This window comes from Nocardioides sp. S5, assembly GCF_017310035.1.
Lineage (GTDB): Bacteria > Actinomycetota > Actinomycetes > Propionibacteriales > Nocardioidaceae > Nocardioides.
This window is the reverse complement of record NZ_CP022296.1, coordinates 1,415,306-1,471,389: the sequence shown is the minus strand read 5'-3', so window position 1 is coordinate 1,471,389 and position 56,084 is coordinate 1,415,306. Positions and strand designations below refer to the sequence as shown.

Below are 56,084 nucleotides of genomic sequence, written 5' to 3'. Positions count from 1 at the left end.
TCATCGAGGGACTCGCCCTGGAGGCGCTCGGCCTCGGTCGGGTAGTCCTCGTAGCCCTTCGGGGCCCGGTCCGGCGGCGAGTAGCCGCGGTCGAGCACGTCCTCCACGTCGGTGTCGTCCAGCGTGTCACCGGACTGCAGCTGGTCCTCGTCGTCGACGGACATGTCGAGGTAGGTCTCGCGGTCTTCGCTCATGCCTCCTGCCTACCGGCCGAGGACCGGCGGGACAAGGGCCGAGGGTCCCCAGCAGGTCCGCAGGGGTGGGACTCAGCCGAGCTCGCGCTCCAGCGCGTCGGTGAGCAGCGCGACCAGGGCCTCGGTCTGGATGTTGGCCGAGGACGAGACCTCCTCGTCGGAGCCGTCGAGCGCCCGCGCCGCGAGCCCGGCCTTGGAGTCGATGAGCTCCGCGATCCGGGTGTCGATGGTCTGCGCGGCGATGATCCGCCACGCAGTGACCGGGTCGCTCTGGCCGATGCGGTGCACGCGGTCGATGGCCTGGGTCTGCTCGGCGTCGGTCCACGACAGCTCGGCGAGCACGACGTTGGAGGCGACCTGGAGGTTCACGCCGACGCCGGCCGCGGCGAGCGAGCAGACGACGACCGCGACCTCGGGGTCGTTGACGAAGGACGTGATCGCCTTCTCGCGCGCCTTCGGCGTCTGGTCGCCGCGGATCGACACGTGCTTGAGGCCGCGGCGGGTGAAGGTCTCCTCGGCGATGTCCATCACGTCGACGTGACGGGCGAAGAAGACGACCTTGCCGACGTTGCGCGCCAGCTGGGCGGCGTAGTCGGCGGACAGGCCGGCCTTGGCGCGGCCGATGCGGCGGAACATCGAGAAGACGTTCTCCCCGCCGGTGCCGGAGTCCATCTCCTCGCGCTCCCACGTCGCGACGCGGCGTACGAGCTCGTGGTCGATGCCGTCGACGACGGATCCCGTACGCCGGGTCTCGAGCGCCGCCTTGTAGCGCTGGACGAGCCTGCGGGCGAGCTCCTGCTCCGCGCCGCGGATCGAGCGGGTGTCCTCGTCGTCGAGCTCGACGGGGATGTCGGCGATCCGGCGGGCCGGGATGTCCGAGGCGACGTCGACCTTGCGACGGCGCACGATGCCCTGGTCGATGACGGCCTTGCGCGCCGCGGGGTAGAACGGCGGGTCGGCCGGCGTCAGGTCGGTCTCCTCGAGCGCCTCCATCAGCCGGGCCATCGGCATCGTGTCGTCGATCCAGCCCAGGAACTGCCAGATCGCGCGGAAGTCCTCGATGTCGTTGATCAGCGGCGTGCCGGTGAGCGCCATCAGCAGCGGGCGCGCGGTGCGGGTGCGCAGCCGCTCGGACAGCTCGAGCACGTGGCGCGAGCGCTGCGAGGTCTTGTTCTTGATGAAGTGGGCCTCGTCGACGACCATCCCGCGGAAGCCGAAGTCGCCGAGCCAGCCGACGTGGCGGTCGAGGATCTCGTAGTTGACGATGATGACGTCGGCGAAGGCGTCGACCTGGTCGCCGTCGCCGTGGATCACGGTGGCACGACGGCGCGGGGTCCAGCGCTCGGTCTCGCGCGCCCAGTTGGTCTTCACCACGTTGGGGCACACCACGAGCAGCGGGAAGGCGTCGGCGGCCTGCGCGGCGAGGAGCGCCTGCGCGGTCTTGCCGAGGCCGGGCTCGTCGGCGAGCAGGAACGTGCGGTGGCCCTCGGCGGCCGAGGCGATGAGCCGCGCCTGGTGGGGCATCAGCTCGAGCTTGCCGGGGGCGTTGAGGGAGGTGGCTTCGGGCAGGTCCATGCACGAGGAGGCGCCACCGAGCTCGAAGGAGCGGAACAGCGGGCCGAGCAGCTCCCAGGTCGCCAGCCGGCCGTGCACGCGGCGGCGCTCACGGCCGATGCCGAAGTCGGGCACCAGGAACGGGTTGGCCAGCTGGTGCTGCACGACCGACTGCGGGACCACCCGGCGCTCGCCGAGGCCCGGACCGGCCTCGTCGTCGGGCTTCGGCTCCTCGACGACGACCTCGACGCCGGCCTTGCGCAGCATCTCCAGCCGCAGGTCCCGGGCGCTGTCGGTGACGACCGCGTCCTCCGAGAGCAGGGCGAAGAGCGAGGGGTCGCGGGTGGCGGTCTTGGCCAGGATCGTCGCGATGCCGTCGAGGCGCTTGAGCTCGTCGGCCTTCTGGGCGTCGGTCAGCTCCGACGAGGCGCGTACGTCGCCGCGGTGCTCGCGCACCAGCAGCGCCACCACCTGGAACCGCACCCGCTGCCCCGGGGCGAGCGGGCCGCGCTGGACGGCGGACTCGAGCTCGCGCACGGCGCGGGCCAGCACGGGCACGATGCCCTCGTTGTCCTTGTGGCGGGCATGCGCAGGGGTGCGACGACCGCCGCGTGAGCGCTGGCGCTGGGCCAAGGGGTCCTCCCGGACTTGGGTACGCGTCGCAGCAAGGGCGAGCCCGGGTGCGGCTCTGCCCGCACGCCACGGCGTGGAGGTGTGGAGCGGGCGTCAGGTGCGCGGTGGCCGGCGGATCTGGGGTGATCACAGCGGCACGGCGTCTGGAACGCTGCGACCACTGTAGCCCCCGCTCGGTGGTTGTCGGTAAATGTCCTGGGGATCAGCGCGCCGGGCGGTGGTCGACGATGCGCCGCATCTTCCCCACCGAGCGCTCGATCGAGGCCACGTCTACGACGTCCACGGCCACGCTGACGCCGATCGACGCCTTGATCCTGCGGGCGAGCTCGGCCTCGGCCGCGGCCACCTCGTCCGGCGTGGTGTGCTCGCGGCGCTCGACCCGGACGGTGAGGGTGTCGAGGTTGCCGCTGCGGTCGAGGTGGCACTGGAAGTGCGGCGACAGCGCCGGCAGCCCGAGGACGATCTCCTCGATCTGCGTCGGGAAGAGGTTCACCCCGCGCAGGATGATCATGTCGTCGGTGCGACCGGTGATCTTCTCCATCCGTCGCATGGTGCGGGCGGTGCCCGGCAGCAGCCGGGTGAGGTCGCGGGTGCGGTAGCGGATGACGGGCAGCGCCTGCTTGGTGAGGGTGGTGAAGACCAGCTCACCCTCCTCCCCGTCGGGCAGCACCTCGCCCGTCACCGGGTCGATGATCTCGGGGTAGAAGTGGTCCTCCCACACGTGCAGGCCGTCCTTGGTCTCCACGCACTCGCTCGCCACGCCGGGACCGATCACTTCGGACAGGCCGTAGATGTCGACGGCGTGCATGTCGGTGCGCTCCTCCATCTCGCGACGCATGTCGTTGGTCCACGGCTCGGCACCGAAGATCCCGACCTTGAGCGAGGTCGAGCGCGGGTCGACACCCTGCGCCTCCATCTCGTCGATGATCGAGAGCATGTAGGACGGCGTCACCATGATCACGTCGGGCTCGAAGTCGAGGATCAGCTGCACCTGGCGCTGCGTCATCCCGCCGGAGACCGGGACGACCGTGCAGCCGAGGCGCTCGGCCCCGCCGTGGGCACCGAGGCCGCCGGTGAAGAGCCCGTAGCCGTACGCGTTGTGCAGCACCATCCCGCGCCGCCCGCCCGCCGCGCGGATCGACCGGGCGACGACGTCGGCCCACATGTCGAGGTCGTCGCGGGTGTAGCCGACCACCGTGGGCTTGCCGGTCGTGCCGCTGGAGGCGTGGAGGCGTACGACGTCCTCGCGCGGCACCGCGAACATGCCGAACGGATAGTTGTCGCGCAGCGTCGCCTTGGTCGTGAACGGCAGCCGGGCCAGGTCGGCCAGCGACCCGATGTCGTCCGGGCCCACCCCTGCCTCGTCGAAGGCCCGGCGGTAGTGCGCGACGTGGTCGTAGGCGTGGCGCACCGACCACTGCAACCGCTCGAGCTGCAGGGCGCGCAGGTCCTCCAGGGGAGCGGTCTCGATCGGGTCGAGGTCGCCGGGCCGGGGTGTCAGGTCGAGCACGGTGAGGTCCTCCGGGTCGCGGGCGTGTCGGGGCTGTCGGTCGTGGGAAGGTGTCCGGCATGGCACAGAGGTCGGAGGGCGCGTCGCGCCGGGGACGCCCCGGGCACGACCAGCAGGCGGTGGTCCGGGTGGCCGTCGACCTCTTCAACCGGCAGGGCTACGACGCCACGAGCGTCGGCGACGTGGCCAGGGAGCTGGGGCTGACGAAGTCGGCGATCTACCACCACGTCCCGAGCAAGGAGCACCTGCTCCAGAGCGCCGTCGACGAGGCGCTCGACGCGCTGACCGCGGCGCTCGACGCGGTCTCGGCCACCGACGGCCTCGACGCCGAGCAGCGCCTGCGCGCCGCCGTACGCAGCAGCGTGACCGTGCTGGTCGACCACCTGCCCGCGGTGACCCTGTTGCTGCGCGTGCACGGCAACACCCCGGTCGAGAAGGCGGCGCTCGCGCGGCGGCGCGGCATCGACGAGCGGCTGGCCGACATGGTCCGCGCCGCGGTCGACGAGGGCGTGCTCCGCGACGACCTCGACCCGCTCGTGATCAGCCGGCTGCTCTTCGGGATGGTGAACTCGCTGGTCGAGTGGGTGCGACCGGGGGTGGAGGCGGCACCCCTCACCGACGCGGTCGTGGCCCTGGCCTTCGACGGGCTCACCCACGGCCCGCGCTCCCCCGCTCGGGGAGGGTCCGGCTCCGCCCACGGAACTCCGCGATGACCTCACCGGTCTCCGGGTCGTCGGCACGCACCGTGACGTCGTAGATCCCCGACCGGCCGCGCCGCGAGACCTCGCGCGCGTCGGCGTGGAGGACCTGGCCGAGCCGGCCCGGCTGGAGGAAGTCGATCGAGAACCCCGCCGCCACCGTCACCGGCCCGTGGGAGTTGCAGGCCAGCGCGAAGGCGGAGTCGGCCAGGCTGGCGATCACCCCGCCGTGGCACAGGTCGTGGCCGTTGACCATGTCGGGACGCACGAGCATCGACACGCGCGCGCGACCGGGTGCGACCTCGACCGCCTGCATGCCGAGCATCGCGCTCGCCGCGTCGTCGGCCCACATCCCCATCGCCGCGTCGTGCACGTCGGCCTAGGCGTCGAAGTCGACGGTGACGGCGTCGCCGAGCGGGAAGCTCTGGCAGGTCAGGACGAACCCGGCCTCCACCTCAGCGGGCTCGAGGGCGTAGTTGCGGCGCATGTCGACCTCGCCCTCGACCACCTTCGCCCGGCAGGTGCCGCACACGCCGCCCTTGCAGGCGAAGGGCAGGTCCGAGCGCGTGGCCTGGGCGCTGTCGAGGATGCTCTGGTCCTGCGGCAGCGCCGCGGTGGCCGAGAGGCCGTCGAGCACCACCGTCACGTCGGTGGTCGCGCCCTCGCGCACTGCGACGGGTCGGTGCAGCTCGGGCGGCGGCGCGTCGACGTAGAACAGCTCGGCGTGCACGCGTTCGTCGGCGACGCCGAGCTCGCGCAGCACCTCGCGCGCCTGCTCGACCATGGCGTACGGCCCGCACAGCCACACGTGGTCGAACCGGTCGACCGGCAGCAGCGAGGTCAGGATGCGCCGGATCCGGTCGGCGTCGAGCCGGCCGGAGAAGAGCTCGACGTCGCGCGGCTCCCGCGACAGCACGTGCACAAGCTGGAGGCGCGCGCCGTGGGCGTTCTTGAGGTCGCCGAGCTCCTCGGAGAACATCACCGAGGAGCTCTTGCGGTTGCCGTAGACCAGCGCCACCTCGGCGTCCCCGCCCGCGAGCAGGGACCCCGCGATCGACAGCATCGGGGTGATCCCGGAGCCCGCGGCGAGGCACAGGTGCCGCCCGCCGGTGGCGGGATCGACGGTGAAGCTGCCGCTGGGGACCTGCACGTCGACCTCGTCCCCCGGGCGGACCTCACGGACCAGCCAGCGGGAGAACAGACCGTCCGGGATCTCGCGCACGCCGATGCGCGGCGCCGCGCCCGCGGGGGCGCAGATCGAGTAGGTGCGGCGCTCCTCGCGCCCCTCGATCGTGCGGCGCAGGGTCAGCGACTGCCCGGGCGCGAAGTCGTACTCCCCTGCCAGGTCAGCAGGGACGTCGAAGGTGATCGCGGCAGAGTCGTCGGTCAGCGGCTCCACGCGCGCGACGGTGAGCGTGTGGAAGGCGGCCGAGCGCGTGCGCCGTGGGGCGTCGACGACGGTCATCAGATCTCCTTGACGTGCTCGAAGGGCTCCGCGCACGCGGTGCAGCGGTAGAGGGCCTTGCAGGCGGTGGCGCCGAACTCCGAGGTCAGCTCCACCTCGGTCGAGGAGCAGCCCGGGCAGGTGAGGTCGCGGCGCACGGGCAGGAGCGTCAGCGGGACCGGTCCCGCGCGGTGCGGTGCGGGTCCGGGAACGGAGAGGCCGTGGTCGCGCAGCGCCCGTCGGCCGCGCTCGGTGATCCAGTCGCTGGACCACGCCGGGGACAGTGCGACCTCCACCGTGGCGGAGTAGCCGGCGTCGGCGAGGCGGTGGACCAGGTCGTCGCGCATCGTGGCCATCGCCGGGCAGCCGGAGTAGGTGGGCGTGATCGTGACGACGACACCGTCCGCCTCCTCGCGCACCCCGCGCAGGACACCGAGGTCCTCGAGCGTCAGCATCGGCATCTCGGGATCGGTGACCGACGCGGCGACCTCACGCGCGCGCACCCTCACCACCGGCCCGTGGGGTGGGCGCGGGCCACGACCTGCATCTCGGCGAGCATCCGCGACAGCGCCTCGGAGTGCAGGCCGTCGCGCCCGGTGCGACCGCGTACGCCGGCCAGCGGCTGGCCCCGGGGGCGGTCGACCTCGCTCACGGCGAGCACCTGCTCGAGGACCACCTCGACCGCGCTCGCCACGGAGTCCGGAGCGACGCCGACGCCGGCCTCGGACACGGCCTGCTCGACGGCGTGGGTGGTGAGGAGCTCGGGGTAGAGCGGCCACAGCTCGCGCAGTGCCGCCTCGAGGCGGCGGCGCGACTCCTCCGTGCCCTGGGCGAGGGTGAGGAACCAGCGACCGGCGTAGTCGCGGTGGTAGGCCAGCTCCTTGACGCCCTTGACCGCGATGGCGGACAGGACCGGGTCACGGCTGGAGGCGAGCTGTTCGAGGAGCGCGAGCCGCACGCTCGAGAAGAGCAGCAGCCGCACGACGGTGTGCGCGAAGTCGCCGTTGGGGACCTCCGCGAGCCGGACGTTGCGGAAGTCGCCGACGTCGCGGAAGAACGCCAGCGCGTCCTCGGCCGGGACCGGGGAGCCTTCCGGCAGCGCCGGCACGACGGCGGGGTCGGCGGCCGCGGCCCGCGCCAGCAGGAGCCGGGCCTGGCCCAGGAGGTCGAGCGCGGTGTTGGCCAGCGCGATGTCCTCCTCGAGGTCGGGGGCGCAGCTGCACCACTCCGAGAGCCGGTGCGACATCACGAGCGCGTCGTCGCCGAGCATGAGGCAGTACGCGGCGAGGGCCGCGGGGTCGACGTCGGTGGGGACCGTGGTGTCGACCCCGGCCAGCGGGTCCTCGAAGTCCGTGCCGAAGGCCCACTGGGAGGAGTCTCCGGCGACCTCGTGGTGCTCGATCAGGCCGTCGTAGGCGCTGCCGGCGGACTCGTTGGGGTCGGGGGTGAGGTGCGACATCGGGTTCCTCACATGTGGGGGACGTCGTCGGGGATGGAGTAGAAGGTGGGATGGCGGTAGACCTTGTCGCCACTCGGGGCGAACATCGCGTCCTTCTCGTCCGGGCTGGACGCGGCGACGTGGCGCGCCTGCACGACCCAGACGCTGACGCCCTCGTTGCGGCGGGTATAGACGTCGCGGGCGTGGCGCAGCGCCATCTCGTCGTCGGCGGCGTGCAGCGAGCCGACGTGGACGTGGTTGAGCCCGCGCTTGCCGCGCACGAAGACCTCGTAGAGGGGCCACTCGCGCTCCGAGCCGTGCCCCGGCTTCGCCGCGGGGACGCCCTCGAGCGGGACCGCGCCGTGGCCGCCCTCGGCGGTGAAGTCCTGCCCGCTCATGCGCGCGCCGCCTCTCGCTGCCGGTCGGCGAAGGCCAGGGCCGCCTCCCGGACCCAGGCGCCGTCCTCGTGGGCTGCGCGGCGATGGGCGATGCGCTGGGCGTTGCAGGGACCGTTGCCCTTCACGACCTGCATGAACTCGTCCCAGTCGGGCTCGCCGAAGTCGTGGTGCCCGCGCTCGGCGTTCCACGTCAGGTCGGGGTCGGGGAAGGTGACGCCGAGGGCCTCGGCCTGCGGCACGGACATGTCGACGAAGCGCTGGCGGAGGTCGTCGTTGGTGTTGCGCTTGATCCCCCACGCCATCGACTGCGCAGTGTTGGGCGAGTCCTCGTCGGGCGGGCCGAACATCATCAGCGCGGGCCACCAGAACCGGTCGACCGACTCCTGCACCATCGCGCGCTGCTCGTCGGTGCCCTGCATCATCGTCATCAGCAGCTCGTAGCCCTGGCGCTGGTGGAAGGACTCCTCCTTGCACACCCGGATCATGGCGCGGCCGTAGGGGCCGTACGACGTGCGGCACAGCGGCACCTGGTTGCAGATCGCCGCACCGTCGACCAGCCAGCCGATCGTGCCGACGTCGGCATAGGACAGCGTCGGGTAGTTGAAGATCGAGGAGTACTTCTGGCGGCCCTCGATGAGCATCTCGGTGAGCTCGCCGCGCGAGACACCGAGGGTCTCCGCGGCGGAGTAGAGGTAGAGCCCGTGGCCGGCCTCGTCCTGCACCTTGGCCAGCAGGATCGCCTTGCGGCGCAGGCTCGGGGCGCGGGTGATCCAGTTGCCCTCCGGCTGCATGCCGATGATCTCGCTGTGCGCGTGCTGGGCGATCTGGCGCACGAGGGTCTTGCGATAGCCCTCCGGCATCCAGTCGCGGGGCTCGATGCGCTCGCTGCGCGCGATCGTGTCCTCGAAGCGCGTCTCCAGCGCGGACAGCTGGGCGTCGGTCGCCGTGTCGCTCGTGGTCACCGCTCCTCCTCCGGATGGGCTTTACTGACCGAACGGTCTGTATTACTTTTGCACGACGCGCCCCGTGCGTGCAAGCACCCGGGGAGCGCCCGCGTGCCCCGCCCCTCCCCCGGACCCGATGGAGTCGTCGTGACCCGTTTGCTCGAGAGCTACGCCGCAGGACGCTGGTTCACCTCCACCGCTGAGGGCGACCCACTGCTGGACGCCTCCACGGGCGAGGAGGTCGCGCGCATCTCCAGCGCCGGCCTCGACCTCGGCGCGATGGCCCACCACGCCCGCACCGTGGGCGGCCCAGCCATCCGCGCGCTGACCTTCCACGAGCGCGCCCTGCTCCTGAAGGAGCTCGCCACCCACCTGACCGGGCTCAAGGACGAGCTCTACGAGCTGTCGTTGCGCACCGGCGCGACGCGGCGCGACTCGATGATCGACATCGACGGCGGTTTCGGCACGGTCTTCAGCTACTCCTCCAAGAGCCGCCGCGAGCTGCCCAACGACGTCGTCGTGTGCGACGGCGACCTCGAGCAGCTCGGCCGCACCGGCATCTTCATGGGCCAGCACGTCTACACCTCGCGCCCGGGCGTGGCGGTGCAGATCAATGCCTTCAACTTCCCCGTGTGGGGCATGCTCGAGAAGCTCGCCCCGGCCTTCGTCGCCGGGCTCCCCTCGCTCGTCAAGCCGGCCAGCCAGACGGCGTACCTCACCGAGCTGGTCGTGCGCCGGATCATCGAGTCGGGCATCCTGCCCGAGGGGTCGCTCCAGCTTTTGTCGGGCTCGGCCGGCGACCTCCTCGACCACCTCGGCGTGCAGGACTCGGTGGCCTTCACCGGCTCGGCGCACACCGCCGGCATCCTGCGCCAGCACCCGTCCGTGCTGCACGGGGGCGTGCAGCTCCAGGTCGAGGCCGACTCGCTCAACTGCTCCGTGCTCGGCCCCGACGTCGCCCCCGGGGACCCCGAGTGGGACCTGTTCGTCAAGAGTGTCGTCACCGAGATGACCGCCAAGGCTGGGCAGAAGTGCACGGCCATCCGACGTGTCATCGTGCCGGCCGCGGTCGCCGACGACGTGACCGAGGCGATCCGGTCGAGGCTAACCTCCACCACGGTCGGGCACCCCGACGACGAGTCCGTCCGGATGGGCCCGCTGGCCTCGCTCGGTCAGCGCCAGGAGGTCCGCAAGGCCGTCGAGGCGCTGCGCTCGTCGTGCGACGTGGTGCTCGACGAGGGCGAGGTCGCCGGCGACGCCGAACGCGGCGCCTTCATGTCGCCGGTGCTGCTGCGGGCCCGCGCCGGCGCCGTCGAGCCGCACGACGTGGAGCCCTTCGGCCCCGTGTCGACCGTGATGACGTACGACTCGCTCGACGAGGCGATCACCCTGGCCGCGCGCGGCAAGGGCTCGCTCGTCGGCTCGGTCGTGACCCACGACCCGGCCGTCGCCCGCTCCCTCGTCCTCGGCCTGGCCCCGTGGCACGGCCGCATCCTGGTCCTCGACCGTGACGACGCGGCCGAGTCGACCGGCCACGGCTCGCCCCTGCCGATGCTGGTGCACGGCGGCCCCGGCCGCGCCGGCGGCGGCGAGGAGCTGGGCGGCGTACGCGGCGTGCTGCACCACATGCAGCGCTCGGCCATCCAGGCATCCCCCGACATGCTCACGGCGATCACCGGGCGCTGGACGCGGGGCTCGCAGCGCAATGTCACTCCCGAGCACCCCTTCCGCCACTCGCTGGCCACGCTCGCGATCGGCGACACGATCGTGTCCGAGCCGCGGGTGATCTCGCTCGAGGACATCGACCACTTCTCCGACTTCACCGGCGACACGTTCTACGCCCACACCGACCCCGAGGCCGCGGCGCAGAACCCGCTCTTCGGCGGGATCGTCGCGCACGGCTACCTCATCGTGTCGATGGCGGCCGGCCTGTTCGTCGACCCGGCGCCCGGTCCGGTGCTGGCCAACTTCGGCGTGGACAACCTGCGGTTCCTCACCCCGGTCAAGGCCGGCGACGCGATCCGGGTCACGCTGACGGTCAAGCAGATCACCCCGCGCTCCTCGGCCGACTACGGCGAGGTCCGCTGGGACGCGCTCGTGGTCAACGGCGACGACGAGCCGGTCGCGACGTACGACGTGCTGACGCTGGTCGCCAAGGAGGCCTGAGCTCCGATCCCTGCGAGGAGCGGTGCGACGCAGGTCCTGCGGGCTCGAAAGGTGTCTCACGCACCGCCCCACCCCCGCCGGCGTGCCGCGTGAGCCGAGCGGCCCCGAGTACGGTTCGGTCATGGCACAGAAGAAGTCCTGGGGCGACATGACGCCCGCGCAGAGGAAGCTCGTCGTCGTGGCGGGGGTCGTCGAGGTCGCCGTCACCGCCTGGTGCGCGAGGGACCTCAAGCAGCGCCCCGCCGCGCTCGTGCGCGGCCCCAAGCTGCTGTGGGCGCCGGCCCTGTCGGTGCAGCCCGTCGGCCCGATCGCCTACCTGCTCTGGGGTCGCAAGCGCTGACGCCCGCCAGCCGGCTCAGCTGGCGAGGTCGGTGTAGCCCCCGCCGTTGACGACGTCGGTGAAGCCGAGGTCGCGCATCTGCTCGACCGCGCCGGTCGCGCGTCGCCCCGACGCGCAGTAGACGACGTACGACGCCTTGCGCGACAGCTCCTCGACCCGGTCGGCGAAGTCATCGGCCTGGTAGTCGATGTTGACCGCGCCGTCGATGTGCCCGGCGTCGAACTCCTCGGGGGTGCGTACGTCGATCACCTCGGCCCCGTCGGCCACGAGGGCGAGCGCGTCCGCAGCCGGGATCGGTGCCGCGCTCTCGGCCGCCGACGTCGAGGCCGAGTCGGCAGGCTGCGCGGGGTCGTCCGCGCCGCACGCCGCAGCGCCGACGAGCAGGACCGCCACCGACGCGAGCGCGGCGAGACGACTGGTGGGACGACGGGTCGGGTGGCTGGACTGCACGTCATCGAGACTAGCCACCGTAGGGAACCTCGCTGGTCCACCCGTCCTCGTCGCGCGCGACGGCCGACCAGATCGCGTCGGCGACACGGTCGGGGGTGAAGGCGCCCTCGCGGGACAGGGCGCCGCGCACGGTCACCGAGACGGCACGGATCCCGTCCGGCGCCAGCGCCTGGTCGAGGCTGTGCACGAGGTTGCGCACGCCAGCCTTCTGCACACCCAGCGACGCCGCCCCCGACCAGGGCTCGTCGGCCGCCATGCTCCCGGTGACGCTGATGCGAGCGCCCGCCGACAGGTACGGCCGCGCCGCCTGCACGACGGTGAGCAGCGCCCCGACACCGAGCGCCACGTCCTCCAGCAGCTCGGCGACCGTGAGCGCCAGCGGGTCCGCCTCGCGCCAGGCGCTGGGGTTGAAGTGCAGCACGTCGATGCGACCCGTGTGCTCACCGAAGCGGCGTACGGCGTCGCGTGCGGCCTGCTCGTCGGTGACGTCGGCGACCGCGTGGCCCACCGTCGCGCCGCGGGCCTCGAGATCGGGCACGAGCGCGTCGATGACCTCCTGGTCCTGGCCGAGGAGAGCGACGTCGTAGCCCTCCTCGGCGAAGCGTCGAGCCACCGACCCGCTCACGCCGGGACCGGCTCCGACCACCACGACCACGGGTCTGCTCATGGCACGTTCCTACCGCATGCTCACGGCTTGTGCGGGTGCTCCCCCGTCGGGTCGTCCGGGATCGCGTTCGGTCCCTGCGCACCCTCGTCGACCTCGCCGGACTCCTGCCCCGGCTGGCCGGCCACGGAGTCGCCGGAGCTGATCGGCTCCCCGAACTCGGAGGCCGTCTCCGAGACCTGGCCCTCGTTGCCGTCCTGGTCGGTCTTCGGGTCCTGTCCGTCGGTGTTGTCCATGGCTACAGACAAGCACCGCCCACCTGACGCGGGCTCACCTGAGCGGGTGGTGGGCGGTCGCGGCGAGGTGGCTAACGTCGACACATGACGCGTTTCGGGTACACGTTGATGACCGAGCAGAGCGGTCCGCGCGAGCTGGTGTCGTACGCCGTCGCCGCCGAGCGGGTCGGCTTCGACTTCGAGGTGATGAGCGACCACTACTCCCCGTGGCTCACCGAGCAGGGGCACGCGCCGTACGCCTGGACGGTCCTCGGCGCGGTGGCGCAGGCGACCAGCGACGTCGGCCTGATGACGTACGTGACGTGCCCGACCCTGCGCTACCACCCCGCCGTCGTGGCGCAGAAGGCCGCGACCCTGCAGCTCCTGGCCGAGGGGCGCTTCACCCTCGGCCTGGGCAGCGGCGAGAACCTCAACGAGCACGTCGTCGGCGAGGGATGGCCCGCGATCGCCGAGCGTCAGGACATGCTCGCCGAGGCGATCGAGGTGATCCGCGCGCTGCACACCGGCGAGCTCACCGACCACCGGGGCGACTTCTTCCAGGTCGACTCCGCGCGCATCTGGGACGTGCCCGAGCACGGCGTCGCCATCGGTGTCGCCGTCGCCGGGGACCGCGCCATCGCGCGATTCGCCCCGCTGGCCGACCACCTCGTCGCGGTGGAGCCGAAGGCCGAGATCGTCGAGTCGTGGAACGACGCCGAGGGCGCCCCGCGCATCGGCACCGACGCCCGCGCGATCGGACAGATCCCGATCTGCTGGGACCCCGACCGGGACGCGGCGATCGCCCGGGCGCACGAGCAGTTCCGCTGGTTCGCCGGCGGCTGGTCGGTCAACGCCGACCTCCCGACACCGGCCGGGTTCTCCGCCGCGACCACCTTCGTGCGGCCCGAGGACGTGGCCGACTCGATCCCCTGCGGGCCCGACCTCGACGCGATCGTCGAGGCCGTGTCGGCCTACTGGGGAGCGGGCTTCACCGACGTCGCCCTCGTGCAGGTGGGTGACGAGGGGCAGGACCGCTTCCTCGACGAGGCGGCCGGCCCGCTGCTGGAGAAGCTGCGGGCGGCCGCCCCGTCCTGAGTCAGCTCAGCGCCAGCCGAGGTCCGGGGCGACCTGGGTCAGCACGGTCTCGAGCACGTGGGCGTTGTAGTCGACGCCGAGCTGGTTGGGCACCGTCAGCAGCAGGGTGTCGGCCGCGGCGATCGCCTCGTCGTCGGCGAGCTCCTTGACCAGGATCTCCGGCTCGGCGGCGTACGTCTTGCCGAAGACCGCGCGGAGGTTGGCCTCGATCTGGCCGAACTGGTCGGTGCTGGCGCCCTCGCGGCCGAAGTACATCCGGTCGAGGTCGGTGGTGATCGGCATGACGGAGCGGCTCACCGACACGCGCGGCTCGCCCTCGTGGCCGGCCGCCTTCCACGCCTCGCGGTAGACCTCGATCTGCTTGCGCTGCTGCACGTGGAAGGGCTCGCCGGTCTCGTCCGCCTTGAGCGTCGAGCTCATCAGGTGCATGCCCTTCTCCGCCGCCCAGCGCGCGGTGGCGTCGGAGGCAGCACCCCACCAGATGCGCTCCCGCAGGCCCGGCGAGTGCGGCTCGATGCGCAGCAGCCCGGGCGGGTTGGGGAACATCGGGCGCGGGTTGGGCTGGGCGAACCCCTCCCCCTCCAGCACCTGGAGCAGCACCTCGGTGTGGCGGCGCGCCATGTCGGCCTGGTCCTCGCCCTCGGCGGGGGCGTAGCCGAAGTAGCGCCACCCCTCGATGACCTGCTCCGGTGATCCGCGGCTGATGCCGAGCTGGAGGCGGCCACCGGAGATGAGGTCGGCGGAGCCGGCGTCCTCGGCCATGTAGAGCGGGTTCTCGTAGCGCATGTCGATCACGCCCGTGCCGATCTCGATGCGGCTGGTGCGCGCGCCGACCGCGGCGAGCAGGGGGAACGGCGAGGCGAGCTGCCGCGCGAAGTGGTGCACGCGGAAGTAGGCGCCGTCCGCACCCAGCTCCTCGGCCGCCACCGCGAGGTCGATCGACTGCAGCAGCGTGTCGGAGGCCGAGCGCACGGCCGACTGCGGCGAGTCGGTCCAGTGGCCGAAGTTCAGGAACCCGATCTTCTTCATGACTGGTTCAACGCTCAACTTCCGCAGTTGTTCCTGACGTCGACCTCGGCCGGGGTAGTTCACCGGGAAGTGGTCGTCCCGCCCCGGTAGTCCACCGCCAAACGGTCGCCCAGGACCCCTCGAGTTCAAGGGGCTAACGCAACACCTCTCATGAGGAGGTTGTGATGGCTTACTTGATGGCGGCACGTCGAGGGTTGTGGGAGTGCATCGCGGCGGGCTGCTCGGTGGAGAGGCTGCCTCACGTGTCGGTGTGCCGGTCACGACGGCACGCCGGTGGTTTCGTGAGGCTGGCGGTGTGAAGCAGTTACCCAGCCGCAGGCCGGCCACGTACCGACGCTTGTCGATGCTCGAGCGTGAGTGGATCCATGCCGCGATGGAGCGTGAGGAGTCGATCCGCGAGATCGCGCGATCCTTGAGCCGGTCGCCCTCGACGATCAGCCGCGAGATCGCGAAGAACCTGTGCAACCAAAACTACGGCCGCCCGGCCCGCGATGGCAGACGACGCTCCACGCCGTGGAACTACTCCCCGCACCTGGCACAGGTCGGTGCGGAGCGTCGGGCTCGCGGCAAGGGCCGCCCGGCGAAGCTGACGCTCAACGAGCGACTGCGTCGGGAGGTGCAGTCCAGACTGGCCCGCAAGCACAGTCCCGAGCAGATCGCCCGGCGGCTGCGTAAGAAGTTCCCCGACCAGCCGGAGATGTGGGTGTCACACGAGACGATCTACCAGTCGATCTACGTCCAGGGCCGCGGCGCTCTCAAGCGTGAGTTGGCGGTGTGTCTACGCACCGGGCGCGCCATCCGCAGACCCCGCCGCAGTGGCGAGGCACGCCGCGGCCGGATCAAGGACATGGTCAACATCAGCGAGCGTCCCGCCGAGGTCGAGGACCGGGCCGTGCCCGGACACTGGGAGGGCGACCTGATCACCGGCAAGGAGAACAAGTCCGCGATCGGCACCCTGGTCGAGCGGACCACGGGCTTCCTGATGCTGTTGCACCTGCCCGAACGCCACGGTGCAATCGAGGTCCAAGAAGCGATGATCCAGACCCTCGCCCAGCTCCCCGATCGGCTTCGGGGCAGCGTCACCTGGGACCAGGGCATCGAGATGGCCAACCACGCCCAGATCACCTTGGCCACCGACGTGAAGATCTACTTCTGCGACCCCGCTTCACCCTGGCAGCGCGGCCTGAACGAGAACACCAACGGGCTCCTGCGCCAGTACTTCCCCAAGGGCACCGATCTGTCCGGATACCACCCCGACTACTTGGCCTACGTCGCGAACGAGCTCAACGACCGACCACGCAAACGTCTGGACTGGGACACCCCCACCGAAGCCCTCACCGCCCTACTGTCGAAACCAACAGATCCAGACGGTGTTGCGCTAGCAGGTTGATTTCGCCCCCCGCTGCACAACTACTTCCCGGTGGACTACCGCTTGACCCGCGGACTCGCCGCGCGCCACACCGCGGAGCCGATCGAGCTCGGTCGCCACCTGCGCCGAGTCCTGCGACATCCCGGCCGACTCGCACGTGCTCCACGCCCACCTCGGCGGGCAGCCCGCGATCAACGCCTACCACTCCCTCTGGCCGACGCAGGGCTGAGACGCTCGATAACGTCGGGCCATGCCGGAGCGACCCGTCGACCTCACCGCCGCCCTGGACTGGGCCTCGTCCGAGGTCGGGTCTCCGGTCGTCTCGTCCGAGCCCCTCGAGGGCGGGCTGACCTCGACGATGCTCGCCTTGCGCCACGCCGACGACAGCGAGTCCGTGCTGCGACTGATGACCAACGAGCCCTGGCGGACGCACGGCGCGGACCTCACCGCGCGCGAGCGGGACGCCCAGCTGGTGCTCGCCGACACGGACGTGCCCGCCCCGGTCACGCTCGGCCTCGACACCGTCGGCGCGGCCGCCGGCGTGGCCACACACGTGATGTCACGGCTCCGCGGAGCGCGCCCGACCGCCGTCGACGACGGCACCCTCGAGGCGATGGCGGACGTGCTCACGACGATCCACGCCGTGCGGCCACCCCAGCCCTTCCGCGCCTTCCAGTCCTGGGCATGGCAGGCGAAGTGGGTGGTGCCGGAGTGGTCGCGCCACCCCGAGTCGTGGCGGCGCGCCTTCGACGTGCTGGACGGTCCGGCGCCGTCGTACGAGCCGACGTTCCTCCACCGGGACTTCGGTCACCACAACCTGCTGTGGTCGGACGGCGCGATCAGCGGGGTGGTCGACTGGGTCGAGACCTCGACCGGTCCCGCCTGGCTGGACGCGGCGCACGCCGCCTCGAACCTCGCCGTGGCGTACGACGTCGAGCGGGCGCTCGCCTTCCTCGAGGCGTACGCCGACGCGGCGGGAGCGCGCGGCGACGCCTACTGGCTCGTGATGGACGTCGTCGGCTTCCTGCCGCCTCCCGGGAGGCCGCCGATGTTCGGGAGACCCGAGCAGCTCGAGCGCCTCGACGACTGGCTGCACGAGGTCGTCGCGCAGGCCGGCTGAGCGGGCCTCAGCCGAGCGCGAGGTCGACCGCGGCGAGCGCGTGCAGCCGGGTGGTGGCGAAGACCGGTACGTCGACGTCGTCCGCGCCGATGAGCAGCTCGCACCGGCACCCCTGAACACGCCGAGCCGCCGGCTCGCTTCACACCTCCGCCGTTGCTACCTTTGTCCAGTAAGTCACTGTATTAATTCCACTGGAGGTCGGGATGGGGACGAACGAGGGCCACCGTCGGGTCGTGGTGGTCGGCGCAGGGGCCGGAGGCACGCTCGTCGCGACGCACCTCGTGACCGCCCTGTCGTCGCGCTTCAGCGTGGAGCTGGTCGACCCGGCGCCGACGACGGGGCGCGGACAGGCCTACTCCACCACCGACGAGCGCCACCTCCTCAACGTGCCCGCCTCGGGGATGAGCGCCTTCCCGCGTGACCCCGAGCACTTCCTGCGCTGGCTGCGCACCCACCACGACCCGGGCTTCCAGCCCCACGACTTCGCCCCCCGCGCCGTCTTCGGCCGCTACGTCGAGGGACTGCTCGCCACGGCGTCGGAGTTCCCCGGCAACGCCCGGCTCCTACGCCGTCACGCCGACGTCGTCGACGTCGCCGGCTCCGGGACCGGCTTCGTCGTCGAGCTGTCCGACGGCGAGCGCCTCGAGGCCCGGGCCGTCGTGCTCGCCACGGGCAGCCGGCCCGGCACGGGATGGGCACCCGCGGAGCTCGCAGCCGACCCCCGACTCGTCGCCGACCCGTGGACACAGGGGATCCCCGAGGTCGGCGACGTGCTCCTGCTGGGTGCGGGGCTGACCATGGTCGACCTCGCCATCAGCGCCGACCGGCCAGGCCGCACGCTCCACGTGGTCTCCCGCACCGACGCCGTGCCGGAACCGCACGTGCTTCCGACGACTCCCCCGGTGCCGCCTCCGCCCGGGGTGACGCGCACCGAGGGACTCGACGCGCTGCGCGCGACCCTCGGCGACCACGTCGCCCAGACGGTGACGGCGACCGGCGACTGGCGGGCCGCGATCGACGGCCTCCGGCCGGTGACCGCGCAGCTGTGGCGCGGGTTGTCGGAGGCCGACAAGCGGCGCTTCCTGGCCGAGGACGCCCGCAGGTGGGACGTGCACCGCCACCGGATGGCACCGGTCACCGCGCGTCGCCTCGGCGCGGTCGCGGAGTCCGGTCGCCTGGTCAGGCATCGCGGCACCATCGCCGGCGTACGCGCCGGGGACGACGCGCTCCACGTCACCCTCGACGACGGCACCGAGCTGGCCGTGGCGGCCGTGGTCAACTGCACCGGTCCGGTCGGCTCCATCGCCGACCCGCTCCTCACGCGCTTGGCCCGCACCGGCCTGGTGCGCCCCGGTCCGGCCGGGCTCGGCATCGACACCGCGGACGACGGGCGCGTCCTGGGCACCCTGCCGGTCACGCGGCCGTTCCTCGCGGTCGGCTCGCTGCGGCGAGGCAACCTCTGGGAGTCCACGGCGATGCCGGAGATCCGCGAGCAGGCCTACGACGTCGCACGCTCGGTCACCCGCGCGCTGCACGGCGAGTCGCGCCGACGCCCGGTCGACCCCTACGGCCTCACCCTCTCCACCGACCGGCGTGCCGCCCGTCGCTACAACGCCGCGCTCGGCCGCCTGCTGCGCCTCCAGGACGGCGCCGAGGAGGGTCTGCGACAGGCAGTTGAGGCCGACCCCGGCTTCGTGCAGGCGCACGCCGCACTGGCGCTCCTCGGGCACGAGTGGGGCACGAACACGCACTGGCGCGCCTCGCTGCGGGCCGCGCACCGCGCCGCTGCCGAGCGCCACCTCGACGACCGCGAGAGCTCCTTCCTCGACGCCGTGACCACCCGGTTGCGCTCCGACGAGCCCACCGGCGCCGCGGCCCTGCTGCGACACGTACGCCTCTTCCCCCGCGATGCGCTCGCCGTCAGCGTCGCGGTGCCGACCGTCGCCTTCGGCGGCCTCACCAGCGGCGCGCAGACCGCCGAGCTGGTCGAGTCGCTGGGCCGCTCCTACGGCGACGACTGGTGGTACGCCGGCCAGCTCGCGTTCGTCCGGCAGGACCAGGAGCGCTGGGCCGAGGCCGAGGACCTCGCGTCCTACGCGCTGTCGGTCGAGCCGGCGTCGGGGCACGCCGTCCACGCCCGGGCGCACGTGTTCTACGAGACCGGGCAGCACTCCGCCGGCCTGGCCTGGCTCGACGAGTGGATCCGCACCCGCGGCCCGGAGGCCAACCACCGCTCGCACTTCTCGTGGCACGCGGCGCTGCACGAGCTGATGCAGGACGACGTCGAGGCCGTACGCCGTCGCTACGCCCGCGAGCTCGCGCCGCCGGCGGTGAGCGGCAGCCGGGTCGTGGTCGACAGCGGGGCGCTGCTGTGGCGCGGCCGGGTGACCGGCGCGTGGACCGACGACCTGCCCGTCGCCGACGTGCGCGACGCGGCGCCCGAGGAGTGGCTGGTCGCGCCCACGACGCCGTTCGCGGCCATGCACGCCGCCGTGCTGCTCGCCGGGACCCGCGACGCCGCGGGCCTCGCCGGGCTGGCGGCGCACGCGTCCGCGAGCGAGGACCGCGTCCTCCGCGATGTCGTCACGCCGCTGTGCCACGGCCTGGCGCAGGTCGTCGACGAGCGGTGGGACGCCGCCGCGGCGACGCTGACGGGCGTGGTCCGCTCGATGGAGCCGATCGGCGGCAGTCGGGCACAGCGCGAGGTCGTGGAGGACACGCTCGTGCACGCGCTGGCGATGGCGGGGCGCACCACCGAGGCCGCCAACCTGCTCGACGTACGCCTCTCGCGCCGCTCCTCGGCCCTCGACGCCCGCCGCCGCGCAGCCCTCGCGGTCGCGCCCGTCAGGCGGTGACCGGCCGGGCGCCCGCTGTGCCCCGTGGCGGCAGTGACAGCCGCAGGACCTTGTGCCAGGCGCTGGCGACCTGTCGCCACAGCGGGGCGGAGTTGTAGGCCAGGCCGTGACGCTCGAAGAGCTCGCGCACGGGCCCGGCGATCTCGCCGTAGCGGTTGCTCGGCAGGTCCGGGAAGAGGTGGTGCTCGATCTGGTGCGACAGGTTGCCGCACAGCACGTGGAGCAGCGGCGGGCCGGAGATGTCGGCGGAGCCGAGCATCTGGCGGAGGTACCACCGCCCCCTCGTCTCGTGCTCCTCGACCTCCTCGACCTCGAACGTCTCCACGCCCTCGGGGAAGTGGCCGCACATGATCACCGAGTGGCTCCACACGTTGCGCGCCAAGTTGGCCACCAGGTTGGCGGTCAGGGTGGTGCGTGCCGACCCGGTGGGCGCTGACAGCAGCGGGTGCAGCACGTAGTCGCGGAACGCGCTGCGCGCGACCCGACGCCCGGTCGTGCGCATCTCCTCCTTCTGCTCCGCCGTGAAGCCGGCGCCCGAGCGCAGCGACTCGCCCAGGTCGAGGTCGTACATCGCGATGCCGTACTCGAAGATGCACGCGTTCACGAGGTTCAGCAGCGGCTGCGCGAGATGACGCGGCTCCCACTCCTGGGCCTCGTCGACGCGCAGGATGCCGTAGCCGAGGTCGTTGTCCATGCCGAGCACGTTGGTGTTGGCGTGGTGGCGGTCGTTGTGCGCGCGCTGCCACTGCGAAGGGGCCGACGCGTGGTCCCACTCCCACGTCGAGGAGTGGATCCGCGGGTCGCGCATCCAGTCCCACTGGCCGTGGAGCACGTTGTGGCCGATCTCCATGTTGTCGAGCACCTTGGCGAGCGCCAAGGAGGTGGTGCCGAGCCACCACGCGGTGCGGCTGCGGCTGCCGAGGAGGACCACGCGACCGCCGACCTCGAGGCACCGCTGAACGGCGATGACGCGACGGACGTACGCCGCGTCGCGGGCGCCGCGGTCGGCCAGCACCTCCTCGCGGAGGGCGTCCAGGGTGCGGCCGATCTCCTCCACCTCGACGTCCGTGAGGTCGGCGTAGGAGCGTCGGAGCGGGGAGTGCTGCAGGAAGGCCATCGCTCCCAGTGCCCCGCGAGCGCGGATCGCATGCACCTGGGAAATGCCGCCCGAACGGGTGGGGTGGGACTCGATCCGGTGGGTACCGAACGTGCATGACCCACCAGACCGACCACGACCAGGACGCAGATCCGCCGTCGCCGGACGGGCAGGAACCCGATCAGGACCAGCTGCACCCGGACTCCGAACCGGCCAGCGACCCCGATCCCGATCCGGACGCAGGCACCACCCCCACCCACTCCGAGGAGGACGCATGACGACCTACGGAAATGACCCCTTGAGCACGACCGGCACCACCGGCACCACCCCCGGTCTCGGCGGCTACGACGCGACCGGCTACAGCTCCGGCGCCGACGCCGTGGGCTCCACCGGAAGCAGTGGCACCACCGACAAGGCCAAGGAGACGGCGTCCACCGCGGCCGACCAGGGCAGGCAGGTGGCCGGCACCGCGAAGGACGAGGCGCTCAACGTCGCGGGCACCGCGACCGAGCAGGCTCGCAACGTCGTGGGCGAGGCGAGGCAGCAGGTCACCACCCAACTGAGCGACCAGGCGACCACCGGCCGCGACAAGCTGTCGGAGACCCTCCGCACCCTCGGTGACGACCTGCAGCAGATGGCGCAGGGGCAGGGCCCCTCTCAGGGCATGGCGACGGACCTCGCCCAGGAGGTCTCCGACCGCGTCCGCGCGCTCGGCAGCCACCTGGAGAACCGCGAGCCCGCGCAGCTCCTCGACGACGCCCGCGACTTCGCGCGGCGTCGGCCCGGCACCTTCCTGGTGGGAGCGCTTGCGGCCGGAGTGGTTGCCGGTCGGATGTTCCGGGCGACCGCCGATGGTGCGGCGGCAGCATCCCTCGCCGAGTCCGGCGGCACCGGGACGAACACCGGGACGGGCATCGGGACGGACGCGACGTACGGCCAGACCTACGGCACAGGTGTCGGGACGGGTCCGATGGACACGCCGGTCCAGCCGGCCCCGCGCACGGGCGACCACGCCGGCCCGGCGACGACCGCGCCGACGCTCAACACCCCGTCCAGCCTGGACCCGACCACCTCGGACTCCTACGGCCAGCGCACCCAGGACCCGCTGTGACGGGCGCGATGGGGACCGAACCGGTGAGCGGCTCGCACGTCGCCGGGACGAGCACCGGGACGACAGGAACGGGGACCGGTGACAGCCGCAGCCTGGGCGAGATCGTCGGCGACCTGAGCAACGACCTCACCACGTTGGTCAAGCAGGAGCTCGACCTCGCGCGCACCGAGATGAAGGAAGAGGCGACCAAGGCCGGGAAGGGTGCCGGGATGCTCGGCGGTGCCGGCATCGCCGGCCTGCTCGCGTTGATCCTCGGATCCTTCGCCCTCGCCTACCTGCTCGACAACTGGATGCCGGTCGAGCTGGCGTTCCTGATCGTCACGATCCTGTGGGCGATCGTCGGCGCCGTCCTCGCGGCCCGAGGCCGCAAGGAGCTCAAGAACGCACACCCGCAGCTGCCGGAGACGCAGCAGACACTCAAGGAGGACGCAGCATGGGCCAGAGCACAGAAGAACTGAGGGCCGAGATCGAGCAGACGCGTCAGTCGATGACGACCGACGTCGACGCCCTGCAGGACCGCGTGAGCCCCTCGGCCATCGTCGAGCGGCGCAAGCAGGCAGCGCGCGGCCGGATGCGGGGCGTGCGCGACAAGGTCATGGGCACCGCCCACGGCGTGAGCTCCTCGACATCCGGCACGGCCGGGTCCGCCAAGGACTCGGCAGTCGGAGCCGTCGACTCCGTCCGCGGAACGGCCCACGACACCGTGGGTGCTGCGCAGGACAAGGTGCAGGGCGCCCCGCTGGCCGCCGGGCTGGTCGCCTTCGGTGCCGGGATGATCGTCTCGGCGCTGATCCCGGCCTCCGAGAAGGAGGCCGTGGCCGCAGGCCACGTCGTCGACGCCGCCAAGGAGCACGGCCAGCCGGTCGTGGACCAGGCGAGGTCGGTGGCCCAGGACGTCGCCTCCGAGGTGAAGGAGACGGCGGCCCAGGCCGCCCAGGAGGTCAAGGACACTGCCTCCGACAGCGCCGCCACATTGAAGTCGGAAGGACAGTCGGGAGTGGACGAGGTGCGCTCGCAGACGCAGTCCTGAGCCGTCCGGCGCTACTTCTCCTCGAGCCGGCCCGTCCCTGACAGGGACGGGCCGGCTCGTGCGTGCGTGCCGATCAGCGGGACCCGGTGGTCAGCGGCTCGAGCCCACGGCCCGGGAGCGCTTCGCCAGCACCACGCCGAGGGCGACCATGCCGAGGCCGAGGACGAAGTGCAGCCAGTCGTCGGCGGTGTTGAGAGGCACGAAGTTGGCCTGCGACGACTTGTCGACGACCAGCCCGTAGAGCCACAGCACGAGGTAGATCGCGCCGCCGCCCACGAGGAAGAGGCGGGCACCCGACGCGGTGCGCGCCAGCGCGAGCCCGGCCACGCCGAAGAGCAGGTGCACCACGTTGTGGAGCACCGACACCTGGAAGATGCCCAGGAGCTCGGCGTTCGACTCGTGTCCGGCCGCCTGGAGGCTGTCGTAGTTCGTGGTGATGCCGGGGATGAACCCGAGGACCCCCACGAGGAGGAACACGACGCCGACACCGGCGGCTGCAGCCTGCACCGGGGTCCGTGTCGCGACAGAGGTGTTTCGGAGGCGGGCGTTGTCAGTCATGGTTGCTCCTCTCGACGCCGAGTCGGCCGGCGTGGTGGGCCACCTCCGTACCCCCTGACCCGCCGTCGCACACGCGTCGTGGTGCGCGCCACAGTCTGCGATCCCGGCGACGGGGTACGGGGAGGCGTCCTGATTGCCGCTCGACGAGAGGATCCCATCGTGAACCCCATCCGTCTGGTCTCGGGAGCCGTCACGCTCCCCGCCCATGTCGCCGCCGCCGTCGTCGGAGCATCGGTGGGCGTGGCCACGACCGGAGCTCGCGCGACCGCCCACCTGGTGGGCCGCGCGATCGAGCGTGCTTCCGGTCCTGCCCCCGTGCCGAACGGTCCCTGGTCGGGTGAGCGTGCCGCTGCTCAGCAGGACGATCCGATCCTTGGCACCCGCGTCACCTCGGCAGAGGTCACGGACCCGATGAGCGCATCCCCAGCAGCGGAGGCGCCCGTCGCCGAGGCCGTCAAGAAGGCACCGGTTCGCAGGGCACCTGCCCGGAAGAAGACGCCGGCCCGGAAGAAGGCCCCGTCGAAGAAGGCAGCCGTGATGGCGCCCGCGCTCGGACTGACCGAGGCGGAGGTGGAGGACGTCCTGCGCACCCCCTCCGGCATCCCGGCCGCCGGCGACGGGACCAACCCCGACACCACCGAGACCGACCTCCACCAGCCCGGCATCGAGCCGTTGATGGACCCCGCCACCGTGAAGTCGGTCAAGAGCGAGTCCGAGGTGCTGCGCCGGGCCGCGGACACCGACAAGGGCTGACCGGGCGTCGGCGCGGGGCCCTATCCTCGGGGCATGCACCGCATCTTCGCCACGAGCGTCGCCTCGGTCTACCCCCACTACGTGGCGAAGGCCGAGCGCAAGGGGCGCACGCGGGCGGAGGTCGACCAGGTGATCGAGTGGCTCACCGGCTTCGACGCCGCGACACTGGCGACGCACCTCGAGCAGGGCACCACCTTCGAGGACTTCTTCGACCAGGCGCACCTCAACCCGCACGTCGACCAGATCACCGGGTCCGTGTGCGGGGTGAAGGTCCAGGAGGTCGAGGACCCCCTGATGCGCCGCATCCGCTACCTCGACAAGCTCGTCGACGAGCTGGCCCAGGGCCGTCCGATGGAGAAGGTGCTGCGCGGCTGAGTGCGCAGGCGCCCGACGGTGGGTACCTCGCGGCATGGACGTCGCAGCCCACATGCCCCCTCCCGCCGCCCAGTGGCGCCAGCGCACCGTCGTCGGCGACGGCGTCGAGCTCGCCGTGCACGAGGTGGGCGATCCGACCGCGCCACCGGTCGTGCTGGTCCACGGGTACCCCGACACCCACCTGCTCTGGACGCGCCTCGCGCGGCACCTGTCCCACGAGCTGCGCATCATCGCCTACGACACGCGCGGGCAGGGACTCTCGCCCACCCGGGCGCCGGACCCGGCCTTCGCGCTCCCCCACCTCGCTGCCGACCTCATGGCCGTGCTCGACGACGCCTCCTCCGACCGGCCGGTCCACGTGGTGGGGCACGACTGGGGATCGGTCCAGGCGTGGGAAGCCGTGTGCGAGCCCGGGGCCGAGCACCGGATCGCGTCCTTCACCTCGATCAGCGGGCCCAACCTCGACCACGTGGCCGTCTGGATGCGCGGGATGCTCCAGCGCCCGACCCCCGGCCGGGTCGCGGGGGTCGCGAGCCAGGTGGTGTCGTCCTCCTACGTCCCGCTCCTGGTCTCGCCACTGGCCCCGCCCGTGCTCAAGATCGTGGGCGACCACGACGCCGTGTCGGGCCTGCGCTACTACCGCGGCAACCTCGGCGCGGCGGCGCGCCGGCCGCGGGAACGACGTACGTCCGTCCCGGTGCTGCAGCTGGAGCTCACCCGCGACCTCGCCATCCGGCACGGTGCCCTCGCCGCGAGCGACGAGTGGTGCAACGACATCCGACGGGTGAGCCTGCCCGTCGGGCACTGGGCACCGCGCACCCACCCGCAGGTGGTCGCCCGCCAGGTGCGCCGGCACGTGCTCGACGTCGAGGACAGGGCGGGAACGACCGGCCGATGAGCGCCGGCGTCACTCCTCGCCGCGCTGCCGACGCAGCCAGGTGATCGGGTCGCCGTCGTCGACCGCGACGCCGAGGTCGCGCAGCAGGTGGCGGGCCAGCTGGCGTCGCGCGGCGGCGTACGTCACCACGTGGGCGAAGACGCTGGCCATCACGAAGCTCTCCGGCGGGTCACAGAGGGCGTCGACGAGCCGGTCGTCCCACGCTCCCCTGCTGTCGAGGTCGCGCACCGTCGCCAGCCAGCGCGGCGCCACGGCGTCATGGCGCGCGAGCAGGCCGGCGGCACTCGTGTCACCGCCCTGCGGGAGGTCCGCGCCCTCGATCGCAGCCAGCCAGATCTCCTTGGTCGCGACGAGGTGCTCGAGCAGCTCGGCCAGCGTCTCGTCGCTGCCGTCGAAACCGAGCACCTGCAGGCCCGGGAGCCGTGTCGCCGCGTAGTCGTCGGGCGCGAGCCCCCGGGCGAGGTCGACCAGGTGGCGGGTGTCGTCGAGGTCGTGGCGGACGAGGTGCTCGGTGATCGGGTTCATGGCGTGCTCCGTGGACTGCACCCACAACGACATGGGCGGGTGGAAGTGGATGCCGTTCGGCGACGGCAGCCAGTGGCCGGCCGCCGGGGTGCTCGGCGGGTGCCCGAAGGCGCGGGAGTAGGCGCGGGCGAATCCCTCCACCGACTCGTAGCCGGCCTCGAAGGCGGCCTCGGTGACGCTCGTGCCACCGGAGAGGCGCCAGGCTGCGCGCTCGAGCACCACCCGGCGCCGCATCGCGACCGGGGGCTCCCCCGCGTCGCGCCGCAGGAGCCGGTTGAAGTGGTGCGGCGAGGAGTGCGCGCGGGACGCCATGTCGGCGAGCGTGGCGTCCTCCCCGTCCAGGACGGCGTCGAGGAGCTCGCGCAGGCGGTCACGACCGGACGCGTTCATGAGCCCCAGTCTGCGACACCGTGGGCCCCCGCGCCCGACCAGAATTGCCGTGTGGGCCCAGAAGTGACGCCGAGGCGACGATGGCGGCATCGACGCATGGGTCCTCGTGGGTGAGGCACCGAACCTCATCACCCCCACAGAGAGGACCACCTCATGACCGACACGATCAGCGCCATGCTCCACGCCCGTGCTGGAGACCGACGGTGCCCTGAGCTTCCTCAGCAAGTCGCCAGGTGCAGTGGACGGCCCCGCTGCGCACATGCGAGAGGCCCTCACAGTCAGACTGTGAGGGCCTCGCGGACTTGTAGCGGGGGCAGTGTGCTGGCTCAGGACATCGGAAACCCATGTCTCACGACATAGGAAACTCGATGCTGGCCTGTGTCGAAGGCAAGGCTGGTCATCACCGCGATCGAGACCGAGGGCATCACCCAGGCTGAGGCCGCCCGCCGCTACGGAGTGAGTGAGGGCTGGGTCAGCAAGCTGATGGCCCGCCGACGAACCGAGGGCGACACCGCCTACGAACCGAAGTCACGGCGTCCGGTGACCTCGCCCAACGCCACCCCCGAAGCAGTCGTCGACCTCGTCCTCGCGCTGCGCAAGCACCTGGTCGAGTCCGGCCTCGACGCCGGAGCCGACACCATCGGCTGGCACCTGCAGCACCACCACGCAGTGACCGTGTCCCGGGCCACGATCAACCGGATCCTGACTCGCGCCGGCGCGGTGTCCCCTGAGCCGGCCAAACGCCCGAAGTCGTCCTACATCCGCTTCCAGGCCGAGATGCCCAACGAGACCTGGCAGTCAGACTTCACCCACTACCGACTGACCAACCCAGACCGCAGCCCCGGCGCAGACGTCGAGATCATCACCTGGCTCGACGACCACTCCCGCTACGCCGTGCACGTGAGTGCACACCGGCGGATCACGGCCAAGATCGTGCTCGACACCTTCACGAAAGCCGCAGGTCAGCACGGCTACCCCGCATCCACCCTGACCGACAACGGCATGGTCTACACCGTCCGTTTCGCCGGCGGCCGCGGCGGACGCAGCATGCTCGAGCACGAGCTACGACGCCTCGGGATCGTGCAGAAGAACTCCCGCCCGAACCACCCCACCACCTGCGGGAAGGTCGAACGCTTCCAACAGACGATGAAGAACTGGCTACGCGCCCAGTCCGAGCAGCCGACCAACCTCGAGCAACTACAGGCCCTGCTCGAGGAGTTCGCCACCACGTACAACCGGCACCGCCCGCACCGGTCCCTGCCACATCGAGCCACACCGGCCATCGCCTACACGACCCGCCCGAAAGCCACTCCAGGCGCCGACCGCGACACTGACACCCACGACCGAGTCCGGTTCGACCGCATCGACAGCGTCGGCACCGTCACCCTGCGCGTCAACGGCCGGCTGCACCACATCGGCGTCGGACGAACCCACGCCCGAACCCACGTCATCCTGCTCGTCCACGACCTCGACGTCCGCATCATCAACGCCGCCACCGGAGAACTCCTCCGCGAGCTCACCATCGACACCACCAAGGACTACCAACCCCGGAAATGACCAAGACCCGAACCCACTTCCGTGGGTTCGGGCCTTGCGGATGTCCTGAGACATCACACTTGTAGCGGGGGCAGGATTTGAACCTGCGACCTCTGGACTCATAGTGTGGTGGTGATTGCTTGCGCCCCTGCTTGCTGCCTTTTGACGCGTAGTGCTCTGACCTGCACAAACGCACCGCGACAGTCGTGACGCCGCTCACTCCTTTTGATGCCGTCAGACCTCGTCAGGCGGCTTGCGTCGAGGTTTTCGGGGAGTAAACGTGGCATGGCTCGAATCTCATTCGAGCCATGCCCCACGCACCTCAGCGCGACAGCAAGCCGGCTGTCCTTGGACACGCCGCCGGGCGACGGGAGGTTAGTTATCGGCCTTTTCCCTGGCCTTGATTGGGCTACAATAACGGCCTAGAATGGTCGGCATGCAGACGCTACCGATCTCAAAGGTCAAGGACAAGCTCAACGAGTTCGTCGAGGCCGTCTCGTTGACCCGTGAGCAGGTCACGATCACCAAGAACGGCTCGCCCGCCGCGGTGCTCGTCGGCGCCGACGAGTGGGAGTCGCTCCAGGAAACCCTGTTCTGGCTCTCGCGCCCAAAGACCCTCGACGACATCGCCGAGGCCGAGCGTGAGTACGCTGAAGGCAAGACGATCCGCGAGGACGAGATCCGCTCCGAGTTCAACGTTCCGCGCCGCCCCACCGCCTGACGACGGGTGAGCCAGGCCTACGAGGTCCGCCTCGCCTCGCCGGCGCGACGCGACCTGCGCAGGGTGCCGCCGCGCATCGTACCTGCGATCGTGGAGTTCCTTTACGGCGAGCTCGCGCGGAACCCTAAGCGCGTCGGCAAGGCGCTCGAGCGTGAGCTTGAGGGCTACTGGTCGGCCCGGCGTGGCCCATACCGGATCATCTATCGTATCGACGACGACCAGCTCATCGTGCTGGTCGTCAACGTCGACCACCGCGCGGACGTGTACCGCCCGCGCTGACCAAGAACAAACTCCCGGCCGATCGACTCCCGGTTCGAGGCGACCCCGGACGGCCCCCCGGTCCGGCCGGCGCGTACGCCGGCGCGTGCGCCCGGTTCACGGGCGACCTGCCCCGCGCTGCCGTGCTCGCGGAGCGCGGGCGCCTTGTGTCCGGGCTCAACCGGCTTGGCCCGGCGATTACCCCGCCTCCCGTTCGGGCGCCACGACCAGTTTGCGGAAGCGGGATCCGTGGAAGACGAGCGGCGTGATCTCGGGTACGGCGGCCAGAACCAGAATCTCGAACAGCACGATGTGGTGGCGACCGCGGGAACTCCCTCGGCGATCCGGCGCTCCATCCAGGTAGCGGCACCGTTGATCAGGATCGCTCCTCGGGGGGTTTCTTGGAGATCCAGGCCCGCGAACCGGTCGCCTCCTTCGAGGCCAGTTGCCGGCAAGCCAGATCGTGGTCCTCACCGAGCACGCTGACCCCGGCGGCCCACTGCGTAAACTTCCTGCTAGGCGAGGTACTTCTTGAGCCCGCGACAGCCCCGGCGCACATCTCGTCGTAGCCGCAGCTCAGCCACCAACCTGACGCGAGGAGCCGGCGTTTCCCGCACCCAATTCTTATACACCTCGGCGCCAGGCGTCGAATGTCGGGATGCTTACCAGCGCGTCTCCGGTTGTGCCACCCCGGCCGGTGATAGTCTGGATGAGGCCATCCGGACGACATCCTCGATCAACTCGGCCCAACGCAGCGCGGACAGGCTTGTGTGCTCGCTGGGCTTCATGATCACGGTATTGCCGGCATCAAGCGGGGGCCGCGACCCTTCCCGCCACGAACGTCAGCGGGTGGTTGAAGGGGATGATCCGGGCCACGACTCCGTAGTGCTGCGGCAGCGAGTAGTTAATGGGTTGACGTCGTCGGAGACGGGCGTTTGCAGGACGTCGAGTGGCAGCGACACGACGACGGGGCCTGGTTTCCCGGAGGCAGCCGTCCTGACCGCGCGCTGGAGAGGTTCGGGGATGCGATCCGCGTGCCGGATCTCCACAACCCACTTCGAGAAGGGCCGGAATGACGCCAGGTCCATCTCCTCGAAGGCGTGCCGATCGGCGATCCCCCCAAGCCACCTGGCCAACCAGCAACAGCATCGGAATCGACATGGTGGCGTTCTCGACCGCGATCGCCGCGTTCGTTGCGCCAGGGCCGCGCGAGACAACGCAAACGCCGAGCTGCTTCCCGGGGCGTGACACCCTGTCAGCGAGGAAGCCAGCCACCTGCTCGTCGTGTGACGATGAATCGGATGTCGTCTTGACGGGCCAAACTATCGAGCAGCTCCATCGTCGGGGTTCTCCTGGCACGCCGGCGACGAAACGGATCCCTTCCGCCGATAGACACTCGACGACGAGGTCCGCGCCGTTGCGACTCGATTTGGTGGTCTGGCTGCTTGCTGCGGGGGTGGGCATGACTCTCCTCGCGACCTATGCCCTCGGATTCCAGGTGGCGAACCCGAGGCCCGTGATGCCGTGGCGCAGGGGAATGTAGTCGATGACGTCGGCCGGTACCCCCGGCATGGCGCCGGCCACCACGACCCATGAACGGATCTCGCCGCTTCCGCCGTTGAGGGTGTCAGTCTTGAAGGTGAAGAGGTTGGTGAGCTCCTCCCCGCGACCCCGGCTGATCCGATCGAGGACCCAACGGTCGAGGGGCTCGTCGATCCAGCCCGCACGGGGGCCGTCCGGGTCGTGCGAGAGCCCTCCAGAGCCGAGCACTGCAATGCGTTCGGGCCGGCTGTCTGCGATCTCGCGGATCGCCTGCCCGAGCGCGAAGCATCGCTGCGCAGAGGGCAGCGGCTCATGGTAGGAGTTCAGGAAGACCGGGACCACGGGGACGCCGCTCTCGGCGATCTGAAGCATCTGCGCAGGACGGGTGAAGGCGTGCCCGATCCCCTCGGGCTTGCTCAGCGGGCGCAGCTCTGTCATGACAGCTGGGTCGAACCCCCGCTCGACGAGGCCCGCTGCCAAGGCGTGGGCCACCTCGGGGTGGCACCCCAAGGTCACGGTCTCGTCGAAGCCCTGGTCCCGGAATCGAGGAAGGGTGTTCCCGGTCACCTTGTCACCGCAGTAGACGGCGAGGTTCGGGTTCACCGACGGGCCGAAGACCTCGTTCTGGTCATCGCCGACGATGATCACAACGTCGGGACGAGCGGCTTCGAGCGCACTGCGGAGGGCGGCGGCACTGGAATCGATTCGCTCCTTGGCGTGCGCCAGGAACTCAGGTGTCTCCGCCTCGACGTCTGACGACTGAGCGACGTCCGCGATCATCAACTTGTGCGCTGCTGGCCAGGCCTCCACCGGGAGAAGCACAGCAGGAGCATGAGAGGTAGCAAGGCCAAGGACGAGCATCACTCGTCTCCTTCCGTAGAGATGGATAACAGGACGCGATCGCCGTCCACGGTCACGGGGTAAGAGGTCACTGGCAGGAGCGCGGGAAGCGCGCAGACGTCACCGGTCTTGAGGTCGAAGCGGGCCCAGTGAAGAGCGCACTCGATCTGACTATTGACGATTTCGCCGTCAGCGAGCGACGACTGTCCGTGGCTGCACGTGTCGCTTAGCGCGAAGAACTGCCCGTCGTCGTTGAATACGGCGATCGGCTCCGGCAGATCGTCTCGCGCGATCCTTATCCCTTCCCCCCGCGGCACATCGCCCGCGTCGCAGACGTGGATCGGAGTCGACAACTCCATAACTGACACCTCACCTCCTCACGTGGGCGCGGCAACGCACCGGAAACTCGAACGCCCCGTCTGCGTGATCACGGCGCGGCGAGGAAGTCCAACGCGATGCGATTGAACTCCTCCGGATGCTCAAGCTGCGCCCAGTGGCCGCAGTCGCGGAAGACGTGCAGTCTCGAGTCAGGGATCTCGCGCAGCAGGAGAAGGCCAATCTCCAGAGGGTTGACCCGATCCTCCCGTCCCCAGACGATCAGGGTGCGAGCCTGGATCCGCTTGAACTCATCCGCCTGTTCGCGCCAAGGCGCCGTTGACCGAGCAGCCGCATCCCGGCGGGCCAGGTCGTTGGCGGCCTCGACCCGCGATTTGAGGACGTCCTGGGACAGAACGCTGGGATCGAACAGCATGACGTCGGCGAGCGCCTGCATCGTCTCGAGGGTAGGTGCGGCCGAGGCCTCGCGGAGCCTCCGGTGTCCCTCGGTGGGCTGTGTGAACAGCACCGTGCGGGTCATGCCGGAAGCGCCCATCAGAACCAGACGGTCGACGCGGTCGGGATAGTCGACCGCGAATGCCATGGCAACCGACCCGCCCATCGAGTTGCCGAGGAAGCTTGCGCGCTCGATCCCCAGGGCATCCATCAGGTCGCGTACGGCACGGGCACGGACCGTTGTCGCCGGCTCTGCGTCGAACACCACTGACTCCGACCGCCCGAAGCTGAGCATGTCGACGAGCACAGTCCTGTGCTTGGCAGCGAACGACGCGAAGTTCGCATTGAAGTTCGCCCATCCACTCGCCCCAGGCCCTCCACCGTGCAGCATGATGACGACGGGGCCTTCGCCGGCATCGTGGTAACTGACGCGGTAAGGGCCAGCCTGAATCTCCTTAACGGTGTTTTCCTCTGTCAGTTCGGACAGCGTGTCGCTCATTGATGTCGCTTTCATGTGTAGAGGCCGGCTGTGCTTCGGCAGATCTCAGAAAAAGATGGCGATGCCGCGAGGCAGGATCGTGGCGTCTAGGTAGATGACGCGGCGCGCGATCTTCCAGGTCCCGTCGACGCGGCGCAGTCGGTCGTGACGACGCCCTGTCCACCAAGCCTCGTCTCGAAGCTTTCGCGCTTGCCGGACGGCGAAGGCACTCCTGACGTCGACCTCGTCAGGGACGTCGACCTCGTCCACAACGACGTTGCTGATGAGATGACAGGTCATCGATGCCGGAAGTTCTACGTGTGAGTAGCCGGTGTCGTCCTTGCGGACCCGAATCGTGAGCATTTCCTTGTCGTCGCGCATGATCGGATGGCCCGCGGGTTCGACGTCACCTTCGAGGTACTCGCGCAACGGCATGAGGTACTCGACGTCGTCGGTGAAGAGGGTCAGCCAGTCGTCGAGCCTTCGCTCGTCAAGGACGTGGGCCTCGCGGAAGAGGAAGTCCTCAACCTCCCGCTGGAGTTGCCAGCTGTCGCGCGTGGTCATGCCTGCTTCCTTTCCATCATCTCCAGCCAGAACTTGTAAAAGCGCCGCTGGTCGACCTCGCTGGGGTTGGGCCCGACGATGCCGGGGATGCCGTCCGGCCCCTCGTTCTCTCGCCCGAGCTGCAGTCCGTAGTGCAGCGGGCGGGCCCAGTTTCGTTCCGGCCCCGCAGCCTCGACCATGCGCTCGAAGTTCTCGACGTCATCGGGAGCGATGACACCCGCCATGTGCTGGCCCTGGAAGACCCGCTGGGCAGCAAGGTCCTTGATGACCTGGGGGGCGTCACGCTCAACCATCGTCCACTGCCAACACTCGTGACCCCGCGGTCCGCGCGGATGGAACGTCTGGAAGTGTCGGCCCACCATGGGCGAGAAGTAGCCCATGAATCCGAAGTTGGGGAAGATCCCGCCGTTCATGAACCCGTACGGACTTCCGCCCATGTCCTTCGTGAGTTCTGCATACTTCTGGCGCCGGTACTCCACCCACTCCACTGCCTCGGGCCCGAGTCCTTTGGCCTCGGCAAGATCGCGTGCGTACCCGCCTTCGTCGTCGATGGTGACCATTCCAAGACCCATGGGCGCGCTGATGCCTTCGCCGCCGGCGCTCACCTCCCACATGGGCGTCTCGGTTGAGGAGGCGGGGTAGGTGAGCATTGGGTGCTTGCTCCCCTGCTCCAGGTTATGCTGAATAAGCGACAGCCACGCGACGTGGGTCGCTGAGAAGACGTGGTAGTTGTCTCCGATGAAGTTCTCGCTCACCAGCTTCCAGTTGCCGGGCGAGTGGTATCGGTGCCAGCCAGGCATTGACTCCAGACCGCCGAGCGGAGTGGCCAGGAGGTAGTTCTCAACCCACCAGCACGTGTCCTCGCCCAGCCACTCCTCGAGTGAGGGCGCGGACTGGTCAAACGTGGCGAAGATGAGGCCATGGAAGTTCGCCACTCGGGCGCGCTCCAGTCCCCAGGCCGGCTTGTCGAGTTCGTCGCGGTAGAAGTGCTGCTCCATCGGCGCACCAGTGAGCTCGCCGTCTAGGCCGTAGCTCCAGCCGTGGTAGGAGCACGTGAAGCCCTTCACGTTGCCGCGGTCGAAGAGACAGACTTGGTTACCGCGGTGGGCGCACTTGTTGACCATCACGCCGATCTCGCCGGCTCGGTCCCGGGCCACGATGACCCCTACCTCGCCCATGTAGTTGGTGATGTAGTCGCCCGGCTTACGCACCATGTCTTCGTGCCCAACAACCAGCCAGGCTCGGTTGAAGACCCGGTCCGCCTCTGCGCGGTAGATCTCCGGATCAAAGTGAATGGACGCGTTGACGCGTCCGTTCACCCAGTCGACTGCCTCGCGCACGGCCGCCATGTCCACCTGAGCCGGCGCACTGGACGACGGGGCTGAGACCTTCTTTTGGGTGACCATAATGCTCGCTCCTTTCGAAGTCACGCGGTCCGGCGCAGGCCGGAACCTGGTGCGTGCGCGTTGTGATGAACGACACTAGGTCGCGAGTTGGGATTCGTCCATAGACGAGTTGTGCTGTGCATCTATCCTTCGAGCGTATAAGTGGATCTCCGTGTTTCAGGTGGAGCGTGAGCGACACGGCATGACGCAGCATCGAGTCGATGATCACGCTTTGTCGCAACCACTCGACCAATGTGAAGAACTGGCAGAGCGGCAACATGGCCGTGCGCTGGTGCGCCGCTGGCCTGGTCGAGGCCGGCAAGCAGTTCCGCCGCGTCAACGGCCACCTGCACCTAGCTAGCAGCACTGCGAGTTGCCCTGCAGCGGCATGTCGCCGAGCAGACTGTCGGTGCCGGCCGTCACGATGAGATCGTGAACGTAGCCTGATGCTCATCGGGCCGCCACCGAAGTTCCACGGAACTCGGGACATCCTCGGTCAATGACCACCAGGGCGAGTACTCCTCGCTCACGGCCGCTGCGGCGGTCGTGGCCAAGCAGCTCGGGGTCGGGAAGGAGTCCGTGCGCAGCTGGGTGATTCAGTCCCGGATCGACGGCGGCCAGCGTGCCGGCGCGAGCACTGAGGAGTTGGCTGAGATCAGGCGCTGAAAGAAGAGAACCGTCGGCTGCGCGAGGACGTCGAGATCCTGCGCGGCGCCAGTTGGAGGATCTCGCGCTCGGTCGTGAGCTTGGTCGTCTCGACCTCGAGCTCGGCTACTCGGCCAGGGACACGATCTCGAGGATCACCGACAAAGTCGTGGCCGAGATGGCCGAATGGACCTCGCGGCCGCTGGAGAAGGTCTACGCCGCGGTCTTCATCGATGCGATCTACGTCAAGATCCGCGACGGCCAGGTCGGGAACCGTCCGATCTACGCCGCGATCGGGGTCGACCTGGCCGGCCATAAGGACATCCTGGGATCTGGGCCGGTAACGGTGGCGGGGAATCGGCGAAGTTCTGGCTCCAGGTCCTGACCGAGCTGAAGAACCGCGGCGTCGAAGACATCTTCTTCGTCATCTGCGACGGCCTCAAAGGACTGCCCGACTCCGTCGGCGCGGTGTTCGGCCAAGCGATCGTGCAGACCTGCGTGATCCACCTGATCCGCAACACCTTCCGCTACGCCTCGAAGCGCTACTGGGGACAGATCTCGACCGATCTGAACCGATCTATGTCGCCCCAACCCGCGAGGCGGGCTGGCGGGCGTTCGAGGAGTTCGACGACAAGTGGGGCAAGCCCTACCCCGCGATCAGCGGCCTGTGGCGCACAGCCTGGGAGCAGTTCATCCCGTTCCTCGACTATACGACGCCGAGATCCGCAAGGTCCTCTGCTCGACGAACGCGATCGTTATCTCCAGCTCTTCGGCAGGTGTACTTGATGTCCAGCACGGGACCGTTCTCGGCTGTGTTTTCCGTGGTGGACGTGGTTATCTCCGGTCTGTCCATGACAGAGACTGGTCGGAGGTTCGATGTTCGTGCAGAAGGTGGCCCCGCCGGGGTCGAGGGTTGAGTCGTGGACGGTGCTCGGTGCCGACGACGCGCCGGTCGCGGCGATCGAGAGCTATCTGTCGTATCTGAGCGACATCGAGCGGTCGCCGAACACGGTGAAGACCTACGCCCACGACTTGAAGGACTACTTCGTCTTCTTGGCCCATCACGGCATCGACTGGCGCGAGGTTCGTCTGGAGGACGTCGGTGAGTTCGTGGCCTGGTTGCGGCTTCCGCCAGCCGGCCGCTCGGGCCAGGTGTCGGTGCTGCCCTCGCTGGAGCCCCATGTTGATGCGGCCACGGTCAACCGGAAGCTGTCGGCAGTCAGCTCGTTCTATGCCCACCAGGCACGCCACGGGGTGGATCTGGGCGAGCTGCTGGTGACGTGGTTGGCGCCGGGCAGGTCGGCGTGGAAGCCGTTTCTGCACCACATCAGCAAGAGCGGTCCGCGCAAGCGGCGAGCGATCGTGTTGAAGACGCCGCAGCGGATCCCTCGGGTGCTGACCGCGTCCGAGGTGCAGACGATTTTGGATGCGTGCACCCGGCTGCGGGACCGGTTGTTGTTCGCGGTGCTCTATGACACCGGCATGCGCATCGGGGAGGCCCTTGGCCTGCGCCATGAGGACCTGGCCGCGGCCGAGCGGGAGGTGTCCATCATCGCCCGGGTCAACGACAACGGGGCCCGGGTCAAGACCGGCCGGGGCCGCACGATCCCGGTCGGTGGGGACCTGCTGCGGCTCTACGCCGACTACCTCCATGCCGAGTACGGGGATCTGGACAGCGACCACGTGTTCGTCAACCTGTGGGGCGAACCGATCGGGCACGCGTTGTCCTACGCGGCTGTCTACGACCTGGTGCTGCGGCTGCGTCGACGCACCGGCATCGACTTCGACCCGCACTGGTTCCGCCACACCGCGGCCACCCGGATGCTGCGCGACCGGGTGCCGCTGGAGGTGGTCTCCAAGTTGTTGGGCCACGCCTCGGTGACCACGACCGCCGACATCTACGGACACCTCACCTGCGAGGACGCCCGACGGGTGCTGGAACGAGCAGGCTGGTTCCCCGGGACCGAGGTTCGACTGTGAACCCGCAGAGCCCGACCCCGACGACCCGGGCAGGAACCGCCGGGCTGCTGGAGAACCTGATGGCCACCGTCCGGACCGAGTTCCGCGACGAGGTACTGGTCTTCGCCGCCGACGACCCGATCTTCGGCGGCGGCGCCTGCCGGGTCGGCGGCTGTGAACGGTCGGCCCGCGGACAGCAGATGTGTCAGGGCCACCGTCAGCGCTGGGCACAGGCGGGGCGTCCGGACCTGGAGGGCTTCATCACCTCCACCGATTCGCGGTGGCGGCGCGGGCGTCCGAACATGGTCTGCTCGGTCATCGACTGCGGCTACGGCTCGTCGCGACGCGGCATGTGTGTGCTGCACGCCCAACGCTGGGAACGCGCCGGTCGCCCGGACCGGGCGGCCTGGTTAGCGGACCCGCTCCCGGTCAAGGCGCCCGCACCAGGAGCGACCTGCCATCTCAGCTCAAGCTCGAGGTCGCCTACGCCTTGCAGTGTCGTCGCGACGACCGGGGCAGCAGGTGCCCACCAGCGGTGGTGATGCAGGTCGTCAGCTTCCTGCGAGAGGCTGGGGGCACCTCGTTGCTGGACCGCACCGAGCACGAGTGGGCGACCGGCATCGGTCGACCGGCCCCGGCCGACTCCAACCCGCGTGCTCTGCTGCTTGAATCGCCCCGGTTTTCGTAGAGGCTCGGTTAGTTGGATCCGACCTTGGTGAGGATCGGGGTTTCAGGGTATTGCTGGATCTCGGTGGCGGCCCAGTGGCTGGATTCGAACTCCGCGGGGGGTATCAGTCCGATCTCGCCGTGGAGCCTGCGGTGGTTGAACCAGTCGATGTATTCGGCGACGGCGATCTCTACGTCGCCGACGGACTTCCAGCCACCCTGGGGGCGCATGACGGGGTTGCGGATGCACTCGGCCTTGAACAGCGAGTTGAATGCCTCGGCCATCGCGTTGTCGTATGAGTCGCCCTTCGACCCGACGGACGCGACGGCTTCGGCCTCGGCGAGTCGCTCGGTGTAGCGGATGGCTCGATGTTGGGTGAACTCCGCGGTCCGAGTGATGTGTCAGCCCGGCGACGTCCTGTCCGGCCCGCTGGCGTGCCCACAGGCCCATGTCCAGGGCGTCCAAGGCGAGGTCGGTGCGCAGGCTGGTGGACACCTGCCAGCCGACCACCATGCGGGAGAAGACGTCCAGGATGAACGCGGCGTAGACCCAGCCCGAGTGCGTGCGGACGTACGTCAGATCGGCCACCCACAGCTGGTTCGGTGCTGCGGCGACGAACTGCCGCTCGACCAGATCGGCGGGTCGTGGTGTCTCAGCGCCCTCGCTGTGGGTGGTCTTGCGGGTCTTCTCCCGCCTGATCCCGGCCAGTCCTTCGGCCTTCATCAGCCGCTCGACGGTGCAACGGGCCACCTCGACGTGCTTGCGGTTGAGCTCGGCCCAGACCTTCCGGGCGCCGTAGACACCGATGTTGTCGGTGTGGACCTTGCGGATCGCCGGCACTAGCTCGGCGTCCCGAACCGTCCTGGCCGAGGGTGGCCTGCTCTTCGCGGCGAAGTAGGTGCTCGGGGCGATCTGGACGTCTGCATCACGCAGGACCTCACAGATCGGCTCGACCCCGAACCGGTCGCGGTGCTGGTCGATGTAGTCGACCAGCACCGCCGTCGGCACCCTTACTTGATCTTGCGGTCGAGCTCCGCGGCCGCGAAAAAAGCAGCGGAGGTCTTCAGGATCTCGTTGGCTCGACGCAGCTCGCGGACCTCCCGCTCGAGCTCGGCGAGCCGGGTCGCGTCGTCGGTCGTGGTGCCCGGGCGGAGGCCGCCGTCGACCTCGGCCTGACGAACCCAGTTCCGCAACGCCTCGGGGTGAACCCCCAGCTGGTCCGCGACCCGCTTGATCGCACCCCTCGACGACTCCGGGTCACGCCTGGCGTCGATCGCCATCCTCGTCGCACGCTCCTGGAGCTCGACGCTGTACTTCCTCGGTGCTGCCATGACTCTCATCCTTCACTGGATTGAGAGCCTCCATCAGACCCGGGGCGATTCACCTTCACCAGCCGTCGCGTGAAAGGTCAGGCTAACAATGGAATCGCTGCTTACACCGTTAGTCGGACAGACCCGCCGAACGATGTCCACTACGGTTACACCCAGCTGGCAACGGCAGCGTAGAAAAACCCATCAATCCGCTGTCCGAAATCACCGCAGCAGCCCCAGAGGGATACGGCGGCGAGTTCAGGTTCAGGCGTGATCGTGGCGAAGCGTAGTGGGCCTGGTCACCTCGAGTCCGTAGACGCAGGCGTTCGACTTGTTATAACCTGCATTGTTTCCTTCGTTCTTATTCCCTGGGGCATCTGTGGAACTGCGGCAACTCGAGTACTTCCGAGCGGTGGTCGAGGCTGGGTCGTTCCTGGGCGCTTCGAAACAGCTCGCCACAGCCCAGCCCACAGTATGGCGGCAGGTCAAGGCCCTGGAGCGTGAGCTCGGCGTCTCGCTCTTCGAGCGATCCGGCCGGCGGGTGAAGCCAACGAGTTCGGGCATGGTGCTCCTACCGTTGACAGAGCAGATCCTGGGCAACGCTAACAGGTTGAAGTTCGTTGCCTCCGAGCTGAAGCAGGGCCGAACGGGAATCGTCAGTATCGAGTGCGCGCATCCGCATCTGGAGACGTTCCTCGCCCCCCTGCTCGGCGGGTTCCACGCCACTCGGCCCGAGGTAAAGCTCGAGATCCGTGGGCATTCTGGCTTTCCGCCGATCGGCCGAGTGATCGATGGAGAGAGTGACTTCATCACCTCTCTGCCGAACGCCGACCCCCGACTTGCAGGCATCCAGCTCGGCGGCGCGCACATCATCGTGGTCACCCCCGACGATCACCCGTGGCGGCGCCGAGCAACCGTGGACGTGACCGAGTTAGCCGAGACGATGGTCGCACTTGGCCACGCCTCCAGTCTCACCCGAAGCGTCCTCGAGCCAGTGCTGCAGTCGAAGAACATCCACCTCGACGTTGCCTATCAGTCGTCGGACATGCCGTCGCTGATAGCGCTCGCACACGCCGGTCTCGGAGTCGCTGTTGTCGCTGAGAACCACCTGGCTGACACCCTGGAATGCGCGTGGCCGACACTGTGCGACGACGGAACTGCGATGGGTACCCCCGTATGGCTCTGCTGGTCAGCGGAGCGGGCTTTGAGCGCACCTGCCACCGAGTTCGTGATGCACGTGAAGCGAACCCTTGAGCCGCGCCCCGCCAGCACGAAGTGCACCGCGCGTAGCTCGCCCTCATAGATCACCCTCGTAGCCCTTCCACGTAGCTCTCTTTCGAGCAGCCTGGAAGGCTGGCGTTCTCCCGCGCTGCGCGAGCTCGACCGCGCCTGACTTGGGTCAGGCCTCACGCACACCACCGCCACGGGGACTGCGCGTGAAGGTGAGGTGTTTCTTGAGTTCGCGATAGAGATTCGCGGTGAATCGGTGAATCGGTGAATCAAACAACTGTCAGACCCATGGGAAATGGGTCTGCTGCACGGATAGGTGACATCTGGGACTGTCCGAAGAACGGTGTGAGTCACTCGCGGCGGTTGGCTCCGCCACCCCGGCGGATGAAAATGGGGCTGGGATCATCGCTCGTGGTGACGTCGGCCCTCTTTGGTGGCTCATCACAGATGACGGTGTAGCGGCTGAGGTAGGGGCGGTGGCCAGGTAGACGTCGAGGCCTCCCGATGATGGAAGTTCTGACGCTCGCCATCTGGAAGACCTCGACTTGTCTGACGCTACCTTCGCTTGCCCTGATCTGACCAAGTTTTGCCGGCTCGATGAGCTCGGCCTTGAGGTCACCGGCCAACGCCTTGACGCCCATCGTGCTGTCCTCGCCTGCCGGATCCTCGAACCGGATCAGTGGTGTCGTCGTTGCGGCTGCGAGGGCGTGCCGCGCGACACCGTGACCCGAGAACTTGCACACGAGCCGTTGGGCTGGCGGCCGACGACGTTGCTGGTCACGGTCTGTCGCTACCGTTGCACCGGTTGTCGACATGTGTGGCGCCAGGACGCGACCAGAGCGGCCGAGCCGCGAGCGAAGCTGTCGCGTCGTGGGCTGCGGTGGGCGCTGGAAGCCATCGTGCGCCAGCACCTGACGGTGGCCCGGGTTGCCGAGGGTCTCGGGGTCGCGTGGAACACCGCGAATGACGCGGTCCTCGCCGAAGGCACGCGCGTGCTGATCGACGACCCTGCTCGACTCGAGGGCGTCACCGCGATCGGCGTGGACGAGCACGTGTGGAGGCACACCAGGCGTGGCGACAAATACGTCACCGTGATCATCGACCTCACTGGCATCCGTGACGGCACCGGCCCAGCACGGCTGCTCGAAATGGTCGAGGGCCGGTCCAAGCAGGCGTTCAAGACCTGGCTCGCCGGACGTGAGCAGTCTTGGCGCGACGCCGTAGAGGTGGTCGCGATGGACGGGTTCACCGGCTTCAAGACCGCCACTACCGAGGAACTCCCCGACGCGGTCGCGGTGATGGACCCGTTCCACGTCGTGCGGCTGGCCGGCGACGCGCTGGACCGCTGCCGACGTCGGGTCCAACTAGCCATCCACGGAAACCGCGGCCGTAAGGACGACCCCCTCTACCGCGCGCGCCGGACCCTACACACCGGCGCAGGCCTGCTCACCGACAAGCAGAAGGCGCGCCTGGAGACCCTGTTCGCGACCGATGATCACGCTGAAGTCGAGGTGACCTGGTGGATCTATCAGCGGATGGTCGCGGCCTACCGTCAACCTGACCGCGCCAAGGGCCGCGAGCTGATGTGCAAGCTGATCGAGTCGATCAGCCACGGCGTCCCGGCCGCACTGAGCGAGCTCGTCACGCTAGGGCGGACCCTGAAGAAGCGAGCCGACGACGTGCTCGCCTACTTCGACCGGCCCGGCACATCCAACGGCCCGACCGAAGCGATCAACGGCAGGCTCGAACACCTCCGCGGCTCAGCGCTCGGGTTCCGCAACCTCACCAACTACATCGCTAGATCGCTGCTCGAGTCCGGCGGTTTCAGACCTCGGCTACACCCTCAATTGTGAAGAGCCTCTTTGGTGCAAGAGAGCCTGAGTGTAAGTCTGACGTGAGGCCGTGTCGGCACCCCGGACTGTTTGCAGGGCCTGCTCGGCGACCAGCTTCTTGAGCCGGGCGTTCTGCTTCTCCAACTCCTTGAGGCGTTTCGCGTCCTCGGCCTTCATCCCGCCGTACTGATTGCGCCAGCGGTGCCAGGTCTGCTCGGAGACCTCCAGATGCTTGCACACCGCCGCCAGATCGCTGCCCTCGCCGATCAGCCGCTCGCCCTCACGGAGCTTGCGAATCACCTGCTCGGGGTGTGCCTACGCCGCTTCGCCATGATCGTGAATCCTCCTGCCCCCATCATCGGGGATCAAACTCTCACAACCTCTGGACCACTACACGGGGATCAGGTCAAGATCTCGTGACCGTCACCGGGCAGTTCCTGCTGGCCCTTGACAGTTCATCCAGGACTCCGAATCAAGGATCATGAACAGGGTCACCCTTCGGTTACGTCCAGGGCGGTGGACGAACCGAAGGGTGACCCCAGCTCAGGGCGAGGAGGGACTCAACTCGCCGAGACCGACCTACACGTCAGGTCGTACGGAGAACGACACGTGAGGCAGTACGCGGACATCGCCCGACGCCTTCGTCTGGCTTCGGTCTACGAGGCACAGATGCAGGGCCTGGTGCCGGCCGGCCGGGACGATCCGCTGTGGTGGACACTTCGCCGGCCGTTCCGGGGCGTTGGCCTACCACGCCGCCCAGGCCATGTTCGTACGAGCGAACGCGCTGGGCTCGAACTGGTCCATTCATGATCTGCGGCACACAGCGGCGTATCGGATGGCCCGCGACCCGCGGGTGCCCCTCACCGACGCGACGTGCAGTGGGTCCTGGGCCATGCCAGCCTGGCCACCACGCAGCGCTACCTGGGCCCGTTCACCGACGATGTCGTGGCGAAGCCCTCGAATGCTCCCTCCACGCCTACTCGACTGGGGCGCTGCGCACCAGCCCCGTGGTCATCGCCGTGCTGTAGCCAGCCTCCACTACAACGTCCAGGACGGTGGGCCTACCGGCCAGGAGGAGCTCGAGCGCTTGGTTGACTGCGCTTGGGAGGGCGTCGAGTTCAGTGACGGGACCGATTCCTTCCAGGCCCATCGCCCGTGCGAGCGCTGCGAGGTCTGGTGCGGGGTCATCTATGCGCTGCCCTATCCAGCGCAGCGAAGCGTCGCGTCCACGCGCGTGTGCCACTCGTTCCTGGTGCACTTCGTCGTTGAAGTAAGACCTGTTGTTGGCCACAACGGCCAAGAGAGGGATGTCGTAGCGGGCGGCCGTCCAAAGTGCCTGCGCGCCCATCAAGTAGTCTCCGTCGCCAAGCACCGCAATCGGCAAACGATCCTTCCCTCGAAGCGCGAGAGCCGCCCCGACCAGCATGCCCGGCCCGGAACCGATCCCGCCGCCGCCGTCGTAGCCGAGGAAGTCGAGTGGGTGGTTGAAGTCCCAGTCATCGCCATCCCATCCGAGGGGCAGCCGGACGAGGCACACGTCCAACTTTGCGGTTTGGGAGCGCAACACCCGAGCCAGCCCGCCCAAGTTTAATCTTGTGTCGTCGTCGTAAGCTTGGGGGAGGCTGACGAAGTCGTCGGCCTGCCGGGTCGAGTTTGGGCGGATGTGGACAACTTCCAACAATTGTTCGACCGCAATATCCGGAGTCGTGGGAAGAGTGATGGCTACGTCCGGTCGGGCTTGGTGGTCTTTGCTCCATCCGTTGTGCAACTGCGTGTCCTGGGTTGCGGACACGATCGTCCTAGCTGATTTGGTCGGGGCCTGCGCCAGCGTCCCAGCCAGGTCGACCCAGTCGAGTGCCAAGACAGCGTCCGACTGGCTCAGCACACGCTGAGCCTCGCTACCAAGGAAGAAACCGGGTCCTGCCACGTGCGCAGGATGACTAGACGGAAAAGCTGCCCCGACTTTGAGATCCGTGATGACCTTCGCGCCCAACGCTTCAACAAGCCGAACACGGTCATCCCACGCTTTTTCGCCGCGTCCGACCCGCCCCATGAGGACAACTGGCTGCTCGGCGCCCCCGAGGACCTCGGAGGCTCTGTGCAAGGAGTCTTGGGAGGGGATTGGCAGATCGCGGAACTTGCCTGTGCTCACGGTTGGCAAAGAGACTGACGACGTCAGCCGCTGCTCCTGGACGTCGCTGTCGAGAACAACGTAGGTCGGCGCGTGCGGAGGCGTGCGTGTGATATCCCACGCCCGAGCCAGCGACTCCACGGTGGCTTCCAGGGACAGTGGCTGGTCATCCCACTTGATGAAGGACCGTACAAGCGCTGCCTGGTCGGCGGTCGTGTGGATCCAATCGATCCATGGTCGCCGCTTCGCAGCGTCCATTGGCCCTGCCGCTCCGATCACGAGCATCGGGACACGATCCGCCCAAGCATTGAAGAGCGCCATGCTCGCGTGCATCAGGCCCACGTTGCTGTGCAGGGCCACGGCGAGAGGTTCTTCCGTCACCTTTGCGTACCCGTGTGCAAGAGCCACCGCGTGCTCCTCGTGAAGGCACATCAACATAGACGGGTCGCTGTCGCCCAAGTGGTTCACCAGGCTGTCATGAAGCCCTCGGAAGCTGGCACCCGGATTGAGAGCGATGTATGGCAACCCGACCTGACGCAGAAAATCTGCGATGGTGTCGCTGGCCCAGCGGTCGTCCACAACCTCAGCAGGCTCGGCGCCGTGAGATTGCTCATTCATCATAGCGCCACCGTCGTCGTCTTGGTTTGTGTATAAGAAATAAGTTCCTCCACCGATTCCTCGCGGCCAACGCCGGAGGACTTGATTCCGCCAAACGGTAAGCCCCAAAAATGCCTGCTCGGGCAGTTGACGAGGATGTATCCCGCGTCGACCGCGCCCGCCACCCGATGTGCGGTCTTGACGTCATTCGTCCATATGGACGACGTAAGCCCGTACTCCACACCGTTGGCTATCCGCACTGCGTCGTCTTCGTCGCGGAAGGTCATGATCGATAGCACCGGACCGAAGATCTCGTCTTGGCCCACGGAGCTAGTCGGATCAACATCCGAAAGCACTGTGGGGGCGACGTACCAACCTTCACCGTCTACCGTGTCCGGACGACCTCCGCCAGCCACAACCCGTGCGCCACCGGCCTCACCGGACTCAATCGCGCCCAGCGTCTTCAAGTACTGTGCTTCGGAGATCAAAGGCCCCATTTGGGTGCCTTCATCGAGAGGGTGCCCCACGCGAATGCTCTTCACCCGCTGAGCCACATCAGTGGTGACTTTCTCGGCAATGGACTCGTGGAGCAGCAGCCGGCTCGTCGATCCACAACTCTGTCCTGCTGTCCAGGTGAAGTTCATCCCCTGAACAGCAGCTGAGGCGGCGGCCTCGAGATCAGCGTCGGCGAAAACGATTTGAGCGTTCTTTCCCCCAAGTTCTAAGCTGATGTTCTTAACGCCCACATCAGCTGCGTCGCGCTGAATCGCTCGACCCGTCTCGGGAGACCCGATGAAGCCGATACGGTGTACCAACGGGTGGCGCACGAGCGCCCTGCCGGTCACGGCCCCCCGACCACTGACGGTAACGAGTAGGTTGGCTGGCAGCACAGCGGAGGCGAGCTCGGCGAGGCGCAGTGAGGACAACGGTGTTTGATCCGGAGCCTTGAGAATAACGGCGTTTCCGGCGATCAGAGGGGCGGCTATTTTCCCAGCAGCGAAGAAGAATGGATGGTTGAAGGCGCCGATGCGGGCGACCACCCCATACGGCTGTTGCGCGGTGTAGTGGAGATTCTCACTGACCGGGATCGTTCGACCGCCCAAACTCAGGGCCAAGTCGGCAAAGATCTCCATCAACTCCAGACCAGCGTCCACGTCCACGCGCATCATCGCTAGCGGGAAACCACCGTCGACGGCATCAAGGAGGGCAAGCTCTTCCCGGTGGCTCCGAAGAACTACTACCAGCTCCCGTAGCTTTGCCGCGCGGTCGCGGGGGGTCAGGCGTCCCCACTCAACCTGCGCAGCGCTAGCCGCCTGGACGGCTTGGTCAACCTCACTCGGTGAACAGTCCGGCACGGAGGCAAGCCGTCTCCCGGAGCTGGGGTCCTCCACGTCGTACTGGGCTTCGGTCGAGAGGCGCTCTTGGTTTAAGACGATATGCCAGCTTCGATCCGCGATGTTCGGGCCGAGGGGTGTTGCCATTGGCCAACTCCTTATCTGGTGCGCGGAATGCCATGAGTGACGTGTTTCTGACTTCGTGACGCACTTTGGCGATCTATTAGCCAACATCGTCGGGGTCCTGGGTGGGTTGAGGCTGCCGGTCGTGGCGGTGCGCGGCAAGCCTGCGTAGTCGGGCTTGCTCCAGGCCGGCCTGGCGGGCCTTGCGGATGGCTTCACCTCGTCCTTCGTGTGTGGGTTCACGTGGTTGTTCATCGGGCACGAGTCCCAGCTGAGTGAGCCGGACGACTTGCGCTGAGCGCCCCATCACGGAACTCCCGGTCGTATTTCTTCCGCTTCTCAGACATCGCTACCCCTATATTGGGGTTGATGCCTCTACGATCCGGGGGGAACCTCAGATCACCGTGCCGGCACGGGTCGCGACCTCGCACGCCAGATCACCATTCACCTCCCACACGCCTGGCCCTGGCAGACCGCCTGGACGCACTGTTCGACCGGGTCAGCGACCCGCCGCCAGTCCTCACGGCCTGCCCACCCAGCAGCGAGAGCGGCGCGACGAGGAACACCGTGGAACATTCGGACACGAGAGGTCCGGCGGATCGTTGCGCCCCGACATCCTCACCCAGCGACGGCGACGATCAACTCATCCCGATCCTGCCCACAGGGGATCGAGGGTAAGCGGGCCGTCTGGGCGTCTGCGGTATCACTGAGCGCTGTCATTGCTGGTCCAACTGTTCTGGGCCCCGAGGTTAGCCATGCCCGCGGCGTACAGGGCGCCCTGCGCGTCGAAGGGGAGGTGGGCCACGCCGGCCCGCTCGTATGACGGGGTCGCGGCTTCCAGCCGGCTGTAGATCTCCTCCATGTCCGGAGGCAGCTCATGGTCCTGCCACGCGGCGTAGTCCCCGTAGCCGTGGTCGTAGTTCCACTCCGGCACGTAGTAGAGGCGCCCGGACGCCCCCGCGCTGTCCTGGGCTGCGAGGAAGAGCGAGATCGGCAGCAGGTGCTCGGGAATCGCCGGGCGCATGAAGTAGGCGATGCCCTGCTCGTTGAAGGCCCGGGCGGTGGCGTCGAACCACGACGCTCGGGTGTGCCCCGGCATGATCGCGTTAACCGCGACCCCGTCGCCGCGCACCTCCTCGGCGAGGTAGAAGGTCAGCGCCATCACGGCGGCCTTGGTGGCCTGGTAAGGCATCTCGACCGTCCACGGGCGCAGCCCGTGGTAGCCGCCGCCGGCGGCGACGGCCAGGACGCCACTGCTGACGACGTTGACGATGCTGCCCCGCTGCTGGGCCCGCATCGGCTCGATGAACCGGCGGATGGCCTTCAGCGTGCCGAACACGTTGACGCCGAACATCACCTCCCAGTCGCGGTCGGTCGTGTCAAGGGTGTTCCGGTGGCCTGTGGGCGGGAAGAGGGTTTCGGAGACCAGAGACGCGTTGTTCACTAGGACGTCGACGGTCCCGAACCTGTCGATTACAGCGTCTCGGGCGGCGTCGAGGGCGTCGTCGTCGGTGATGTCCATGTCGACGGCCATGCCGCTGCCGTCCGACTCCAGCTGCTTGCGGAAGTCGTCAGCGTCGTCCCACGTGAGGTCCGCTGCAACGACCTTGGCGCCGGCGCGCAACAGTCCCTCGCAGAGGGAACGGCCGATGCCGCGGGCTCCACCGGTGACAACGATGACTCGACCCGCCACCTCGCCCTGCCACTCACCGAGTGCCCGCTCGACCAGCTGACGCTGCCGCGCAGTGGCCACGGTTCCTCCACCAGACTCCGACATCCAATTCTCCTCAAGGTAGGACGACTTTCTGCCTTGCAGTACACATGGGAGCATATGACCCTCATCACGCGCTGTCTACGGTCTATTATGGGGATCGAGCTATCCACTGGGCGGATTCCAGTGGACGTCGCAACACCCGAGGTACTGGGAGGTTGCGATGGGGCGGTCGAGAACGAGTCATCAGGGCGGGGCTCTGACGGAGAAGCAGGACAAGTTCGTGCGGCTGATCGCGCAGGACGTGTCGAACTGAAACGCCCCAGGTTCTCCGCCGCTCCTATACGGGTTGCGGCTCTCGGTTGAGGGCCGCGTAGTGGGCTTGCTCGTACTCCACTGGGGGCATCATCCCAAGAGTGCTGTGCAAGCGCCTGTTGTTGTACCAGTCGACCCAGCCGGCGGTGGCGTACTCGACGTCGCCGATGGTTCGGTAGGGCCCGGTGTGGAAGACCGTGGTGCCGATGCACTCGGTCTTGTCGAGGCCGATCACACACTCCATCAGCGCGTTAAGAGGGAGTCCGCGACCGACCCGATCGAGGGCCGGATGCCCTCGTCGAAGAAAGGCCCGGCGCAGGATCTCGTTGTCCTCCTCCAGCCGGCGGACCTTGGTCTTCAGGTCCTTGATCTCGGCGAGCTCCTCGCTGGTGGCGCCCTGGCGTTGGCCGCCGTCGATCTGGGCCTGGACCGCTAAGCGACGCACCGTCTCCTTGCCCAGTCCCTCGCGACTGGCAACGACCTCAGCGGCCGCAGTCAGCGAGGGATACTCCGGCAAGTGCTCCAGCACCTGCCGCACGCACCGCTCCCTGACCTTCGGATCGATCTTCTTCGGCATGGTTCGCATCCTTCCAACTCAAAAGGATGCGGCATCAAACCTGGGGCGCTTCATTCTCGTCATCAGCTCGGACCTCAACACGATCGAGCATGCAAGACTGAACCGCCCCGGCGTGTCCGGAGACTTTCTAGTTTGAGACTCCAGCGACTGCTGGGGTCTGGTGGTGAGCGTAGTGAGCGGCCTCGGCTTCGGCTGGCGTGAGGTCGTCGCAGTACTCGAAGGGTCGGCGGTGGTTGAACCAGTCGACCCACTCGGCGGTCGCGATCTCGAGGTCGTCGAGGCCCTTCCACGGCCGTCGTGGCTTGATCAGCTCGGTCTTGTAGAGGCCGATCACCGACTCGGCCAACGCGTTGTCGTATGACGAGCCCACCGCTCCGGTCGAGGGCTTGATCCCAGCAGCGTCCAAGTGCTCGGAGTAGGCCACGGACAGGTACTGAACTCCGTGGTCGTGGTGCGCGATCAGGCCGGCCAAATCCTTGCCTTCACGCTGCCGGGTCCAGATCGCCTGCTCGACCGCGTCGACGACGAGCTGGCTGGTCATCGTCGTGGCCACCGACCAGCCCAGGATCCGGCGGGCGTAGGCGTCGATGACGAACGCGGTGTAGCACCAGCCCGACCACGTCGAGACATACGTGAAGTCCGCGACCCACAGGCGATCTGGCGCCAGTGGCGCGAAGTTGCGGCCCACCAGGTCCAGCGGCTTGGGCGCCCTCGGGTCGCTGATCGTGGTCCGCTTGACCTTGCCCCGCACCGCGCCAGCCAGGCCGAGCTCGCCCATCAGCCGCTCCACGGTGCAGCGCGCGATGGGCGGCTCCTCGGCAGCGCGTTCACGGTTCAGGGTGAGCCACACCTTCCGGGCACCGTAGACGCCGTAGTTCGACGCGTGGACCGCGGCGATCCTCGGCTTCAACTCCTCGTCGCGCACTTCGCGGGAGGTCGCCTTGCGGGAGCGGTGTTCGTAGTAGGTCGCGGGGGCGATCTTGGCGCCCAGCTCGGTGAGCTGCTCGCAGATCGACTCGACACCCCATCGCAGACCGTCGCCGTCGCGGACACCGACGTGCTCGTCGATGTAGGGCACGATCAGCGCTGTGGCCGGTCGAGTTCGGCCGCGAAGAAAACCGATGCCGAGCGGAGAATCGCGTTGGCGCGCTTGAGCTCGGCGTTCTCCCGCTTCAGCCGCTTCAACTCAGCCGACTCCTCGGACGTCATCCCGGGCCGCTGGCCGGCATCGACCTCGGCCTGCCGGCACCACTTGCGCACCGTCTCCGGCGTCCCGACCCCGAGCAGCTCCGCGACCTTGCTCATCGCCGCCCACTCCGACTCGTGATCGGCCCGGATCTCTCCGACCATCCGGACCGCCCGCTCGCGCAGCTCGGCCGGGTACCTCTTCGACGTACTCCCTGACATGACTCCATCCTTCCCAAGGAACGGAGTCTCCGGACTTGCCGGGGCGGTTCAAGACTTCGACACCAAGAGGGTGCTCCCTTGACTCTGACTGATCATTGGCGTGGTAACCGTGATCCTGAAGGTCAGGAGCACCCTCTTGCATCAGACCCGCCGCTACCGCGGCATCCGAGCGGTGGATTGTCAATGATCTTGTCAAGCCGTTCGGGGCATCGGTTCTCGCAACGGTGGGGTCAGTTCGAAGGGCCGGTTCTCGCGGAGCAGGGCCCACAGGACGTCGACGCGTCGCCGGGCCAGAGCGATGAGCGCTTGGACGTGCCCGAGGCCCTCTCCGCGCTTCTTGAGGGAGGTAGTCGCGGTTGGGACCTTCGCGCATCATGGCGGCTGAGGCGGAGAGGTAGAACACCCGTCGCAGCTTGCGGGAGTAGCGCATCGGCCGGTGCAGGTTCCCGGTGCGGCGTCCGGAGTTCCGTGGGACGGGCACAAGCCCCGCGGCCGAGGCGAGTCGGCCGGCGTTCGCGTAGCCGGCCAGGTCTCCGGCTGCGGCGATCAGCTCGGCGCCCAGGGTGGGACCCATGCCGGGTAGGGACTCGATGATCTCGGCCTGGGGGTGCGCACGGAAGGTGGTGCTGATCCGGGTGTCGAGCTCGGAGATCCGCGACCCGATCGCCAGGAGCTGGGTAGCGAGGTCGGCCACGATGGTGGCCGCGACGTCCTGCCCGGGCACGACGGTGTGCTGGGCCTTGGCCGCGGCCAGGGCATCTGTTGCGATCTGGTCGGCGCTGGGGACCTTCCGCTTGACCAGCCACGTCCGCAGCCGCGACTGACCGGCACGGCGGATCGCCTGCGGCGTCTGGTAGCCGGTCAGCAGGGTCAATGCGCCGCGGCTATGGGCGTAGTCGAATGACCGCTCCAGCGCAGGGAAGTAGCCGCTGAGCACGTCGCGCAGCCGGTTGACCAGGCGGACCCGGTCACCGACCAGGCCGGTGCGACGGGTCACCAGCAGCCGCAGCTCGGTCACCAACGAGGTGGCGAGCTCCACCTCGGCAAGGTCGCCGCGGTGCCGCAGCGTCTCGGCGATGACATAGCCGTCGCGGGCGTCGGTCTTGGCTTCACCTCGGTAGGCGCTGGCCATCTGGTTCACGGTGCGGCCGGGGACGTATCTGACCCGCTGACCGTGCGCCGCCAACAGAGCAAGCAGGAGCCCCGACATGGTCCCGGTGACATCGACTCCCCAGACCACCTCCCCCGCGCGGGCAAGAACACCGCCGACCGCGTCGAGGATTGCGGCCTCGTCGTTGATCACCTTCGTCGACCAGACCGTGGTATCTGCCTCGTCGATCAAGCAGATCCAGTGGTGGCCCTTGCCGACGTCGATGCCCGCCCACCCGAGCGGGACCTGTTCCTTTATTTACTCCTCCTTCGAGCGCACAAGGCATTGTCGTGGCCCGAAGGAACACCCCGCCGACAGATCCGTAAACGGCGACCAGGACGCGCATCTCAATCAGCAGTGAAGGCGTCCCAGGAGGAGCTGGGCGGCCAATCCATCGGAGCCATCAAGGGCGATCAAGGCTCAGCCACACCCAGCCCCCCCGGGCCACCCAAGAACTTACGGATCCAGGCTGAGGAGGCGTCCAGCGGTGCGGTGCCGGTCCAGGAGGCGAACCGGTTGCGGTCGGCGAACCTGGCCACGTCACCGACGTCGGCAAGGATCCGCGCGGCTACCACAGGATCGATGCCGTGGATGTCCATCAGGTGCGACCGTCGGGCCTGGACCATCGCCTTGAGCTCGGCGATTCATCTTGGTCTCGATCGCAATCAGGCCTTCGCTATCACCTTCGCTGACCGGATGCCGGCCCCGGAGGACCTCTAACTAGCGTCCTTGGTGCTCTACGACGTCACCACCTTGTATTTCGAGATCCACGAGGGTGACGGGTTCCGTGAGCCCGGCTTCTCCAAGGAACGACGCTCGAACCGCAGATCACCGTCGGGTTGTTGACCGATGCGACCGGGTTCCCGCTGATGCTGGAGGCGTTCGAGGGCGACAAGGCCGAGACCAAGACGATGCTGCCGGTCATCACCTCGTTCATCGCTCCCCACCAGTTGGGCGACGTCACGATCGTCGCGGATGCCGGGATGGTCTCCGAGGCCAACAGGGAGGTGATCGAGGACGCCGCCCTGTCCTAGATCATCGGCGCCCGCATCCCCGAAGAGCCTCACCACGTGAAGAAGTGGCGCCGAGACCATCCCGGCGGGCCGATCCCCGACGGGAACATCTTCGCCGCCCCCTGGCCAGCGACCGGGGCGAGGAAGGCGGCCGGGCGCCGAGACAAGGTCAACTACTACCGCTACAAGGCCGACTCCGCCCGGCGGTCGCTCCACGGCATCGACACCCAGATCGCGAAGGCCCAACGCGCGGTCGCCGGCAAGGAGCCAGTAAAGCGGAACCGGTTCGTCCAACTCACCGGCGGCGAGTAGACCATCAACCGCGACCTGGAGGCCAAGACCCGTGCGATCGCGGGGTTGAAGGCCTAAATCACCAACATGGCCGACCCGACACCCGAGTTCGTGATCGGCGCCTACCACCAGCTCTGGCACGTCGAGAAAGTCGTTCCGGATGTCCAAGCACGACCCACGAGCCCGCCCGATCTACCGCCACAGGCGGAGTGGATCCAGGCCCATCTCAACGTCGTGTTCGCCGCCCTCGCGGTCACCCGGCTCGTCGGGGAAAGCACCGGCTGGTCCATCAAGAAGTTCGTGCGCACCGCCCGCCGCTACCGCACGATCGCGCTCCACGTCGGTCAGCACACCATCACCGCCGCGGACCCCCTGCCGGCCGACCTGCGCCCGACGCACTGGCTTAGATCAACTGAAGGTACGCACTAGCCGAGCCGAGCTGAGCCGAGCCGAGCCGAGCCGGGCTGGGCGAGTCGTCCGAAAAAGGTGGCGCTCGTCGTCGCTGTCGAGAGGGTCGCGGAGATTCTGCGCCTCAAGAGATTGAATACACGTTATTCAAATTTGTCGATTGTGGCCTGCGATGGATCGTAGGTAGGTTCTTCTTCTCACCCCAGTTCTCCGCGAGAGTCAGGGCCGTTACTGACTGATTTTCTGGCCGAGGCCGATCGGCAAGCGCCGATTGTCTACAGGGACTAGCCAAAGTAAGGGAAATAGAGATGAATAGGCTCGCGGACAAGGTTGCCGTCATTACAGGTGCAGCATCGGGTCAAGGAAGGGCGGCGGCATTGCTCTTCGCTCGCGAGGGCGCCAACGTCATCATCGCTGATTTCGACGAGGAGGGGGGGCGCCTCGTCGCCCAGACAATCGTCACAGAGGGCGGGAATGCCTCATTTTTTAGGGTTGACGTCACGTCTGAAGATGAGGTCGCAGCACTTATTCAGCACACCGTCGAAGCCCATCATCAGATCGATGTTATGTACAACAATGCTGGCCTTGTCCGAATGGCACCCATCGCTGACCTGCCAACCGAAGACTGGGACTTCACGGTCCTGTTCGAACTTACGCAGGTCTACTACGGTTGCAAGTATGCCCTACGCGAAATGAAACGGCGCGGGTCCGGAGTTATCATCAATACTGCGTCCACCTCTGGAATAGTTGGCATCCCGACACATGGACCGCATGCCGCCACCAAAGCGGGAGTCATTGGACTCACCCGCTCAATCGCCGTCGACTATGGTGCGAACGGAATCCGCTGCAACGCGATCGCGCCGGGATTCGTGCCATTCACCAAGCAAACGGCAGACCTGTCCAATGACCCCTTCATTGAGATGATGCTTGGAGTTCAACCTCTTAAGCGACCTGGAACCCCCGATGACATCGCCGCCGCCGCCCTGTTCCTTGCCTCGGATGAGTCCTCGTGGATAACCGGACAGGTTCTGGCCGTCGATGGCGGCCACACTGCCATGTAGGCAGGCGTGCACGGCGGGTCTGTCCGAAGAACGGTGTTAACAGCGTTTCCATTGTTAGCTAGCTACTTCGACCTGAAAAACGCTTCGCGTGGATGAGCGAGGTTGACCGCCCTGCGGTCTGCTTCGACGCCGATGGGCACAAGCTCCGCCGGCCGTTGCCTGTCACGGGGTCAGGGCGCTGATCTTGACCAGGTTGTGTGCCAGGACCCCGTGGCCGGTCCAGATCCGGGCGCCTTCGGTGGTATCGAGGCGTGCTCGGTCCCATCCGTAGCCGCGTTTGAGGGTGCTGATCCTGCCTTCGATTCCGGTGCGCCACTTGATGTGGTGGCGGAAGGCTCTTCGGTGTTCCTCGGCTTGCCTAGTGACTCCGGTTTTGCCCTTGCGTGGGATCACCACATTGCTGACACCGAGGTCGTGCAAAGCGTCATCGACCCGCTTCTCGCCGTATCCGCGGTCAGCGGTTACGGTCCGAGGCGCTCGGCCGGTCGGATCCTTGATCCGCTCGATGGCGGGCTCGAGCTGGGGCGCCTCGGCGGGATTGCCGGGCTCAACGGTGTAGTCGAGCACCACTCCGTCCTCATTGTCGGCGACCTGGGCCTTGTGGCCGAACTCGACCGGTTTGCCGAGCCGGCCCTTGGCGATCGGCCGGGCGTCTGGATCGTGCAGGCTGACCCGCCGGGTAGCGCCGTCCGGGGTCAGCCCGGATAGCCGCTGCCGGGTCTGTGTCGCGATCTGGCGGGTCGCCGCGAGCAGGTCGGTTAGGTGGTCGACGGCTCGAGCCAGTCGTCCACGTCGGCGTCCTGCCGCCGGGTTGGACTTGCCGTTCGCGCGGTCGGCGTCGGCCTTGGCGCGGGCTCGACGCAGTGCCCGCCTGGCGTTGGTCGCCAGCCGTTCGGCGTCGCGCACCGCGGTCTCGGCAAGGTCGGCGAGCTCTCCGGTGGTCCGGCGGACCGCGGCCAACGCCTCGTCCCGACCGGCGGCGCTGCGGCTACGCAGCTTGGACCCGATCTGGTGAGCGCGCCGTCCAGCGGCCCGGGACCGGTTCCTGACCTTCGTCCGGACCGCGCCACCGGCGGCCTGGATACGCCGGGTGGTCGCCGCGATCCGCCCGATCGCCTTCGCCAACAGACCTGAGTCTGTCGGGTAGGACACGTTTCTGGGCACCACCGTGGTGTCCACCCGCACCCGGTTGGTGCGCAGCAGCTTCGCTTCGGCGGCCTTGGCCAGCAGGGCTTCGTTCAACCCCGCCACCGCGGCAGAGCCGCAGCGGGTGGTCAGCTTCATGAGCGTGGTCGGATGCGGGACCCGTCCCTCGAGTGGGATCCGGCAGAACCGTCGCCAGGTGATCGAGTCCGACACCTCCCGGCACAAGCTCT

49 protein-coding genes, 9 pseudogenes and 1 other annotated feature (2 of these 59 running past the window's edge) are annotated in these 56,084 nt (G+C 68.6%); of the genes and pseudogenes, 26 read left to right on the top strand and 32 right to left on the bottom strand.

The window, feature by feature from the left end:
- From CFI00_RS07320 to paaK, 3 genes are all read right to left on the bottom strand, one after another.
- Positions 1–194, bottom strand: partial view of a DUF5709 domain-containing protein gene (locus CFI00_RS07320; RefSeq protein ID WP_207084547.1) — the 5' portion only. Its footprint begins 274 nt before the window's first position; 194 of the gene's 468 nt are visible here — the first part of the coding sequence; its start codon is at positions 192–194; the stop codon falls past the left edge of the window.
- Positions 195–266: 72 nt separating this feature from the next.
- On the bottom strand, positions 267–2,381 hold the full coding sequence (locus CFI00_RS07315) for a DEAD/DEAH box helicase (protein ID WP_207084546.1): 2,115 nt from the start codon (positions 2,379–2,381) through the stop codon (positions 267–269).
- 202 nt (positions 2,382–2,583) lie between these two features.
- Complete coding sequence (gene paaK / locus CFI00_RS07310; protein WP_207084545.1) at positions 2,584–3,891, bottom strand: phenylacetate--CoA ligase PaaK; 1,308 nt, start codon at positions 3,889–3,891, stop codon at positions 2,584–2,586.
- Between the two features lie 59 nt (positions 3,892–3,950).
- Between paaK and CFI00_RS07305 the strand changes: the two genes are divergently transcribed.
- Positions 3,951–4,604 (top strand): TetR/AcrR family transcriptional regulator, encoded by a 654-nt coding sequence (locus CFI00_RS07305; RefSeq protein WP_207084544.1) that lies wholly within the window; start codon positions 3,951–3,953, stop codon positions 4,602–4,604.
- Here the strand turns inward: CFI00_RS07305 and paaI are convergent.
- The 6 genes and pseudogenes from paaI to paaA form a co-directional block, all read right to left on the bottom strand.
- Positions 4,540–4,947, bottom strand: coding sequence for a hydroxyphenylacetyl-CoA thioesterase PaaI (paaI, locus tag CFI00_RS07300; RefSeq protein ID WP_207084543.1), 408 nt, complete (start codon positions 4,945–4,947; stop codon positions 4,540–4,542). The two genes, CFI00_RS07305 and paaI, sit on opposite strands and share 65 nt — an antisense overlap.
- Before the next feature lie 21 nt (positions 4,948–4,968).
- Positions 4,969–6,054: a 1,2-phenylacetyl-CoA epoxidase subunit PaaE gene (gene paaE, locus CFI00_RS07295; protein WP_207084542.1), complete on the bottom strand. Its 1,086-nt coding sequence runs from the start codon at positions 6,052–6,054 to the stop codon at positions 4,969–4,971.
- Positions 6,054–6,542: a 1,2-phenylacetyl-CoA epoxidase subunit PaaD gene (gene paaD / locus CFI00_RS07290; protein ID WP_207084541.1), complete on the bottom strand. Its 489-nt coding sequence runs from the start codon at positions 6,540–6,542 to the stop codon at positions 6,054–6,056. Before paaD ends, paaE begins: the two co-directional genes overlap by 1 nt.
- Positions 6,539–7,492, bottom strand: a complete 954-nt coding sequence (gene paaC, locus CFI00_RS07285) for a 1,2-phenylacetyl-CoA epoxidase subunit PaaC (RefSeq protein ID WP_207084540.1) — start codon at positions 7,490–7,492, stop codon at positions 6,539–6,541. The genes paaD and paaC overlap by 4 nt, the downstream gene beginning before the upstream one ends.
- Before the next feature lie 8 nt (positions 7,493–7,500).
- Positions 7,501–7,776: pseudogene (gene paaB / locus CFI00_RS07280) on the bottom strand (1,2-phenylacetyl-CoA epoxidase subunit PaaB); the annotation flags it as partial.
- Between the two features lie 89 nt (positions 7,777–7,865).
- Entirely contained in the window at positions 7,866–8,831 is a 966-nt protein-coding gene (gene paaA, locus CFI00_RS07275; protein ID WP_207084538.1) for a 1,2-phenylacetyl-CoA epoxidase subunit PaaA, read from the bottom strand.
- A gap of 129 nt (positions 8,832–8,960) precedes the next feature.
- Here paaA and paaZ point away from each other — a divergent pair, with 129 nt between their 5' ends.
- Positions 8,961–10,979 (top strand): phenylacetic acid degradation bifunctional protein PaaZ, encoded by a 2,019-nt coding sequence (paaZ, locus tag CFI00_RS07270; RefSeq protein WP_242532725.1) that lies wholly within the window; start codon positions 8,961–8,963, stop codon positions 10,977–10,979.
- Between the two features lie 121 nt (positions 10,980–11,100).
- Positions 11,101–11,319, top strand: a complete 219-nt coding sequence (locus CFI00_RS07265; RefSeq protein WP_207084537.1) for a PLDc N-terminal domain-containing protein — start codon at positions 11,101–11,103, stop codon at positions 11,317–11,319.
- A gap of 15 nt (positions 11,320–11,334) precedes the next feature.
- On the opposite strand, the gene CFI00_RS07260 is transcribed toward CFI00_RS07265, so the two are convergent.
- Genes CFI00_RS07260 through CFI00_RS07250 form a run of 3 tightly spaced genes read right to left on the bottom strand, consistent with a single transcriptional unit; the run spans position 11,335 to position 12,669 of the window.
- On the bottom strand, positions 11,335–11,787 hold the full coding sequence (locus CFI00_RS07260) for a rhodanese-like domain-containing protein (protein ID WP_207084536.1): 453 nt from the start codon (positions 11,785–11,787) through the stop codon (positions 11,335–11,337).
- Positions 11,780–12,436, bottom strand: a complete 657-nt coding sequence (locus CFI00_RS07255) for an SDR family oxidoreductase (protein ID WP_207084535.1) — start codon at positions 12,434–12,436, stop codon at positions 11,780–11,782. Before CFI00_RS07255 ends, CFI00_RS07260 begins: the two co-directional genes overlap by 8 nt.
- Before the next feature lie 20 nt (positions 12,437–12,456).
- On the bottom strand, positions 12,457–12,669 hold the full coding sequence (locus CFI00_RS07250; protein ID WP_207084534.1) for a hypothetical protein: 213 nt from the start codon (positions 12,667–12,669) through the stop codon (positions 12,457–12,459).
- An 84-nt stretch (positions 12,670–12,753) separates the two neighbouring features.
- Between CFI00_RS07250 and CFI00_RS07245 the strand changes: the two genes are divergently transcribed.
- Positions 12,754–13,743: an LLM class F420-dependent oxidoreductase gene (locus CFI00_RS07245; protein WP_207084533.1), complete on the top strand. Its 990-nt coding sequence runs from the start codon at positions 12,754–12,756 to the stop codon at positions 13,741–13,743.
- 6 nt (positions 13,744–13,749) lie between these two features.
- Here CFI00_RS07245 and CFI00_RS07240 read toward each other — a convergent pair whose 3' ends face one another.
- Positions 13,750–14,772, bottom strand: a complete 1,023-nt coding sequence (locus tag CFI00_RS07240; protein WP_207084532.1) for an LLM class flavin-dependent oxidoreductase — start codon at positions 14,770–14,772, stop codon at positions 13,750–13,752.
- Positions 14,773–14,989: 217 nt separating this feature from the next.
- On the opposite strand from CFI00_RS07240, the gene CFI00_RS07235 reads away from it, so the two are divergent.
- From CFI00_RS07235 to CFI00_RS07225, 3 genes are all read left to right on the top strand, one after another.
- On the top strand, positions 14,990–16,162 hold the full coding sequence (locus CFI00_RS07235; protein WP_207085411.1) for an IS30 family transposase: 1,173 nt from the start codon (positions 14,990–14,992) through the stop codon (positions 16,160–16,162).
- A 229-nt stretch (positions 16,163–16,391) separates the two neighbouring features.
- Entirely contained in the window at positions 16,392–17,261 is an 870-nt protein-coding gene (locus CFI00_RS07230) for an aminoglycoside phosphotransferase family protein (RefSeq protein WP_207084531.1), read from the top strand.
- A 203-nt stretch (positions 17,262–17,464) separates the two neighbouring features.
- Positions 17,465–20,116: an FAD/NAD(P)-binding protein gene (locus tag CFI00_RS07225; RefSeq protein WP_207084530.1), complete on the top strand. Its 2,652-nt coding sequence runs from the start codon at positions 17,465–17,467 to the stop codon at positions 20,114–20,116.
- On the opposite strand, the gene CFI00_RS07220 is transcribed toward CFI00_RS07225, so the two are convergent.
- On the bottom strand, positions 20,106–21,233 hold the full coding sequence (locus CFI00_RS07220) for an acyl-CoA desaturase (RefSeq protein WP_207084529.1): 1,128 nt from the start codon (positions 21,231–21,233) through the stop codon (positions 20,106–20,108). The genes CFI00_RS07225 and CFI00_RS07220 overlap by 11 nt on opposite strands.
- A gap of 95 nt (positions 21,234–21,328) precedes the next feature.
- Here CFI00_RS07220 and CFI00_RS07215 point away from each other — a divergent pair, with 95 nt between their 5' ends.
- Genes CFI00_RS07215 through CFI00_RS07200 form a run of 4 tightly spaced genes read left to right on the top strand, consistent with a single transcriptional unit; the run spans position 21,329 to position 23,353 of the window.
- The gene (locus tag CFI00_RS07215; protein WP_207084528.1) at positions 21,329–21,490 is read left to right on the top strand and encodes a hypothetical protein; all 162 of its coding nucleotides are present in this window, start codon (positions 21,329–21,331) and stop codon (positions 21,488–21,490) included.
- The gene (locus tag CFI00_RS07210; protein WP_207084527.1) at positions 21,487–22,323 is read left to right on the top strand and encodes a hypothetical protein; all 837 of its coding nucleotides are present in this window, start codon (positions 21,487–21,489) and stop codon (positions 22,321–22,323) included. The genes CFI00_RS07215 and CFI00_RS07210 overlap by 4 nt, the downstream gene beginning before the upstream one ends.
- Before the next feature lie 23 nt (positions 22,324–22,346).
- Complete coding sequence (locus CFI00_RS07205) at positions 22,347–22,781, top strand: phage holin family protein (protein WP_207084526.1); 435 nt, start codon at positions 22,347–22,349, stop codon at positions 22,779–22,781.
- Positions 22,757–23,353 (top strand): DUF3618 domain-containing protein, encoded by a 597-nt coding sequence (locus CFI00_RS07200; RefSeq protein WP_207084525.1) that lies wholly within the window; start codon positions 22,757–22,759, stop codon positions 23,351–23,353. The genes CFI00_RS07205 and CFI00_RS07200 overlap by 25 nt, the downstream gene beginning before the upstream one ends.
- Positions 23,354–23,443: 90 nt before the next feature.
- On the opposite strand, the gene CFI00_RS07195 is transcribed toward CFI00_RS07200, so the two are convergent.
- A complete protein-coding gene (locus tag CFI00_RS07195) occupies positions 23,444–23,911 on the bottom strand; it encodes a DUF4383 domain-containing protein (protein WP_207084524.1) in 468 nt (155 codons plus the stop codon).
- A 159-nt stretch (positions 23,912–24,070) separates the two neighbouring features.
- On the opposite strand from CFI00_RS07195, the gene CFI00_RS07190 reads away from it, so the two are divergent.
- The 3 genes from CFI00_RS07190 to CFI00_RS07180 are packed head-to-tail and all read left to right on the top strand — an operon-like array spanning position 24,071 to position 25,937.
- A complete protein-coding gene (locus CFI00_RS07190) occupies positions 24,071–24,664 on the top strand; it encodes a hypothetical protein (protein WP_207084523.1) in 594 nt (197 codons plus the stop codon).
- 33 nt (positions 24,665–24,697) lie between these two features.
- Complete coding sequence (locus tag CFI00_RS07185) at positions 24,698–25,039, top strand: DUF2200 domain-containing protein (RefSeq protein WP_207084522.1); 342 nt, start codon at positions 24,698–24,700, stop codon at positions 25,037–25,039.
- Positions 25,040–25,073: 34 nt separating this feature from the next.
- Complete coding sequence (locus CFI00_RS07180; RefSeq protein WP_207084521.1) at positions 25,074–25,937, top strand: alpha/beta fold hydrolase; 864 nt, start codon at positions 25,074–25,076, stop codon at positions 25,935–25,937.
- 9 nt (positions 25,938–25,946) lie between these two features.
- Here the strand turns inward: CFI00_RS07180 and CFI00_RS07175 are convergent, their stop codons facing one another.
- The gene (locus CFI00_RS07175; protein WP_207084520.1) at positions 25,947–26,852 is read right to left on the bottom strand and encodes a helix-turn-helix domain-containing protein; all 906 of its coding nucleotides are present in this window, start codon (positions 26,850–26,852) and stop codon (positions 25,947–25,949) included.
- A gap of 378 nt (positions 26,853–27,230) precedes the next feature.
- Between CFI00_RS07175 and CFI00_RS07170 the strand changes: the two genes are divergently transcribed.
- From CFI00_RS07170 to CFI00_RS07160, 3 genes are all read left to right on the top strand, one after another.
- Entirely contained in the window at positions 27,231–28,409 is a 1,179-nt protein-coding gene (locus tag CFI00_RS07170; protein WP_207084519.1) for an IS481 family transposase, read from the top strand.
- A 415-nt stretch (positions 28,410–28,824) separates the two neighbouring features.
- On the top strand, positions 28,825–29,109 hold the full coding sequence (locus tag CFI00_RS07165) for a type II toxin-antitoxin system Phd/YefM family antitoxin (protein WP_179652963.1): 285 nt from the start codon (positions 28,825–28,827) through the stop codon (positions 29,107–29,109).
- Between the two features lie 6 nt (positions 29,110–29,115).
- Entirely contained in the window at positions 29,116–29,388 is a 273-nt protein-coding gene (locus CFI00_RS07160; RefSeq protein WP_207084518.1) for a type II toxin-antitoxin system RelE/ParE family toxin, read from the top strand.
- Between the two features lie 1,458 nt (positions 29,389–30,846).
- Here CFI00_RS07160 and CFI00_RS07145 read toward each other — a convergent pair.
- From CFI00_RS07145 to CFI00_RS07125, 5 genes are all read right to left on the bottom strand, one after another.
- Complete coding sequence (locus tag CFI00_RS07145; protein WP_207084515.1) at positions 30,847–31,770, bottom strand: hypothetical protein; 924 nt, start codon at positions 31,768–31,770, stop codon at positions 30,847–30,849.
- Positions 31,770–32,108 carry a non-heme iron oxygenase ferredoxin subunit gene (locus CFI00_RS07140; protein ID WP_207084514.1) on the bottom strand — a complete coding sequence of 113 codons (339 nt, stop codon included), beginning with the start codon at positions 32,106–32,108 and terminating at the stop codon, positions 31,770–31,772. The genes CFI00_RS07145 and CFI00_RS07140 overlap by 1 nt, the downstream gene beginning before the upstream one ends.
- A 68-nt stretch (positions 32,109–32,176) precedes the next feature.
- The gene (locus tag CFI00_RS07135; RefSeq protein ID WP_207084513.1) at positions 32,177–33,019 is read right to left on the bottom strand and encodes an alpha/beta fold hydrolase; all 843 of its coding nucleotides are present in this window, start codon (positions 33,017–33,019) and stop codon (positions 32,177–32,179) included.
- A gap of 45 nt (positions 33,020–33,064) precedes the next feature.
- Positions 33,065–33,562, bottom strand: coding sequence for an aromatic-ring-hydroxylating dioxygenase subunit beta (locus tag CFI00_RS07130; protein WP_207084512.1), 498 nt, complete (start codon positions 33,560–33,562; stop codon positions 33,065–33,067).
- Entirely contained in the window at positions 33,559–34,968 is a 1,410-nt protein-coding gene (locus CFI00_RS07125) for a Rieske 2Fe-2S domain-containing protein (protein ID WP_207084511.1), read from the bottom strand. The genes CFI00_RS07130 and CFI00_RS07125 overlap by 4 nt, the downstream gene beginning before the upstream one ends.
- A gap of 188 nt (positions 34,969–35,156) precedes the next feature.
- Here CFI00_RS07125 and CFI00_RS07120 point away from each other — a divergent pair.
- The 5 genes and pseudogenes from CFI00_RS07120 to CFI00_RS07105 all read left to right on the top strand — a co-directional run.
- A pseudogene (locus CFI00_RS07120) lies at positions 35,157–35,394 on the top strand (IS256 family transposase); the annotation flags it as partial.
- A gap of 93 nt (positions 35,395–35,487) precedes the next feature.
- A pseudogene (locus CFI00_RS23520) lies at positions 35,488–35,666 on the top strand (IS3 family transposase); the annotation flags it as partial.
- A 62-nt stretch (positions 35,667–35,728) separates the two neighbouring features.
- Positions 35,729–36,346: pseudogene (locus tag CFI00_RS07115) on the top strand (IS256 family transposase); the annotation flags it as partial.
- Between the two features lie 122 nt (positions 36,347–36,468).
- Positions 36,469–37,572 carry a tyrosine-type recombinase/integrase gene (locus CFI00_RS07110; RefSeq protein WP_207084510.1) on the top strand — a complete coding sequence of 368 codons (1,104 nt, stop codon included), beginning with the start codon at positions 36,469–36,471 and terminating at the stop codon, positions 37,570–37,572.
- Positions 37,569–38,093 carry a hypothetical protein gene (locus CFI00_RS07105; protein ID WP_207084509.1) on the top strand — a complete coding sequence of 175 codons (525 nt, stop codon included), beginning with the start codon at positions 37,569–37,571 and terminating at the stop codon, positions 38,091–38,093. Before CFI00_RS07110 ends, CFI00_RS07105 begins: the two co-directional genes overlap by 4 nt.
- Positions 38,094–38,247: 154 nt before the next feature.
- On the opposite strand, the pseudogene CFI00_RS07100 reads toward CFI00_RS07105, so the two are convergent.
- Positions 38,248–39,549, bottom strand: a pseudogene (locus CFI00_RS07100) (IS3 family transposase).
- Positions 39,122–39,271, bottom strand: a sequence feature (AL1L pseudoknot). Its footprint overlaps the pseudogene before it by 150 nt.
- A gap of 358 nt (positions 39,550–39,907) precedes the next feature.
- Here CFI00_RS07100 and CFI00_RS07095 point away from each other — a divergent pair.
- Positions 39,908–40,831, top strand: coding sequence for a LysR family transcriptional regulator (locus tag CFI00_RS07095; RefSeq protein ID WP_207084508.1), 924 nt, complete (start codon positions 39,908–39,910; stop codon positions 40,829–40,831).
- Between the two features lie 277 nt (positions 40,832–41,108).
- Here CFI00_RS07095 and CFI00_RS07090 read toward each other — a convergent pair whose 3' ends face one another.
- Positions 41,109–41,399 carry a hypothetical protein gene (locus CFI00_RS07090; RefSeq protein WP_207085708.1) on the bottom strand — a complete coding sequence of 97 codons (291 nt, stop codon included), beginning with the start codon at positions 41,397–41,399 and terminating at the stop codon, positions 41,109–41,111.
- Between CFI00_RS07090 and CFI00_RS07085 the strand changes: the two genes are divergently transcribed.
- Positions 41,304–42,611 carry an ISL3 family transposase gene (locus CFI00_RS07085; RefSeq protein WP_207084480.1) on the top strand — a complete coding sequence of 436 codons (1,308 nt, stop codon included), beginning with the start codon at positions 41,304–41,306 and terminating at the stop codon, positions 42,609–42,611. The two genes, CFI00_RS07090 and CFI00_RS07085, sit on opposite strands and share 96 nt — an antisense overlap.
- Positions 42,612–42,692: 81 nt before the next feature.
- On the opposite strand, the pseudogene CFI00_RS07080 reads toward CFI00_RS07085, so the two are convergent.
- From CFI00_RS07080 to CFI00_RS07045, 8 genes and pseudogenes are all read right to left on the bottom strand, one after another.
- A pseudogene (locus CFI00_RS07080) lies at positions 42,693–42,922 on the bottom strand (transposase); the annotation flags it as partial.
- 644 nt (positions 42,923–43,566) lie between these two features.
- On the bottom strand, positions 43,567–45,342 hold the full coding sequence (locus CFI00_RS07075; RefSeq protein WP_242532724.1) for a thiamine pyrophosphate-binding protein: 1,776 nt from the start codon (positions 45,340–45,342) through the stop codon (positions 43,567–43,569).
- The gene (locus tag CFI00_RS07070) at positions 45,339–46,799 is read right to left on the bottom strand and encodes an aldehyde dehydrogenase family protein (RefSeq protein WP_207084507.1); all 1,461 of its coding nucleotides are present in this window, start codon (positions 46,797–46,799) and stop codon (positions 45,339–45,341) included. The genes CFI00_RS07075 and CFI00_RS07070 overlap by 4 nt, the downstream gene beginning before the upstream one ends.
- A gap of 679 nt (positions 46,800–47,478) precedes the next feature.
- A complete protein-coding gene (locus CFI00_RS07065; RefSeq protein WP_032491529.1) occupies positions 47,479–48,552 on the bottom strand; it encodes an SDR family oxidoreductase in 1,074 nt (357 codons plus the stop codon).
- Positions 48,553–48,826: 274 nt separating this feature from the next.
- Positions 48,827–49,378 (bottom strand): integrase core domain-containing protein, encoded by a 552-nt coding sequence (locus CFI00_RS07060; RefSeq protein WP_207084506.1) that lies wholly within the window; start codon positions 49,376–49,378, stop codon positions 48,827–48,829.
- A gap of 127 nt (positions 49,379–49,505) precedes the next feature.
- Positions 49,506–50,785, bottom strand: a protein-coding gene (locus tag CFI00_RS07055) for an IS3 family transposase (RefSeq protein WP_242532723.1) whose coding sequence is annotated in 2 segments (ribosomal slippage) — positions 49,506–50,497 and positions 50,497–50,785 — 1,281 coding nt in all. Because the reading frame shifts where the segments join, the coding sequence is not laid out codon by codon here.
- Between the two features lie 192 nt (positions 50,786–50,977).
- Positions 50,978–52,193, bottom strand: a pseudogene (locus CFI00_RS07050) (IS110 family transposase).
- Positions 52,194–52,348: 155 nt separating this feature from the next.
- Positions 52,349–52,534, bottom strand: coding sequence for a transposase (locus CFI00_RS07045; RefSeq protein ID WP_207084505.1), 186 nt, complete (start codon positions 52,532–52,534; stop codon positions 52,349–52,351).
- A gap of 124 nt (positions 52,535–52,658) precedes the next feature.
- On the opposite strand from CFI00_RS07045, the pseudogene CFI00_RS23515 reads away from it, so the two are divergent.
- Positions 52,659–53,668, top strand: a pseudogene (locus tag CFI00_RS23515) (IS1634 family transposase); the annotation flags it as partial.
- Between the two features lie 287 nt (positions 53,669–53,955).
- Complete coding sequence (locus CFI00_RS07025; protein ID WP_179652689.1) at positions 53,956–54,708, top strand: SDR family NAD(P)-dependent oxidoreductase; 753 nt, start codon at positions 53,956–53,958, stop codon at positions 54,706–54,708.
- Between the two features lie 162 nt (positions 54,709–54,870).
- Here CFI00_RS07025 and CFI00_RS07020 read toward each other — a convergent pair.
- A pseudogene (locus CFI00_RS07020) lies at positions 54,871–56,084 on the bottom strand (ISNCY family transposase) (it continues 226 nt past the right edge of the window).

What these genes read in the sequence shown, in the direction of transcription:
- CFI00_RS07305 (WP_207084544.1), top strand. Translation starts at nt 3,951, where the DNA reads ATGGCACAGAGGTCGGAGGGCGCGTCGCGCCGGGGACGCCCCGGGCAC.
- paaI (WP_207084543.1), bottom strand. Translation starts at nt 4,947, where the DNA reads ATGGGGATGTGGGCCGACGACGCGGCGAGCGCGATGCTCGGCATGCAG.
- paaE (WP_207084542.1), bottom strand. Translation starts at nt 6,054, where the DNA reads ATGACCGTCGTCGACGCCCCACGGCGCACGCGCTCGGCCGCCTTCCAC.
- paaC (WP_207084540.1), bottom strand. Translation starts at nt 7,492, where the DNA reads ATGTCGCACCTCACCCCCGACCCCAACGAGTCCGCCGGCAGCGCCTAC.
- CFI00_RS07265 (WP_207084537.1), top strand. Translation starts at nt 11,101, where the DNA reads ATGGCACAGAAGAAGTCCTGGGGCGACATGACGCCCGCGCAGAGGAAG.
- CFI00_RS07255 (WP_207084535.1), bottom strand. Translation starts at nt 12,436, where the DNA reads ATGAGCAGACCCGTGGTCGTGGTGGTCGGAGCCGGTCCCGGCGTGAGC.
- CFI00_RS07250 (WP_207084534.1), bottom strand. Translation starts at nt 12,669, where the DNA reads ATGGACAACACCGACGGACAGGACCCGAAGACCGACCAGGACGGCAAC.
- CFI00_RS07245 (WP_207084533.1), top strand. Translation starts at nt 12,754, where the DNA reads ATGACGCGTTTCGGGTACACGTTGATGACCGAGCAGAGCGGTCCGCGC.
- CFI00_RS07240 (WP_207084532.1), bottom strand. Translation starts at nt 14,772, where the DNA reads ATGAAGAAGATCGGGTTCCTGAACTTCGGCCACTGGACCGACTCGCCG.
- CFI00_RS07230 (WP_207084531.1), top strand. Translation starts at nt 16,392, where the DNA reads ATGCCGGAGCGACCCGTCGACCTCACCGCCGCCCTGGACTGGGCCTCG.
- CFI00_RS07225 (WP_207084530.1), top strand. Translation starts at nt 17,465, where the DNA reads ATGGGGACGAACGAGGGCCACCGTCGGGTCGTGGTGGTCGGCGCAGGG.
- CFI00_RS07220 (WP_207084529.1), bottom strand. Translation starts at nt 21,233, where the DNA reads ATGGCCTTCCTGCAGCACTCCCCGCTCCGACGCTCCTACGCCGACCTC.
- CFI00_RS07215 (WP_207084528.1), top strand. Translation starts at nt 21,329, where the DNA reads ATGACCCACCAGACCGACCACGACCAGGACGCAGATCCGCCGTCGCCG.
- CFI00_RS07210 (WP_207084527.1), top strand. Translation starts at nt 21,487, where the DNA reads ATGACGACCTACGGAAATGACCCCTTGAGCACGACCGGCACCACCGGC.
- CFI00_RS07200 (WP_207084525.1), top strand. Translation starts at nt 22,757, where the DNA reads ATGGGCCAGAGCACAGAAGAACTGAGGGCCGAGATCGAGCAGACGCGT.
- CFI00_RS07195 (WP_207084524.1), bottom strand. Translation starts at nt 23,911, where the DNA reads ATGACTGACAACGCCCGCCTCCGAAACACCTCTGTCGCGACACGGACC.
- CFI00_RS07185 (WP_207084522.1), top strand. Translation starts at nt 24,698, where the DNA reads ATGCACCGCATCTTCGCCACGAGCGTCGCCTCGGTCTACCCCCACTAC.
- CFI00_RS07180 (WP_207084521.1), top strand. Translation starts at nt 25,074, where the DNA reads ATGGACGTCGCAGCCCACATGCCCCCTCCCGCCGCCCAGTGGCGCCAG.
- CFI00_RS07175 (WP_207084520.1), bottom strand. Translation starts at nt 26,852, where the DNA reads ATGAACGCGTCCGGTCGTGACCGCCTGCGCGAGCTCCTCGACGCCGTC.
- CFI00_RS07165 (WP_179652963.1), top strand. Translation starts at nt 28,825, where the DNA reads ATGCAGACGCTACCGATCTCAAAGGTCAAGGACAAGCTCAACGAGTTC.
- CFI00_RS07145 (WP_207084515.1), bottom strand. Translation starts at nt 31,770, where the DNA reads ATGCTCGTCCTTGGCCTTGCTACCTCTCATGCTCCTGCTGTGCTTCTC.
- CFI00_RS07140 (WP_207084514.1), bottom strand. Translation starts at nt 32,108, where the DNA reads ATGGAGTTGTCGACTCCGATCCACGTCTGCGACGCGGGCGATGTGCCG.
- CFI00_RS07135 (WP_207084513.1), bottom strand. Translation starts at nt 33,019, where the DNA reads ATGAGCGACACGCTGTCCGAACTGACAGAGGAAAACACCGTTAAGGAG.
- CFI00_RS07130 (WP_207084512.1), bottom strand. Translation starts at nt 33,562, where the DNA reads ATGACCACGCGCGACAGCTGGCAACTCCAGCGGGAGGTTGAGGACTTC.
- CFI00_RS07125 (WP_207084511.1), bottom strand. Translation starts at nt 34,968, where the DNA reads ATGGTCACCCAAAAGAAGGTCTCAGCCCCGTCGTCCAGTGCGCCGGCT.
- CFI00_RS07110 (WP_207084510.1), top strand. Translation starts at nt 36,469, where the DNA reads ATGTTCGTGCAGAAGGTGGCCCCGCCGGGGTCGAGGGTTGAGTCGTGG.
- CFI00_RS07090 (WP_207085708.1), bottom strand. Translation starts at nt 41,399, where the DNA reads ATGGGCGTCAAGGCGTTGGCCGGTGACCTCAAGGCCGAGCTCATCGAG.
- CFI00_RS07075 (WP_242532724.1), bottom strand. Translation starts at nt 45,342, where the DNA reads ATGATGAATGAGCAATCTCACGGCGCCGAGCCTGCTGAGGTTGTGGAC.
- CFI00_RS07070 (WP_207084507.1), bottom strand. Translation starts at nt 46,799, where the DNA reads ATGGCAACACCCCTCGGCCCGAACATCGCGGATCGAAGCTGGCATATC.
- CFI00_RS07065 (WP_032491529.1), bottom strand. Translation starts at nt 48,552, where the DNA reads ATGTCGGAGTCTGGTGGAGGAACCGTGGCCACTGCGCGGCAGCGTCAG.
- CFI00_RS07060 (WP_207084506.1), bottom strand. Translation starts at nt 49,378, where the DNA reads ATGCCGAAGAAGATCGATCCGAAGGTCAGGGAGCGGTGCGTGCGGCAG.
- CFI00_RS07045 (WP_207084505.1), bottom strand. Translation starts at nt 52,534, where the DNA reads ATGGACATCCACGGCATCGATCCTGTGGTAGCCGCGCGGATCCTTGCC.
- CFI00_RS07025 (WP_179652689.1), top strand. Translation starts at nt 53,956, where the DNA reads ATGAATAGGCTCGCGGACAAGGTTGCCGTCATTACAGGTGCAGCATCG.